Here is a 57,671-nt window from a genome sequence, read left to right as displayed (position 1 = left end):
CCTTGCTGGCCATGGTGTATGTGCGCCGCAAGGGGCAGGTCTCGAACGACGTCTCCGACGTCAAGCTGGGCGCCCGCGTGGCAGCCGAGATGGGAGCCGATCTGGTCAAGGTCAGCTACCCCGGATCCGCTGCCGCCATGCGCGAAGTGGTAGACGGATGCTTTAGCCCGGTGCTGATTGCCGGTGGTGAGAAATCGGACACACCGCAGGCGGCTTTGCAGATGGTGCGCGCCGCGATGACTGGCGGTGCCGCCGGCGTGTGCATCGGCCGTAACTTCTTCCAGGCCCATGACCCGACCGGCTTCCTCCGCGCGATGGCCGAGGCCGTCCACGGAACGCAGCCAGCCGCCCAGTGGGTGCATCGGAGCCGCAGAGAAGCGGCATTGGCCTGAGAACGGGGGTATTCACGATGCAGATCGGAATCTTGGGTTCCACAGGCGTGATCGGACGCCATCTCGCACCGCTATTGCTGGCCCAAGGCCACCACGTGCGGTGCCTGACGCGCGCTGCTCACGAAGTTCCGGCGGGCGCCGAACAATGGGTGGCCGACGTCCTGGAGCCAGCCTCCCTGGAACGGGCGCTGGCCGGCCTCGACGTGGTAATCAATCTGGCCACCAGCATTCCCAACGGGAAAGGTCGCGGCGACTGGGGCGTCAATGACCGCATTCGCATCGATGGCACGCGCAACGTGCTGGAGACGCTATACCAGTCAGGGGGTAGTTGCCGCCTGATCCAGCAGAGCGTGGCCATGCTGCATCAGGAAGGCGGGCGCGTCGCCAACGAGTCCGGCGAGGTGACCGGACAAGGCATTCTGACCTCTGCGGTGGTGATGGAAGCCAACGTGCAGCGGTCCCCTCTGGATTGGGTGCTGCTGCGCGGAGCCGCCGTCTATGGTCCAGACACGGCGCGGGACAGTGCGTTCTTCGCGCGCATCGCCTCGGGTCGGTTACGCCCCCCCGAGGATTCCACGCGCTGGATCAGCTTGGTCCACATCGACGACCTGGCCGCCGCATTTGCCCACGCGGTGACGTTGCCGACGCGAAGCACCTACATTGTGTCCGACGACCGCCCCGTCACTTACGACGACCTGTTCTCCGGCTTCGCGCTCAGTCCTCCGGTCAATGATGCGCCAGTGCTCAATGCCTTGCCGTCGTTCAGGGTTTCCAACCAGCGCCTACGTGTAACGGGGTGGGCCCCGAAGCATCCGGATGTCTTTGAAACCATGCGGGCTTCGGCGCAAAGCACGCTTCAGGCCGACGAGGTGAGAAATTGAGTGCAACTTTCGCAGAAGGCGGGCAGCGGTCATGGATGATCGTCGGCTGGCTCACCATCTTCCTGGTCGGAACCGATCTGTTCGTGGTGTCTCCATTCTTGCCACAGATTGGGCACGACCTCGGGCGCGAGCCCTCGCAGCTCACGCTGATGGTCAGCCTGTTTAGCATCACTTACGCCATCGCGTGTCCGCTGCAGGGGCACGTCGCCGAGCGCATCGGCGTGCCACGGGTGCTACTGTTCGGCGTTTTCACGATTGCGCTGGCCAATTTCCTCACCGCGCTGGCCACCAGCGTACCGGCCTTGCTGGCCAGCCGCGTGCTCGCGGGCCTGGCCGCCGCCTCGATCTCGCCGATGCTGTACGCCCTGGCCGCCGAACGCTCGGCGTTGAACCAGCGTGCCACCAACCTCGCGCGGATCAACTCGGGCTTGGTTATTGCGTTGATCCTGGGAGCGCCGCTAGGCCTCGTGTTGGGGAACTATTCCGGCTGGCGGCTGGTGTTCGGCTTGCTGGCCCTGGCCTTCCTGATGATGCTCCCAGTCAATCGCTTCTCTTGGCGAGCATCAAGCAATACCCGTCCGCAGTCGTCATCGAGTGCAAGAGCTCAGGAGCCTCTTCGTGGAGCCGTCCTTTACCTGGTATGCATGGTGCTCTGGGGCGCAAGCATCTATGCCGGCTACACGATGCTCGCAGCGGCCCTCGACGCTGAATACCAACTGTCTGTTGGTGGCATAGCCACCGTCCTGACCTGCTTCGGGCTGGGGGCAACGATTGGCAGCCTACAGGGTGGACGCATGGCCGACCACATCGGACCGGTTCGGATGGTGCGATTGTGCTTCGCCATGATGGTCTGCACCAATGTCTGCCTGTACTTCGTCTATCAAACGCACGCTGTGTGGGCACTGTCCATCAACATGTTCGTGCTCTCGCTGGTGGCCTACGGATTTTTTCCCGCGTTACAGGCGACCGCCACCCAACGTTTCACGGCGCGGCGTCCAACCGTTATGGGCCTGCTTAGCAGCAGCCTCTACATAGGCATCACGACCGGCGCCACAGCCAGCGGCTTCGTCTACGCCGCCGTGGGGATGCTCGGCGTGATCGCCCTGGCGACGACCCTGGCCCTGACCGGCGCTGGCGCGGCCGCCTTCCTTCATGCGCGTCCATGACGCGCAATCCCCATTCCTCTTGACCCCTCCTGAGCCCAAATAAATGTCCAAGCCTCTACCGTGCCAACCCCACTCCCTGGAAGCAAGACAGCGACTGCATGCGGATCCAGAACTCGGATGTGGGAACTTTCTCTTTAAAGTGCTGGAACAGCCCGTCGATCGGGGCGGCGCGCTGTTCTTCCTTGAGCAGCCGTGGCGGTCACCGGCCGGTATCGTCTATGCGTCACTGACGTTAGTGCAGCTGTGCGAAGCGGTTGCCGATTTGACGGCCTGGTACTGGCGCCAGGGAGTGCGCGCGGGCCACGTGGTCTGCGTCTACACCGAAGAAGGGTTGTCGCAGTTCCTGCATGCGCTGGCGCTGATCAGCTTGCGCGCAATCCCCGCGCCCGTGAGCTGGCGCATGAGGCCCGAAATCGCATTGACCTATCACCGCAAGTACCAGTTCGACTTCTTCACCTTTGACGGGCACGGCCAGGCCCATGCTCTTCAGCAACTTGGCGCCACGGATGTCCGCTTCCTTGACGCCGACACATCGGGCGCGGATGTCCCGCCCGATGGCGGCGCGGCCTTTCCACCCTGGCCGGCGCACTTTGACGCGCAAGACGAAACGATCATGATCTGCCACAGCTCCGGCACCACGGGCATCCCCAAGGCCGTGTTGTTCGGCCACCAGCAGTTCTTCTTCGGCAAGCGAGACAGATTGCTGCATTTCCCACAATGCAACGAGGAACGCATGGTCAGCGCCCTACCTCACTCGCATTCCGCGGGTTTCAGCTACCTGATGACCGCGGTCCTGCTGGGAATGCCGACCCTGGTGCTTTCGCAACTGGCCAGTCCGGCCGTGGCGGCACGCATCGCCGAGTTCGCTCCGACCGTGCTCGCGGCCTTCCCTCAGACCTATGCGGCCCTGGCAGACGCCGCGCTCAAGCCCGGCGCGCTGCCCTCACTGCGCCGCTGCTACAACACTGGCGATACCGCGCATGAGGCCCACGTCCGCGCATTGCTCACCGCGGCCCCGAAGGCCACATTCCACGATGGCTTCGGCGCATCGGAGTTGGGCATGGCCCTGTTCACCAAAGTATCCTCGCTCGAATCCGGCATTGCTGGCGACCGATGTGTCGGCCACCCGGTGCCATTCGCCACTGCGCGCATCCTCGACGACGAAGGAAAAGCACTGCCGCCAGGACAAATCGGCTACGTCGCCTTGCGGTCTGGAGCGATCACTCCCGGCTACTACCGTGACCCATCCCTGACGAAGCGTTGCCGTACCCCGGATGGGGATTGGCTCACCGGAGACGTTGGCTACCTGGACGAGGCTGGCGCCTTCTACCACCTCGACCGAGCCGTCGACGTCATAGCGACCTCGCGCGGTACCGCGTACTCGCTCGTGCTGGAAGAAGCCGTGCTGAAAAGCGCCACCGTGCCAGACGTGACCGTGACGGGCATCCCTCTTTCGCCGAAAACCACGCAGATGGTCACGGCATTCGTCAGCGTTCCGCCGGAGCAGGCCGAGCGTTGCTGCCACACGGTACTGGATCAGCTCGACGATCTGCTGCGCCAACGTCTGGGCGGACCTGTGCCGGCGTGCGTGGTGAACTGCCTTCCCGATCAGCCATTGGCCACCGGCACGACAGGCAAGGCCCTCAAGCGAACCATCCGGGAGGAGTTCTGGGCGCATCACCAGGCGTATGAGGAGGGGCAGAAAACAAGTTTCGACCTGGCGGTCTTTCGCAACCTTTAATCCGCCCTCGCGACACAACACGCGCTGGCCGTCACTTTGCAGGCTCCAGGCCTGCAAAGTGACGGCCACGCCCCAGTGAACCTGAGGGGATCAGCTCCGCTGTGGCGAGGCAGGCCGCCAGCGTCTCAACGTCTTGCTCGGCTGATTGCGCATCGACAATGTTGGCGAACCCGAGCAGAAGGCCACGTTTGTGATTGTCCTCAGTCGCACGGGGCGACAGGCTGGCAACGGACAAGCCGGCAGCGCATGCCCGCTGCGCGATCGCAACGTCGTCGCAATCATCCGCCAAGTAGACCAGCAAGCACAGGCCGCGGCTGAATGGGCTGATGTGAACGTGCCCAGCCAGGCGCGACTGCAGCGCCTCGACCAGCATTTCACGACGCCGGACATAGAGCGTCCGCATCTTCTTCAGATGACGCCCAAAATGCCCGTCGGCGATAAAGGTTGCAAGGGCCTTCTGTTCGTGCAGCGGGCAACCGTCCAGCAACTGCCCAGCGGTCTCCGAGACGGTCTCGACAAGACCCTCCGGAACGACCGCGTAGGCGAGGCGCAACTCGGGATGCAGCGTCTTGCTGAAGGTTCCCAGATAGCAGGTCCGCCCGAGACGGTCCAGGCTACTGAGCGTCGGCAGCAGGCGGCCGTCGGAACAGTACTCGCTGTCGTAGTCGTCCTCGATCAACCAGGCCGAGTGGCTCTCCGCCCATGACAGCAGAGCCATGCGCCGGGACATGGACAGCACCGTTCCCAGCGGACTCTGGTTGGCGGGGCTGAGCAGCGCCATCCGCGCATCAGGCGCCAGTCGCACCCCTTCGGACACGTCCATGCCTTCGGCATCCACCGGAACCGGCACCTGGCGGATACCCAGCTTCCCGAACAACTGCCGGGCGGGCGGATAGGAGGGATCCTCGATCCAGACGGCATCCCCGGCCTTGAGCAACGTGCTGGCCAAAAGCAACATCGACTGGCGGTAACCCGAGGTGATGAATACTCGGGACGGTGTGCAACTGATCCCGCGCGAAACACTCAGGTAGGCAGCGATCGCTTCGCGCAGAGGCAGATACCCCTGAACATCGCTCAATATCTGGCTAATTTCATGTCGCGACTTGAGTTGCCGCTGGCAGAGCGTGTGCCAGATCGACAACGGAAAGGCATCGAGCGCCGGCACGCCGATCTGGAACGGGCGCACGGTCAAACGCGCTGCCGCACTCTTGGGCTCGACCTGCGCAGGGCGCGGGGTGAGCTGGTGGAAGCCGAGGTCCGCGATCGTGGTTCCGGCCTGGCCGTTGCTGACAAAGAATCCCTCGCCGTTGAGCAGATCGTAAGCGTTCTCGATCGTATTGCGCGAAAGCTTGAGCTCAGAGGCCAGCGTACGAATGGACGGAACACGCATACCGGGCGGATAGGTGCCGCTGAGAATGGCCTCCTTGAATCTCCGATATACCTGCCGGTAGAGCAACTCTTCACTGCTCCTGTTCAACTCGAAATTATGCTGTGGCGTCTGGTTTTTCAATTTCAAAACTCTGGTTGAGTGAGTTCTAAGCTGCGCGGAGTCTGATGGCCAATCCACAAGAGCAGGCTGGCTTCAATTCAGAATTTGAAGGTGCGCCGCCTACGCCTGCGGCCGCGCCCACTCCGCCACCGCGCGGATGTCCTGCGGCGTGGTACGGCAGCAGCCGCCGATCAGACGCGCCCCGGCCTGGTGCCAGCCGCGCGCCGCCTCGGCGAAGCGGTTGGCGTCGGCGTGGCCGTGCCAGCACTTGTGCTCGGGGTCGTAATGCTCGCCGGAGTTCGGGTAGACCAGCAGCGGCTTGGTGGTGGCGCCATGCGCCGCGGCCACCAGCGCCGGGATGAATTCGGGCGCGGTGCAGTTCACCCCCACCGCCACCACCTGCTCCACGTTATTGAGTTCGGCCACCGCGTCGGCCAGCTGCTCGCCCTGGCAAGTGTGTTCGCCGTCCTTGCAGCTGAAGCTGATCCAGGCGCGGGCGGACGGGAATTCTTCGGCCAAGAGGCGTGCCAGCGCGCGCGCCTCGACCTGGCAGGGGATGGTCTCGCACGCCAGCAGATCGGCGCCGGCCTCGAGCAACACCTTGAGGCGCGGGCGGTGGAAGTCCATCAGCTGCTGTTCGCTAAGGCCGTAGTCGCCGCGGTATTCCGAGCCGTCCGCCAGCATCGCGCCGTACGGGCCGACCGAGGCGGCCACCAGCGGTTTCGGCCGACCCGCTCGGTGAGCAGAGACACTCCAGAAGGCGTCGCGCGCCTCCACCGCCAGCGTGATGGCGCGGCGCATCAGGCCGGCCGCCGCCTCGGCGTCGTAACCGCGCCGGGCGAAGCCTTCGAACGTCGCCTGGTAGCTGGCGGTGGTGGCGACGTCGGCGCCGGCGGCGAAGTAATCCTCATGCACCTGGCGGATCAGTTCGGGCTGTTCGATCAGCACGCGCGCCGACCACAGCGGGTCGTTGAGGTCGCAGCCGCGTTGCTGCAGCTCGGTGGCCAGGGCGCCGTCCAGGATCAGCACCGGATAGTCGGCCAGGATGGCGGCCACGGGGTCGGTGATTGGGGAGGTCATGATTATCGTGGTCTGCGTTGGAAGATGAGGAATTATGCGTTCAATGGCGGGGGCACTCAATCCATCGCCAAACGCCCCTCCATGGTGCAGCGCAACGACCCACGCACTATGGCATGCACCATGAATGCCCGTTTTTCATAATCGAAGAGTTCGCAATACGCCAAATGGACTACGCATTTAGGATGGCACGGGAACCGATCTTGCTTGTTGCCAAGGAAATAACAAGCCAAGGGGTAAAACCATGTCGTCATTACAGAGCAGGCAGATGAACTTGAATGCAACCGAACGCCGCTGGCTGCCGCTGTTCGGCAAGACCGGCAAGCTCGCGATGCGCTGGTCGTGCTTTCTCAGCCGCGACCGCTACGCAACGATGGAAAACGTGTTCGACAGCTTCGCCCGCACCCGGGTCAGAACGCTGACGCAATGGACCGAGCAGCACTGGCAAGCGCTGGCTGGCCTGAGCGAACAGCTGGCGAGCCAGCCCGCCGCCGACTGGCCTGCGCTGCTCGGCGGCTATTACCAAAGCCTGGCCGAAGTCACCGAGTTGTTCGTGGTGTCGCCGGCCAACCGCGTCTTGGCATCTACTGCCCCAAGCCGCTGCGGCCAGCAGGGCGTGACGACGGCGGCGCTCGACAAGGGTCTGCAGCAACGCTGGCTGCACGGCCCCTACCTGGATGCCGAGACGCGCGCGCTGGGGGCGCGCAGCTCGCGCTTTCACGACGCGGTGACGATGATGTTCTACCTGCCGCTGCGGCGTGGCGGCGACACCCTCGGCTGCCTCTGTGCACGCGTGCCCAACGACGTGCTGGGCGACCTGATCCAGCGCGAGGCCGGCCACATCTTCCACGAGTCGGGCGACAACTACCTGTTCATGGTCAGCTCCGCCTTCGACCCCGGCATCGCCCCGGGCACCGCGCTGTCGCGCTCGCGTTTCGAAGACCGCACATTCAGCGGCGGCGACAACCTCAAGGACGGGGTGAAGACCGACTACGGCACGGTCAGCGTGCGCGAGCACACCGAGTTTGAATTGACCTTCAACGACCCCGCCACCGGACAGCTCCACCCGGGCGTACGCGAAACCATCCGCCAGGGGCAGAACCTGTTCGTCACCTACCCCGGTTACTCCGATTACCGCCACATCCCGGTGGTCGGCAAGGGCATCACCTTCCAGCTGCCCGGCTCCCCCGACACCTGGGGCATGATGTGCGAGGCCGACCTGGAGGAGGTGTACCGCTACCGCCCGATCAGCTACCAGCTGATGCGCGGCTTCCTGCTGATCCAGCTGGCGCTGGGCGCGGCCACGCTGGGGACGTCGACACTCGACGGACTGCCGCTGTGGCTGCGCCTTGCCGGCTACGGCGCGCTGCTGCTGGCCGGCGCCACGGCCTTCCGCCAGCTTTGCACCCGGCCGCTGGCGCTACGCCTGCGCGGCGTCTCCGGCATGATCCGCAACGTTGCCGAAGGTGGCGGCAACCTGACGTTGCGCATCGACCGCCAGCAGTTGTCGGCCGACGAAACCGGGGTGATGGCGCAGTGGGTCAACAGCCTGATCGACCATCTCGACACCACACTGGCGCGGCTGGTGCGCGTCAGCCGCCACCTGGAGGAGCACAACCGCCGCATGGCCGAACACAATACCGGCGCCGCGGTGGCGGCGGGCCAGGTGTTCAGTACCGTCGACAAGACACGGGAAGGCCTGAGCCGGCAGATGACGGCGCTGGACGACGCCAACCACCACGCCGGCAGCATGCAGACCGCGATGACGCAGCAGGCCGAGGCGGCGCGGCGCCAGCTCGCCGAGGTCAGCAGCCGTACGCTGGCCATCCGCCAGACCGTCGGCGCCTCGGCCGACATCATCAACGATCTGGGCAACAGCACGCGCGACATCGGCCAGGTGGTGAGCCTGATCCACGAGATCGCCGACCAGACCAACCTCTTGGCGCTCAACGCCGCGATCGAGGCGGCGCGCGCCGGCGAAGCCGGGCGCGGCTTTGCCGTGGTGGCCGACGAAGTGCGCAAGCTGGCCGAGCGCACCAGCCGCAATACCGCGGAAATCGACCAGATGATCCAGAAGGTGCAGCGCCAGGCCGCCGCCGCGGTGGACACCATGCAAGGCGGCATGAGCCATCTCGAAGAGGGGTTGAGGTTGGCCGAAGCCTCGGCCGGGGAAAACCGCGAGGTACAGGAGATCGTCGATGGCCTGATCGACACCATCCGCACCCTGACCCATAGCGGCCAGGAGCACGCCAGCGACACCCACGCCATCGGTTCGGTGGCGGGCGGCATGCAACTGGCGCAGCAGGCGCTGACCCAGAGCGTGGAGCAGACGCGCCACACCATCGCCGAGCTGGCCATGCTCACCGGCAAGTTCCAGGTCAGTAGCCAGGGCGCCTGAGAGGCCGCTCGAGGTTGGCCGAAGCCACCGGCTTCGGCCAACCTCGTCAGGGCTTAGAGCCTGTTCAAAGTCTTTTTGCGGCGGCGGACGGGTACTGCCGGATGCAGCGCGAGAAGAGAGCCCCGCCGCAGTGTCATTCACTGCCAGGGACGAACGACAACGCGATGCGCCGGCAGTACCCGGCCCCGAGGGGCGGGGCGGCCAACGGCCATCTGCGGTGTTGGGCAACTTGACCTTGGAATGACGAAGGTCTGCGCCGTCCACCTGGCAGCTGGCCATTGCCGGGCCAGCGCAGCCGGAAAAGGCCTTGAATAGGCTCTTACAAACCGTACTTCTTGACCTTGTCGTACAGCGTGGTCTTCGGCATGTTGAGCGCCACGCTGGTCTGGCTCAGGTTGCCGTCGTGGCGGCGCATCACCTCGGCGATCATCGCTTTCTCGAACGCCTCCACCGCCTCGGCCAGACTCGGCGGCGGGGTGTCGCCAGAGGCGGCGCCCTTGAACACCGGCAGGCCCAGCGCGAAGCGTTCGGCGACGTTGCGCAGCTCGCGCACGTTGCCCGGCCAGTCGTGCGCCATCAGGCGCGACAGCGTCTGGCGATCGGCCTCGGGCGCCTCCCGGCCGTAGCGCAGCGCCGCCTGCTGCAGGAACGATTCGAACAGCAGCGGGATGTCCTCGCGCCGCTCGCGCAACGGCGGCAGCTCCAGCGTCACCACGTTGAGGCGGTAGTAGAGGTCGGAACGGAAACGCCCCTGCTGCCCCAGCTGCTCCAGGTCTTCCTTGGTGGCGGCGATCAGGCGGCAATCGACGTCGACCAACTGGTTCGAGCCCAGCCGCTCCAGCTTGTGTTCCTGCAGCACCCGCAACAGCTTGATCTGCAGGTTGATCGGCATGGTTTCCACTTCGTCGAGGAACAGCGTGCCCTTGTTGGCGTGCTCGATCTTGCCGATGCGGCGCTTGCCGGCACCGGTGAAGGCGTTGGCCTCGTGGCCAAAGATTTCGCTCTCGAACAGGTTTTCCGGCAAACCGCCGCAGTTGAGCGCGACGAAGTTGTGCGCGTTGCGCCGGCTGTACTCGTGCAGGCAGCTCGCCACCAGCTCCTTGCCGGTGCCGGTCTCGCCGTGGATCAGCACGTTGGCCGAAGTATCGGCCACGTTCATGATCAGCTGGCGCAGCTGCTGGATCGCCGGCGAGCGGCCGATCAGGCGCTGCTCCAGCGCGGTGCGGCCGTGCAGCTGACGCTGCAGCGCCGCCACCTCCAGCGTCAGGCGGCGCTGTTCCAGCGCGCGCCGCGCCACGTCCACCAGGCGCTCGGGCGAGAACGGCTTCTCGACGAAATCGTAGGCGCCGTCCTTCATCGCCTGCACCGCCAGCGTCACGTCGCCGTGGCCGGTGATCAGCACCACCGGCAGCGCGCGCTCCTGCTCCTTGAGGCGGCGCATCAGCGCCATGCCGTCCATGCCGGGCAGGTGGATGTCGCTGATGACGATGCCGGCGAAATCCGGTCCGACATGCTTGAGCGCCGCCTCGGCGCTGTCCACGCCGATCACCGGGATGTCCTCCAGCTGCAGCGCCTGCTCGCAGCCCAGGCGCACGGTAGGATCGTCTTCGACGATCAGGACGGATAACAATTCTTCTTCAGTCATGGTTCTGCTTTACTGCCGCCAGCGGCAGCGTCAGGATGAATTCGGCACCACCGCCGTCCGGGTTCTGCGCGATCAGCGAGCCGCCGACCTCGGTGGCCATGCCGGCCGACAGCGCCAGCCCCAGCCCCAGCCCGCGCCCTTCCGGCTTGGTGGTGAAAAACGGTTCGAACAGGCGCGAGCGCACCTCCTCCGGCAAGCCCGGCCCGCTGTCGCGCACCGACAGCCGGCAGTTCTCGCCAACCAGGCGCAACGAGAGCTGCAGCTCGCGTCGCGGGCAGGCCTGCATGGCGTCGAGCGCGTTGCCGATCAGGTTGACCAGGATTTGCTCGAGCCGGGTCTGGTCGATCAGCACGCGGCAGTCGTCCAGCTCGCGCACCACCTTCACCGGCGGGCTGGCCAGGCGCGGCTGCAGCAGGAACAGCGCGGCGTCCGCCGCCTGCAGCACGCTGGCCTCGCCGATCGGCTCGGTCGACTTGCGCGCGAACGAGCGCAGCGAGGTGGTGATCTTGCCCATGCGCTCCACCAGCTCGTTGATGGTCTGCAGGTTGGCCGAAGCCGTCTCCAGCTTGCCGCGCGCCAGGAATTTCATGGTGTTGCCCGACAGTGTGCGCAGCGCCGCCAGGGGCTGGTTGAGTTCGTGCGCGATGCTGGTCGACATCTGCCCGATCACCGCCAGCTTACCCGCCTGCACCAGGCCGTCCTGTGCCTTGCGCAAGGTGTTCTCGGCGAGCTGGCGCTCGCGGATCTCGGCCTTGAGGCGGTCGTTGCTGGCGATCAGGTCGGCGGTGCGCTCGGCGATCTTGCGCTCGAGCTGGCTGTTGGCGCGCTCCAGCGCCTCGCGTGCGGCGAACCGCGCCGCCAGCACCTTGCGCCGCTCGTTCCACGCCACCAGCAGGATCACCAGGATGACGAAGCCCGCCACCGCCAGCGCGGCGTTGCTCAGCGCCGTCTTGCGCACCGTCTTGAGCGGGGTGAGCAGGGTCAGTTTCCACGACGTATCTTTCAGGCTGCGCGTCTGCGCCAGGAAGTCGGTCGGGCGGTTCACCCCCTTGACGCCCCCCGGCATTTGCAGCGCCCAGCGCTCCAGCCCCACGTCGAGGGCTTGCCGCTGCGCCACCTGCAGCAAGGGCAAGGGCGCCCAGTAGTAGCGCAGGCTGCGCGCCAGTTCTTCGCGCCGTGCCGGCGACAACGGATTCAGCGTGTGCAGCTTCCACTCCGGCTCCGAGGCCAGGATGATAACGCCGTTCTCATCGCTGACGAAGGCGTCGGTGTCGGCCCACTGCCAGCTCGGTTCGAGCTGGTCGAGCCGCACCTTGACCACCGCCACGCCGATGATCTTGCCGTCCTTCTTCAGCCCTTGCGCCAGGTAGTAGCCCGGCTCGGCGCGCGTGGTGCCGACGCCGTAGGAACGCCCCTGCCCGCCCTTGAGCGCTTCCTGAAAATAGTCGCGAAACGACAGGTCCTCGCCGACGTAGCTGTCGGCGCGGCGCCAGTTGCTCGACGCCAGCACCCGTCCTTCGGTGTTGATGACGTAGATGGTGCTGGTCGAGGTCTGCTGGTTCAGCTCTTCCAGATAGCGGTTGGCCAGATTCTGCGGCCCGGGAAACGGATCGGGCGAGGTCAGCACATTGAGAATGCGCTCCTCCAGCCCGAGGATGTTCGGCACGAAGCTGTATTTGTCGATCTCGCTCTCGAGCCCGCGCGCATGCAGTTCGAGCTGACGCGTGCCGCTGTCGGTCAGCGCCTCGATGCCACTGTTCTCGCTCACCCGGTAGGTGGTGTAGCCGATGGCCAGCATCAGCCCGAAAACCACGGCCAGCAGGTAGGGCAGAAAACGTTTGGGAATGCGCAGCATCACGATGGGGTCGATTCGGAGGATTCGGCGAAGACGATCTTGTATCGTTCTATCACAGAGCCGTCGGCGAGGACAGCCCTGCAAGGAAAACGGCCTCGCGCAGGAGGCCGTTCGAGATAACGCTAGAAGCGGGGATCAGGTACGCGCCGGCGCCAGATCATCGGTGCGAGCATCCGGATCGGTATCGTCGTCCTCGCCTTCCAGTTCGCCGGCACCCAGAGCACCCTCGGACTTGGCCACCACGCTGGCGGCGATGGCGTTACCGATCACGTTGGTGGCGGAACGGCCCATGTCGAGGAAGTGGTCGATGCCCAACAGCAGCAACAGGCCGGCTTCCGGGATGTTGAACTGCGACAGCGTGGCGGCGATCACCACCAGCGAAGCGCGCGGCACGCCGGCCATGCCCTTCGAGGTCACCATCAGGATCAGCATCATGGTGATTTCCTGGGCCAGCGTCAGATGGATGCCGTAAGCCTGGGCGATGAAGATGGAGGCGAAGGTGCAGTACATCATCGAACCGTCAAGGTTGAACGAGTAGCCCATCGGCAGCACGAAGCTGGCCACCTTGCGCGAGCAGCCGAAGCGCTCCAGCAGTTCCAGCGTTTTCGGATAGGCGGCTTCCGAGCTGGCGGTGGAGAACGCCAGCAGCGCCGGCTCGCGCACCATCTTCATCAGGGTCAGCACGCGGCGACCGAGGAACAGGCCGCCGGCCAGGATCAGCACCAGCCACAAGCCGGTGATCGACAGGTAGAACTCGGCCATGAAGGTGCCGTAGGTGGCGAGAATGCCCAGACCTTCCTTGGCCACCATGGCGGCAATCGCGGCAAACACGGCGAGCGGCGCGAAGTTCATCACGTAGCCGGTCACCTTGAGCATGATGTGCGCAACGGAGTCGAGCATGTCGACCACCGGCTTGGCGCGATCGCCAATGGCGGCGCCGGCACAGCCGAAGAATACCGAGAACACCACGATCTGCAGGATCTCGTTCTTGCCCATCGCCTCGACCACGCTCTTCGGAATGGCGTGGGTGACGAAATCCTTCAGCGTGATGGCGCCCGCCTCGATGCCACTCGAGGCGTGCACGTCCGGCAGCGGCAGACCCAGGCCGACACCCGGCTTGAGCAGGTTGACCATAACCAGGCCCAGGCTCAGCGAGAAGAACGAAGCGGTCATGAACCACGCCATGGTCTTGGCGCCGATGCGGCCGACGGTCTTGGTGTCGCCCATCTTGGCAATCCCAACTACCAGGGTGGAGAACACCAGCGGGGCGATGATCATCTTGATCAGACGCAGGAAGACATCGGTCAGGATCGAAATGTTGTCGGCGAACGATTTGATCGCGGCCTCGTCGGTGGCCATCTCGCGCCATACGTAGCCGGTCAGGATACCCAGCACCATGGCGGCCAGGATGAAGGTGGTCAGTCTATTGAGTTTCACTAAATGCCTCTCCAGTGAAGGTCTGCCCCTCGGCCATCGTCGTGGCCAGGGCGTTGGGGGCGGTCTTGCCAACCGACCCCGCCTTTGCTCGTCCATCCGGCCTGAGCGACCGGGGTGGACCGTTTGGTGGTCCCTGCGCGCGCGCTGCTGCGCTGCGGCCGGAAATCGTTTTGTTGTTGGCCCGCCAGGGTTGGTGGGTGTCACCCTGGCCGGCGCTCCTTTATTGCACGAAGCGTGCCAGCCCGACGCCTCGAAACATTTTCGCAACACACTGTTTTTATTGGATTTTTTTTAACGACATGCGCATGATTACGGATAGGCGGAATGACACCCCCGCCACCGTTCGGTTATCCGAACGTGAGGGCCGGGCGGCCACACCGGCTTTCAAGCCCGCCCAAACGAAAAAAGGTTGGCCGAAGACGATGCTTCGGCCAACCTCTGGCAAGGAGGAAAAGGGGTGATCAGACCGACAGGTAGGACGACTGCTTGAGCCCGCGGCAGAACTCGGCGAAGTAGGTATTGCGCTCGTCGGCCGACAGCTTGGCTGCGCGCGCCTTCTCCTCGTAGCGGTTGAGAATCTCCTCCGGAGACAGGTGCACGTAACGCAGCATGTCCTCGATGGTGTCGTGCTCCTCGACGCCAGAGAACTCCAGACGGCAGCCCTCGCGCACGAACACGTTGACCGAGTCGGTGTCGCCGAACAGGTTGTGCATGTCGCCCAGGATTTCCTGGTAGGCACCCACCATGAAGGCGGCGACCAGGTACTCGTCACCCGGCTTCACCGCGTGCACCGCCATGGTCGACTCGATGCTCTGCTGGTCGACGTAGTGCTTGATCTTGCCGTCGGAGTCACAAGTCAGATCCTGCAGCACCGCACGCCGCGTCGGCTTCTCGTCGAGGCGATGCACCGGCATGATCGGCAGCACCTGATCGATGGCCCAGGTATCCGGCAGCGACTGGAACACCGAGAAATTGCAGAAATACTTGTCGGCCAGCTTGTCGGTCAGCTCGTCGAACACCTGACGCTGCGAACGCTGGTGGTTGAGCTGCAGTTGGTCGTGCAGGCAACGACACAGCGCGTAATAGAGCCGCTCGGCATTGGCCTTGTCCCTCAGGCCAAGGCGCCCCTCGGCGTACATCTCGGCCACTTCGGCCACATAATGGCTGGCGCGGTAATAGGTCTCCGTCACCGTTTCGGCATCGTTCAGCTTGCTCAGCTCGTACAACTTCCGTACCGGCGCGGCCAGCGCATCGATGTCGTCCAGCACCGGCACGCTCTCCGGCAGACGCTCCACGTCGGTCACGTTCATGATCAGCACGGCATGGTGCGCGGTCATGGCACGGCCCGACTCCGACATGATGCGCGGATGCGGCAGGCCGTTTTCGTCGCAGAACTCGGCCAACATCGACACGATCACTTGCGCGTACTCGTCCATGTCGTAGTTGATCGAACTGGCATTGCGCGAGTGGGTGCCGTCGTAATCGACCCCCAGGCCGCCACCGACGTCGACGTGGTCGATTGGCAGGCCCAGCTCGCGCAGCTCGCCGAAATAGCGGATCGCCTCACGGAAGCCCAGGCGGTAATCGGCAATGTTGGCGATCTGCGAACCCATGTGGAAATGCAGCAGGCGCACGCAATCGGCCATGCCGGCGGCTTCCATCTTGCCAGCCACGTCGATCAGCTGAGACGCCGACAAGCCGAACTTGCCCTTCTCGCCGCCGGTGTCGGCCCACTGGTTGTCGGAATTCAGCGACGACAGCCGCACACGCACCCCGACCAGCGGACGCACGCCGAGCTTCTGCGCCTCCTCGATCACCAGATCGACCTCGACCTCCTTCTCGATCACGATGAACACCTTGTGACCGAGCTTCTGGCCAATCAGCGCCAGACGCACGAAATCGCGGTCCTTGTAGCCGTTGCAGGTGATGGTGCACCCCTTGGGCGCCAGCGCCAGCACCGCCATCAGCTCCGGCTTGGAGCCGGCTTCGAGGCCGATCGACACGTCCGGCGTGGCGATGATGCTCTTGATCACCGCTTCCTGCTGGTTGACCTTGATCGGATAGAGCGCGGTGTACTGGCTGCCATAGCCGACTTCGGCGATGGCCTTGTCGAACGCGCCGCAAAGACGGGTCACGCGGTCTTGCAGAATGTCCGGGAAGCGCACCAGGAGCGGCAGGTCCAGGCCCTTGTCGGACAGCGCGTGCACCAGGTCGTACAGATCGATTTCGCAGTTTTGCTGACGGGAATTGGGGCGGACCTTGACGTGACCGTCGTCCCCAACCTCGAAATACCCCGCCCCCCAATGCCGGATGCCGTACAGGCTCCGGCTCTCAGCCACAGACCAAGCCATGAGTTTTTCCTTCAATGATTCGATGGAGAACCCCGCTCCTTGGGGCGTGTTTACCTTATTTTGCGGTTGCGGCCGGACTCTGCCGGATGCAGCGCAAAGAGAAAGCCCCGCCGCCGTGCCGGCACGGCCAGGGGCGCACGATGCCGCGATGCGCCGGCAGAATCTGGCCCCGGAGGGCTGGCCCGTCGCCCCGCCATCGGCGGCGTTGGGCGGCTTGGCCTTGGAATAACCAAGGCGCCGTGCCACCCGCCTTGCCGCTGGCAGGCGACGAGCCAGCGCAATCCTCAAAATAAGGTAAACACGCCCCACATGCACGGCTTTCGGGCTTGCGAGCTTTTATGTGGGCCTGGGATGTCGGAGCGAAACAATCTTTTTGTGCGTTATTGCGATGCAAAACGAGCGCGGATTTTAGCAACATCACGCACGATGACAAGGAGAATTTTGAGCCGCCACCACCATCGCGCCACAGCCGGCCCCGGAAGCCGCCCGACACGCCGCCACGAGAAGCCGCCGACGGTGCCCGATACCACGCCGAAACGGAAAGCAACTGGAAATACAGGGTCATGCCATGTCCCTCTTTCCATCGGCACGGAGACCGGCGATGCCCGTCACACCAGCTTCGCCAAGTGCCGGCAAGCCGCGCAACGACGGCAGGCAAGGCAGAGGCTTGCCGCCGTCACCCAGCCCCCGACCCTGTCCTGCCACCTCGTCCCGGCAGGATAGTCCTGGAGGATGTCAGGGCGATGAAAGCTGCACCACCCCACCCTTGGCCCGTGTTTGACGCGCGTAGAGCGGCAGCGTTCCCCCGGGCATGACCTCACTGCGGCGGCGATGACGGCCCACACCCTCCGGAACCGCCAGCGCGCTTAGAACCTGTTCATGATCTTGCTGCGCCTCCCTGATCGGGGCTCATGTGCACTGCGTGCGAATCTATCACTGAGCAAATCGAAGATTGGCACGTAGTGATTCGCTCAGCGATCAGGAATCCTCATGTACTACTTGTACATTCCGGTTCCGGCGCTGCTCCTCACCCCGCTGAGGGCCGCTCGCGACAAATCGTAAACAGGCTCTTATGCCGACGACTCTGCCCGTGCGCCGTCGTCGAGCTTTGGCGCGTCGCCCTCCGCCGTCTTCTTGGCGCGATACATGGCGTCATCGGCATGCTTGAGCAGCTGCTGCTCCTCGTCGCCGTGCTCGGGAAACAGAGCGATCCCAATACTCGGCAGGATGCGCAGGTGCCGGCCGTCGAGGTTCAGCGGATGATCGAGGGCGCTGCGGATTTTCTCGGCCACCCGCCAGGCATGCTCCGGCAAGGCAATGCTCTCCAGCAGCACCACGAATTCGTCACCGCCGATGCGCGCCACGGTATCGCTCTCCCGCACGCACTGCCTGAGCCGCCTGGCCACCTCCTGCAGCAGCAGATCACCGGTAGCGTGGCCAAAGCTGTCGTTCACCTGCTTGAACTTGTCCAGATCGAGATACAGCAGGCACAAGCGCCCCTGCTCGCGACGCGCCCTTGCCAACGCCGCTTTCAGGCGGCCGTGCAGCAAGCGGCGGTTGGGCAGGCTGGTCAATTCGTCATACTGCGCCATCTGCTGCAGTCTGGCATGCAGCTGCTTGCGCTCGATCGCAGTGGCAATCTGGGCCGAGACGAACTGCAGCAGCTCCTTGTCCTTCTCGGTGTAACGCACGCCATCAGCATGGCTCTTCAGCACCAGGGCACCGATGATGCCCTTCAGCGAGTTGAGCGGAACCGCCAGCCAGCACGCGGCATCCGTGGAGACCGCGGCCCTGAGCGGCGGCGGCACGGCATCCACCGTCGCGGGGGTCAGCAGCAGCGGCTGCCCGGTACGGATGACCTCTTCGCACAGCAGGGTGGTAGCGGGGTTGCGCGGCACCGGGAAATGATTGCGGGCGTCGACATGGTACGGAAAACTCAGCCGCTCCTGCTCGGCGTCGTACAGCGCCACGGAAAACTTCTGACCCGGCAGCAGGTTGCCGACGATCTGCCGAATATGCTGAAACAAGGCCAGCAAATCCTCGGCCCCATGCGCCGCCTCGGAAATGGCGTACAGCGCCGCCTGCAAGGACTCCGCCCGCTTGCGCTCGGTAATGTCGCGGGCGACGGCCACCCTCACCTGGTCGGCCTCCGACCAGCGTGCCGACCACATGATGTGGACCACCTGGCCGTCCTTGCGCACATAGCGATTCTCGAAGTGCGGCTTGGCATCCCCCGACATGATCTGGCGGGCCGCCTCCAGCGTCCTGGCTCGGTCTTCCGGCAGCACCAACTCGATCATCGGCTTGCCGATCAATTCCGCTTGCGTATAGCCAAAGATGCGCTCGCAGGCGGCGCTGACGAAAACAAAGCGCCCCTCGACATCGACGATACAGATAGCGTCGAGCAGGAGGTCGATGAAGCTTGCCAAGGGCGCACCGTTTTTTGTGTCCATGAGCTAAGCATATTGCCTGAAAAGGTAAAACGTTAGGGGTCGATCGAGGTCCAGGGCCGCCAATAAGCGCCGGTCACCGCCCAATACCAGGGAATCCTCCCCATCCTGCACGGCCCGCCACCGCACAGGACGGGATCCAGCCATCGCTCTGTGGCCACCCGCAAAACAAGAAAGCGGACAGACTCTTGCGAATCCGTCCGCCTCCGTACCCGCCATCAGGGGGCCGTCGCCACCGCTCCTCCCGCCCCGTTGCCGGGTGGGGCCGGCGCATCGTTTTCGCGCATGGCCGCCGCCATGGCACGCATCCGGTTGCGCTGGGCGCTGAGCATCAGATAGTTGGCCACCAGCACAAAAATCCCCACCAGCAGCACGGTGATCGCCGCCAGCGCGTTGATCTCCGGATTCAACCCCAGGCGCACCTTGGAGAAGATCACCATCGGCAACGTGGTCGCCCCCGGCCCGGACAGGAAGGACGTCGTCACCAGGTCGTCCAGCGATAGCGTGATCGACAGCAGGAAGCCCGAGGCAATGGCCTGCGACACCAGCGGCAGCGTGATCAGGAAAAATATCTTCATCGGGCGGGCCCCCAGGTCCATCGCCGCCTCTTCCAGGCTCTTGTCGATCTCGATCAGACGCGAGCGCACCACCACGGCGACGTAGGCCATGCACAGCGTGGTATGGCCGGCCCAGATGGTGAAGAAGCCGCGTTCGGAAGGTTGGCCGAAGAACTGCTGCATCGAGATGAACAAGAGCAGCATCGACAGGCCGGTGATCACTTCCGGCATCACCATCGGCGCCGTCATCATGCCGGCGAACAAGGTGCTGCCGCGAAAACGCCCGAAGCGCGCCAGCACAAAGCCGGCAATGGTCCCCAGCACCACCGCCGCCGTCGCGGAGGCCAGCGCGATCTTGATCGACAGCGTCACCGCCGAGATGATCTGATCGTTCTGTATCAGCGACACGTACCAGCGCGTCGAGAAACCGCCCCACACCGTCACCAGCTTGGAGGCATTGAACGAATAGATGATCAGGCTGACGATCGGTACATAAAGGAACAGGAAACCCAGCAGCAACACCCCCTTGAGCGTCTTGGGCAGCGGATTGCCGTTATACATTTTTCCCCTCCAGTTGGCGGGTTTCATAGCGGTGGAACAGCGCGATCGGCACGATCAGGAACAGCACCATGATGGTCGCCACCGCCGAGGCCATCGGCCAGTTGTTGTTGTCGAAGAACTCGTTCCACAACACCTTGCCGATCATCAGCACGTCCGGCCCGCCCACCAGTTCCGGGATCACGAATTCGCCCACCGCCGGGATGAACACCATCATCGAACCAGCGATGATGCCGTTCTTGGACAGAGGCAAGGTAATGGTCCAGAAGGTCTTGAACGGCCGCGCGCCCAGATCGTTGGCCGCTTCCAGCAGGGTCACATCCATTTTCACCAGGTGCGCGTAGAGCGGCAGGATCATGAACGGCAAATAGGCGTACACCATCACCAGATAGAGCGAGAACTGGTTGTGGAACATCTCCAAGGGCTGGCTGATCAGCCCCATCGACATCAGCAGGTTGTTGATGATGCCGTTGGGCTGGAGCAAGCCCATCCAGGCGTACACCCGCAGCAGGAACGAGGTCCAGAACGGCAGCATCACAAGCATCAGCAGCACATTGCGGATGGCCGGGTTGGCACGGGCGATGGCATAGGCGATCGGGTAGCCAATCAACAGGCAGGCCAGCGTGGTGAACAACGCCACCTCGAGCGACGACACGTAGGTATCGAGATACAGCTCGTTGGTGAAGATGAACAGGAAATTGGACAGGTTGAGCGCGATGTTCAGCGTGCTCATGTCGCCGTCGTACTTGAGCAGGTGCGTGAACGGCGGAATCGCCAGATCCTGGTCGGCGAAGCTGATCTTCAGCACGATCAGGAACGGCACCAGGAAGAACACCAGCAGCCACAGGTAAGGCACCGAGATCACGGCCCCCTTGCCCGGCTTGAACCGCTCGAGAATGGAACGCAGCATAGTCACACCCTCCCCTTACATGGTCAGGACGACGGGCAAGTCAGGACGCCAGCGGATGTTCACGCTCTCGCCCCAAGTCGGCGGCTCTTCGCCCGCCTCGTACCAGCGCGACGACGGCACCACCGACTTCACCACCTTGCCGCTGGGCAGGCGCACGTGATAGATCGAGTAGCTGCCCAGGTAGGCGATGTCCTCGATCTTGCCGCGCGCCGCGTTCGGCGCCGGGGTGAATTCGCCACGATCGAGCCGCACGTCCTCGGGACGGATGCTGGCCCAGACCTGCATCCCCTTGGGCCCGGTGATGCCGTGATCGATCTGGATGCGCCCACCCAGTTCGGCGGACTCAATTTCCACGCAGTGAGGCTCGTCCACCACCACCTGGCCACCGAAGATATTGGTTTCGCCGATGAACTCCGCGGTAAAGCGGCAATTCGGGAAGTCGTAGATCTCGGTCGGGGTGCCCACTTGCAGCAGCCGGCCCTCGCTCATGATGCCGATGCGCGAAGCCATGGTCATGGCCTCTTCCTGATCGTGCGTCACCATGATGCAGGTCACGCCGACGGTTTCCAGCGTGTTGACCAGTTCCAGCTGGGTCTGCTGGCGCAGCTTCTTGTCCAGTGCGCCCAGGGGCTCGTCGAGCAGCAGCAATTTCGGGCGCTTGGCGAGGCTTCTCGCCAGCGCAACGCGCTGCTGCTGGCCGCCGGAGAGCTGGTAGGGCTTGCGCGAGGCGAACTTGCGCAGTTGCACCAGATCGAGCATCTCCGTGACGCGCGCGGCGATCTGGTCCTTGGGCAGCCTGTCCTGCTTGAGGCCGAACGCGATGTTCTGCTCCACCGTCATGTGCGGGAACAGCGCGTAGCTCTGGAACATCATGTTGATGGGCCGATCGTACGGCGCGAGAGCGGTGATGTCCTGGCCGTCGAGGATGATCTTGCCGGCGGTCGGCCGTTCCATGCCGGCCAGCATGCGCAGCAGCGTGGACTTGCCGCAGCCGGAGCTCCCCAGCAGGGCGAAGATTTCATGGCGGCGAATGGTGAGATCGACATGATCGACGGCGAAGTGATCGCCAAACTTCTTCACGATCCCGGCTATCTGCAGATAGGGCTTCTCGTCAACCTGAGCCCCGGCCGCCGTCTTGGGCTGTGCGACAGCATCCATCATGATGGTCAAATCTCCCTCTGGCGCACGTCGGACCACCGCCGTCGATACGCCGATTCATCGAATGCCCCGCTCTCGTCGGGGTGCTGGTTATCGTCTGTTACCGGATTCGGCACACCTGCGTTCTTGCCTGGCGTCGCGTGCTGCTTGGCCGGCACGCGCCTTCACTTAAACCGGGAAAGAATACCAAAACCGCCCCAAAAGGGCGCATTTTAATCTGCCGGGGTCATATGAAAATCAATAAGCGAACGCCATGCCAGCCTGGCAGACGCCCCTCGCCCGACATCCCCGTCTGCGCCCATGCCAACCCGGCAGCGCCACGCATCATCGCGCGCCGTCGTCTGTTTCGCAGCAGGAACGGCCCGGCGGTGTCCGCAGGCGTGGGAAAAGAGTAGTGCCGTTCAATAAAATTGACAATTCAAAAACTGCCCGAGCGGCGGAAACGCACAAGGAAATGACGGTTTGCCACAAGGTGGCACCCCGCCATCAAGAGCGAACAATAAAAAAGACCGGCTTACGCCGGCCCACCTTGTTTAAATATCAAGCACATGATCCAGGATGACACGCCCTAGACCTTGCTCATTACCCTGCCACTACCCCGGCGCTCGATGAACAGACTGCTGCCGCTCTGCTTCTTGGCCATCTTCTTGGCATCGGCCACCGCCAGCGATACCTCATGATGCGACAGGAACTGTCCCGGCCTGGCAGAAAGCACGCCAATCGACACGCTGGTGAGCGGGAAGAAGATCAGCTCACCGTTGCGCGCCGTCACTTCGAAGCCCCCCATCAGGCGGTGCTCCTGCCCGAAATGCACCTGGACCTGGCGATCGAAGGCGGCGATCACGTCGAGCAGACGCGCCTCCCAGCCCTCGCTCTGCATCAGCAACACAAAGTCGTCGCCGCCGATATGTCCCACCCAGTCGCGGGCCGGGTCAGCCACCTGTTGCAGCAAGTATCCCAGCAGGCGGATCAGGTCATCGCCGGCGGCATAACCGTAGAGATCGTTGAACGGCTTGAAATGATCGAGGTCGGCATAGGCCACGACAAACGGCTCGCCGCTGTCGAGCAGGCGGTCGATGGTTTCGGAAATCGGCACGTTGCCGGGCAGTCCGGTCAGGGGGTTGGCGTAGCGCGCCGCCGAAATCTGCATCTCGGTGATCTTGCGCATCAGATCGTAACCGGTGCCCATGCCGAGATAGCGGCCGTTTTCGGTGATGATGAAGCCGTCGATCAGGTGGCGGCGCTCGGCGGCCACCACCAGGCTCGATAGTTCCTGCACCCCCATCTCGGCACCGACGATCAGCGGCTGCTGATCCATCAGGGTGCGGCACGGCTTCTTGCCGTACAACTCACGATTGAACGGCCTGGAAAAGCTTTCCAGAAAATCGTGACGGCGCAGCAGTCCGACCGGCACGCCGCCACTCACCACCGGAATGGCGAAGCGCTCCGGCGCCTCGACGAACAGCCGGTAGGCAACTTCGTTCGCCACCGTCTGCTCCAACGGCATGACCTCGACCAGCAGATCGCGCGCCATCGCCTGGCGTGGCGCCCCCAACCGTTCGCGCGCATCGGCGTACAGCAGGGCACGCACTTCGGCCGACACCTCGCGCGCCGGCAGCAGCGCCGGTCGGGCAAACAGATAGCCTTGCCCGTAGCGCACACCGAGCCGCCGCAGTACGCGCAACTCGTCTACCGTCTCGATGCCCTCGGCCACCAGCAAGGCACCGGATTGCCTCGCGATGTCGACCATCGAACGCACGAACTGCTCCTTGAGCGGATCGTGCTGGATTTCCTGGACGAAATGCTTGTCGAGCTTGACCACGTCGGGGCGCAGCTCGGACCACAGCCGCATATTGGAGAAACCCTCGCCCAAATCGTCCAGCGCGATACGGAAACCACTGTCGCGGTAATGGCTAGCCGCCTCGCGCAACGCCTGGTAGGTCGCATTGGGGTGGGTTTCGGTGAGTTCGATGACAATGCGCTCGCTGGGCAACCCCAACATGTTGAGAAACGCCAGCGTCTCGCCCGATTTATGCTCCGGCGCCAGCAAGGTCTGCGGACTGATGTTGAGGAATAGGCAACCAGGCAGTTGATGCTCGATGAACGCCTCGGCGGTGACACGCCGGCAGGCCCGCTCCAGCGACACCAGCGCACGGCACCGCTCGGCCGCGGCGAACAGATTGAGCGGCGAGTGCAGAGGGCTGTTGGAAGGCCCGCGGATCAGCCCTTCATAGCCGAGGATACTCCCCTCTTCCATGTCCACGATGGGCTGGAAGACCGGCAACAGCTTGCGCTCGTTGATGATGATTTCCAGCTCCTGACAAAGGGAGGTATCGCAAACCTGCATAAGAAGCTCGTTCCTGATGTAACTACTTTTTTAACAGCGATGAAATATATCGTTAAAGGATGACAGGATCGTGACGATAAACGCCCGATCATTACAAAGGCAGGTTTTGCCGGTGCAGTGGCACAAACCGGGAATACGGTGACTGGCCATGCGCCGAATCTTGGGAATAGAATGAAATCTGGATAATGCCGGTAGGACGCGCAGCCATGCCTCATGCCACACTGAACGGACAAAGCATCTATTACGAACTGAGCGGCCACGGCGACAAGACGCTGGTGCTGTTCAACGGCATCACCATGTCCACGGCCGCCTGGACCATGATGGCCCCGCCGCTCGAAGCGCACTACCGGCTGCTGCGGCTCGACTTTCTCGGTCAGGGCCTAAGTGACAAGCCGGTCGCCGATGCCTACCTGCTGGAGCAGCAGGCGGAGCTGGCGTGGCAGCTGCTGCAGCACCTGTCGATCGACAAGGTGCACCTGGCCGGCCTGTCCTACGGCGGCATGGTGGCGCAGTACTTCGCCCGCCGTCACCCGGAATGCCTCGAGCACCTGCTCCTGGCCTCGACCCTGGCCTGGTCTGACGAGGTGAACTCCCGCATCAGCGACAGCTGGATCGCCGCCGATGCCGCCGGCGGCATCGACCTGCGCTACGACGTGAGCATCCCGTGGTTCTTCTCCAGCCGCTTCCTGGTCGGCAACGCCGCCCAGTTGGCCGAGCTGAAGATTATCGCCGGGATGGTCGACTGGCCCGCCGTCACCCGACTGATCGCCGGGGTCAAGCGCCACGACGCGCGCACCTGGCTGGCCGAGATCAAGGTTCCCACCCGCGTTATCGTCGGCAACGAAGACCGCCTGACGCCCCTCTACCAGTCGGAAATCCTCGCTAACAGCATCCCCGGCGCATCGCTGCATGTGCTGCCGGCCATCGGCCACGTCATGCACATCGAAGCACCGGACATCTTCGCCCACGAGATTCTGCGTTTCTGCACACCCTGACACCTTCAGGAGAACCGTCATGCTGCATTCCATCCTGCACTCCGTCGACGACCTGGGCATTGCCACTCTCCGGCTCAACCGGGCAGAACTGCATAACGCCCTGGACGACACGATGATCGTCCAGCTCACGACCGCGCTGGAAACCCTGATCGCGGATGCACGCGTCCGTGCCATCGTGCTGGCGGCCGAAGGCATCAGCTTCTGCGCCGGCCACGACAGCGCCTGGATGCAACGCATGGCAGGCTTCGACCAGGAGGGGATCAAACAGCATGCACGCTTGCTGGCGACCTTGCTCGGCACCCTCGACAACTGCCCCAAGCCGACCATCGCCCGTGTCCAGGGCTCGGCCTTCGGCATCGGCGCCGGCCTGCTGGCCTGCTGCGATATCGCCATCGGCGCATCCGAAGCGCTGTTTTGCTTCTCCGACGTCAAGCTCGGCATGATTCCAGCCTCGGCGGCACCGTATGTGATGCGCGCCATCGGGGAGCGCGCCGCCCGGCGCTACTTCATCACTGCCGAGCGCTTCAACGCCGGCAAGGCCAAGCGACTGGGGCTGATCCATCTTGTGGTCGAGGACGAGGAGCTGGACATGGCGGTGGCCCAGATGTGCCGCCAGGTCTTGCTCAACGGCCCTCAGGCGATGGCAGAGGCCAAGCAGCTGGTGCGCGAACTGGGCGGCAGGGCCATCACGGCTGACGCGATCGAGACGACCATCGAGCGCATCGCCCAGGTTCATGCCAGTGCCGAAGGCCAGGAAGGCATCGCCGCGTTTATCGAACAACGCGCACCCTCCTGGATTCATCGAGAGTGAAACCAGGTCCCGGTGCGGCGATAGTGCACCGGTCAAGCCCCCGGTCGCGGGCGTGACGCTGGGCCGGCCTGTTCACCGCCATGGCCGCGCTTCGGCCAACCTTGCCGGCCTGGCAGAAGGACTTCCGCAATTACGCCATCAAACTTCATCTCTGCGGCACCGCTACAGACGGCACTGGCCCTTTCGTGAAGAATAGGGCCATCCTTCTCACGAAAAGCGTGCCCGATGAACCAGCCTTCCCTCTCCTACGATTTCCTGACAGCCACCCTGCAAGACCAGCCTCCTGTGGCACGTGAATGGCCGTTGGCAAACGGTGTGACGGCACGCTGGCGCGAGCGAGGCATTCTCGAGCTGGTTCCGCCCCAGTTGGACGACCATACCGACCGCGTACTGATTTCCTGCGGTGTTCACGGCAACGAAACCGCGCCGATCGAGGTCGCCAACGGCATCCTGCGCGACATCGAGCAAGGCCGACTGCCGCTGGCGGTCCACCTGCTGCTGATGTTCGGCAATCCGGACGCAATGCAGGCCGGCGAACGTTACCTCGATTACGACATGAACCGCCTGTTCAACGGCCAACACGCCAAGCACCCAGCCACCCGCGAAGCGCAGCGTGCGGCGGTTCTGGAAAACGCCGCGGCGGCGTTTTTCGAGCAGGCCCCGAACGGCTGCCAGCGGCTGCACTACGACCTGCACACCGCGATTCGCGGCTCGGTCTTCGAGCGCTTTGCCATCTACCCCTACCTCCACGAGCGCGACTACAACCGCGAACAGCTGTGCTGGCTGGAATCGGCCGACATTACCACGGTGCTGCTGCACAGCCAGCCGGCCGCCACGTTCACTTACTACACCAGCCGTCACTGCCAGACCGACGCCTTGACGCTCGAGCTGGGCAAGGCCCGCCCCTTCGGCCAGAACGACCTGTCACGCTTCGAAGGCATCAACCAGGCCTTGCGACGGCTGCTGAGCGGCCAGCGCGATCCGCTGCCGGCCTTTGCCAACGAACGCTTCCAGCTGTTCCGGGCCAAATACGATCTGGTCAAACACAGCGACCAGTTCCGTCTCTATCTGCACGATCAGGTCGAGAATTTCACGCTGCTCGAAGACGGCTTCGTCATCGCCGAAGATCAGGACGTGCGCTACCAGGCCCACGGCGGCAACGAGCGCATCCTGTTCCCCAACCCCAAGGTCGGCAACGGCCTGCGCGCCGGCATCGTCATCGAGCCCGTGGCCATCTGAAGAGCCACCCTAAAAACAAAACAGCCGGGAAATCCCGGCTGTTTTCGTTAGCCCACTCCTAGTGGTCACGACAGGTAGTTGAACAGTGACAAGCCGCTGACCTTCTGGAAGGTCAGCTGCGAATACTGCAGCGCTGTCTGCGCCAGGGTGAAATCGCTGATGGTCTTGGCCAAATCCAGACCGTCCAGATTGCTGAGCCGCGTCTGGTACTGGACATCCAGATCCTGTCCAACCGACTGCAGGGTTTCATTTTCGCTGCGCCGCGAGCCGATTGAGGCCTCTGTCGTCGACAACCTCACCTGTGCAGAGTCCAGTCCCGACATGATGGTATTCAACTGGGTCGTATACGTTGCCGGACGGGGGTTCTGCCCCAACAGATTATAGAGATCGCGCACGTTGTCGAATACCGCCGTATTGCTGATGGCATCGCCGTACACAGCCGAGCCCACTTCGGTGATCGGCACCTGGCGCGCATCGCTTATCTGAACATCACGGCGCCCGGTATCCCCGTTGTAGGTCACGTTCAACGAGCTGTCCGCCACGAAAGGGGGATTGTCGATTGCATTACCGCCATACAGGTAGTTGCCTCGACCATCCGTGGCATTGGCATAGCTCAGCAGTTGCTGGAAACGCTCCTTGACCTCGGACTGGATCATAGTCAGCTGGGAGTTATCGAGAGAAGCATTCCCCGCCTGAATCGCCAGCGTCTTCAGATTCGAAAGCAGATCGTTGGCACTACTGAGCGAGGTTTCCGATATGGCCAAAGTCGATTCGACCGTATCCCCGTTTTTGACAAATTGGTTAGTGCGCCCATCCGACTGAGACACTTCCAGCATCTGCGCCGACGCCACCGGGTCATCCGACGGCACCACAACCCGTTTCTGGGCCGAGAGTTGCTCTTGCAGCTTAGTGAGGTTGTACTGGTTCCCCTGGATACCTACGTACCCTTGGTTGAACACCATGCTGGTACTGATTCGCATCACTTACTCTCCGATTCGAACCTTAATTCATCTGCAACAGCGAAGAAAAAATCTGCTGCGCTATCTGGATGACCTTGCTGGAGGCCTGATAGGCCTGCTGGTACTTGATGAGGTTGGCCGCTTCTTCATCAAGATTGACGGCGGAAATCCTATCGCGCGCGGTTTGAACCTCCTGCAACACGTTGCTTTGCGCCGTCGAACTGACCGTCGCCTCGTTGGTCACGCTGCCAACATAACTGACCATGCTGGCATAGTGGGAGGCAAAGGACGTCAATGTGGAAGTCGTATCGGTCCGGTCATCATCGACCAGCGGCCGGGTCTGCAGCTTGGCCATTGCCAACAGGTTAGTGTTATCCCCCTTACCGATCGGAGCCGCATTCGGCACAACCGAGAGGGTAAGGCCTGACGTCAGCGGCCCAGAAAGACTGAACGCAATGCCGGCATCGACGGCCGGGCTTCCCGATACCAGCTTGTAGCCGTTATCGACGTTGGGATCGGCCACGACATTGTAAGTTGTGGTCCCGGCCCCATTGACCACCGTCGCTGTCATTGCCGTACTATCAATCGTGAGACTGGTCAGATTGGAAGAGGGGTGGGTCGTCACGTTCGGCGCTCCGGCGGCACTCGCCGACGACCAGCCGTAATCCCCGGGTAAGGTGCTGTACACCTTGCTAATACTCAGCACAGAGCCAGAAGAGGTCACCACCTGGGCGCCCGCCTTCAGATTGGACGCCGCCGCCAGCCCCGACGGATCGGTCATGATCACCTGCAAGGCACTGGCGGCCCCCTGCGGATTAGCGGCATAAGAACTCAAGTCGGTGAACAGCGGCTGACCTTGCTGGCCATTCAAATCCAACCCCAGCTGCTGCTGGTAGTTCATCGCTGCTGCAAAGTCGATAGCGAGATTGCCAAGTCGTGTTCGCGCGTTGGTCAGGGCATTATCGCGAAAATCAAGAATGCCACCCAAGGCCCCACCTTGAACCAGGCTGGTTGGAATCACCGTATTGCTGCCATTGGTACTCTTGTATACCAACTGCAACTGCTGCGGATTGGTCGGGTCCGGCTGGGTATCCAGCTGATTGGCCACACTTCCGAGCACCAGTGTTTGGCCATTGCCGATGAACACGCTGTAGGAGCCATCCGACTGAGGAACCACCGATGCCTTGACCTGCTTGTTAAGTTCAAGGATGGCCTGGTCGCGCTGGTCCAGCAAGTCATTGGGTGCGTTGGTCGTCGTGCCACTGGCGGTTTTGACCGTCAGAGCCGCAATACGATGGTTGAGATCCGCAATCTGACTGGCCAGACCGTTGATGGAGTCCACCGAGGCCTTGATACGGGTATTCACCCCGCTGGCCATTTCCTGCAACTGCCCATCCAGGGTGCGAAACTTGGTCGCCAGCGCCTGGGCCTTATTCACCGCTGCTTGGCGGCTGGGGAGGGACGAGGGATCAGCCGACAAGGTTTGCAGACTGCCGAAGAAGTCCTGCAGCGAGGGGCTGACACCGACCGTCGAATCGGCCATCAGGGAGTCCACCTGCTTGAGAAAATCCAGCTGGCCCGAGTAGTAACTATCCGTAGCCTGGGCACTTTGCACCTGCTGGGTCAGGTAATCGTCGTAGACCCGGTTGACGTGGGTCAGATCGACTCCCTGCCCGATGAAACCGTAGCTGGCACTCTGCGGGTAACGCGCAGCCTGCTGCGTCACCTGACGGGTGTAACCGGCGGTGTTGACGTTGCTGATGTTGTGGCTGGTCACCGTCAAGGCGCCTTGCGCCGCATTCAGCCCGCTGACGCCGATCGAAAAAATACTCGTACCCATATCGCACCTCTGATTGCTATATCGGCCTGCCCGGCACGATCTTGAGCCTTAAGCCCCGCGAGAACGCTGGGAAACCGCACCCATCACCCCCACCAGCTTCTGGGCGTAGTGGGGATCGGTGGCATAGCCTCCGCTTTGCAGCCCTCGCGCGAATGCCAGCATGTCGCCCCCCTGGTTCAGGGCGGACTGGTAGCGCGACGAACCGGAGAGCAGCTTGGCGTAGTCGGCAAAGGCCTCGTTGTAGGACGCGTAGGCGCGGAATTTATCTATTTTCTTGACGGCATTGCCGTTCACGTACTCGGTGGTCAAGACATCGACGGAATCGCCCTGCCAGTTGGCACCGGCCTTGATGCCGAACAGGTTATGGCTTTCCTGCCCGTGGGCGTTCTTGATCGAGCGTTTTCCCCAGCCGCTTTCCAGGGCCGCATGCGCCAGCACCAATTCCGGCGCCACCCCCAGTTGCTGGGCGGCGTCCCTGGCGTGAGGCAACAGGGCGGTCACGAAGGATGCGGCCGTGTCGCCCACTGCTCCCGGCGTCGGGCTTGGGGCTTCACTGGCGGGGTTGGCCAATCCTGCCGCCGCCTTCGACTGCATGGACTGATACGCACGGATGGCCTGGTTGACCATCGGCAGCACCGAGGATGCCGGTGCCAGCCGCTCGACCGTGGGGGAAGCATCATCATCCAGTTGCGCGGCATGGGCCAGCTGCCGCGACAGGACATCGGCCAGGCCCACCCCTCCCGATTTGCTCATGGTCTGGAGCAATTGCTGATCCAGCATGCCGCGGTAAGTGCCCATGGCATTGCTGTCCTCCTCGCCATCAAACGACGTCTCGCGCATGGCCTGCAGCAAGGTTCCCATGAACAGGGACTCGAACTGTTGTGCGGCGGACTTGATCGCGGCTTGCGGGTCTTTGCGGGCGGCTACCTGCAAGGCGGCGGTCTGACCGGGGTCGACGGCGAGGCGCTGGCTGGCCGTGCTGGCATCGTTCGGCAACGTTGGAAAACTGACACTCATCCTGATCTCCTCGGCGCAGAAAAAGCAAGAAACGGGCCAACAAAAAAGGGAGGGCTACCCCTCCCCTTGCCTCCAAACACGTCGGCCGCTTCGCTCAGATGATCTGCAGTTCCGCCTTGAGCGCGCCGGCCGCTTTCATGGCCTGCAAAATGGACAACAAGTCCTGTGGCGTGGCGCCGAGCGCATTCAGCGCGTTCACCACCTGGGACAGGTTGGCCCCGCGCGGCAGCCCGATCACCTTGCCCCCTTCGCTCTTGATGTTGACGCTGGCCTGGTTGGTGACGACCGTCTGCCCACCCGACAGCGGCGCCGGCTGGCTCACCTGCGGGGTGTTGCTGACCGAGACCGAGAGATTGCCGTGCGCCACGGCGCAGGGGTCGATGGTCACGGACTGGTTCATCACCACCGAACCGGTACGGGCATTGAGAATGACAAGAGGGGAAGCTTCTGCCGGTGTAACGGCAATATTTTCCATCCGGGACAGGAACTGCACGCGGCGGTTGGCGTCTTGCGGCGCGACCACTTCCACCAGCCTGCCATCCAGCGCCCGGGCCGTGCCATCGCCAAGCTCGCGGTTGATGGCCTGCACCACCCGATTGGCGGTGGTGAAGTCGGACTCGAACAGCTCGAGTTGCACCACGCCGCCCGAGCCGAGCGCGGTCGGAACCTCGCGTTCCACCGTCGCCCCGGCGGGAATGCGGCCGACGCTCAGATGGTTGACTTGCGCCGAACTGCCCGCAGCAGAAGCCCCGGCGCCACCCACCACCACGTTACCTTGCGCCATCGCGTAGATCTGCCCGTCCGCGCCTTTCAGCGGCGACATCAGCAGCGTGCCGCCGCGCAGGCTCTTGGCATCACCGATGGAGGAAACAGTCACGTCGATGGCCTGCCCCTGGCGCGCAAACGGCGGCAGGGTTCCGGTGACGGTAACGGCGGCGACGTTCTTCGGATCGAGCTTGGTGCCGACCGGAATCTGCACCCCGAGCTGGTTGAGCATGCTCGACATCGACTGCGATGTGAACGGTGACGAGGTGGCCTTGTCACCGCTGCCGTCGAGCCCGACCACCAGGCCATAGCCGATCAACTGGTTGGTGCGAACACCGCCGATCGAGGCGATATCCTTGAGCCGCTGCGTGGCCAAAGCCGGAGACATGGCCAATACCCCGACCAGCAGCATACCTAGAAAACGTTTCATTCCCATCCCGCTATAAAGCGCCGGCCATCGCCACCATCAGAATGGCAGCACCGTCATGAAAAACTTGGTCAGCCAGCCCGGCTCGGCAAACGAGCGGTTGTTGCCCTTGGATTGCTGCTCGATACGGGCATCGGCCACCTTGGTGGACGAGACCGTATTGCCGGTCTTGATGTCACGCGGATTCACCACACCGGACAGCCGGATGTATTCGGTATCGCCATTGAGCCGGACCTGCTTCTCCCCGCTCACCACCAGATTGCCGTTGGCCAGCACGTCGATCACGGTCACCGTGATCGAGCTGACGAACGAGGAGCTCGCCTGGTTGGTGCCCTTGCCACTCGAGGTGGCGGAGCCGTCGGCCGACAGGGAGGCCCCTGCCAGTTTCTTTTCGAGATAATCGGGCACGAAGGGAAGCTGCAGGCCCGCCCCCATGCTGTTGCTGAGCGACGAGGTACGCTTGCCGGTGGTCTGCTCGGAGGCCGCCGTGGTGGTTTTTTCTTCGATGGTGACCGTCAGCGTATCGCCCACCCGCGCCGGGACACGGTCGGCAAAGATGGGCTGGTAGCTTCCGGCCTGGAAGATGGAGCCGTTACCGGGCAAGGCCTGGGGCGCCGGCTGGGGCCGCGCGCTCATCGGCTGCTGCACGATGGGGGGTTCGGGCACGGCACACCCGGACAACGCCGCGGCCAGCATTGCCATCACACCGAAAGTCGCTTTCATCACAGGGCCTCTAGCTGGTCGACGCCAGCATTATAACTGGGCAACCCGCTGCAGCATCTCGTCGGCTGTCTTGATCGCACGCGAGTTCATTTCGAACGAGCGCTGGGCGGTGATCATGTTGACCAGCTCTTCGGTAACGTTGACGTTGGAGGCCTCGAGAAAGCCGGAGCGCACACTGCCTCGACCATCGGTGCTGGGGTCGCCATCCTGCGGATCGCCCGACGCCTGGGTTTGCAGATAGAGGTTCTGGCCGATGCTCTGCAGACCTTGCGGGTTGATGAAGGTGGTCAGCTGGATGGTGCCGGCGGTGGTCGGCGTGGTGCTGTTAGGCTGCGTGTACTGGACTACCCCGGCTTCGGAGATGGTGATGCCGGTGGCGTTGGCCGGGATGTTGATCGCCGGGTCGAGCAGATAGCCCGACGAGTTGACGATGTCGCCGTTTTCGTTGCGGCGGAATTCGCCGTTGCGGGTGTAGGCGATGGTGCCATCCGGCTGTTGCACGCGGAAGAAGCCGTCGCCGTTGATGGCCAGATCAAGCGGCTGTTCGGTCGATTCCAGGTTGCCCTGCGAGTGGATGCGCGCGGTCGCCACCACGGTGGAGCCGGTACCGACTTGCAGCCCGGTCGGCAGACTGTTGCCGTTGGTCAGTTGCGAACCCGGTTGGCGCAGGGTCTGGTAGTACAAATCTTCGAAGACCGCGTGGCCTTTCTTGAACCCCTTGGTATTGGAGTTGGCCAGGTTGTTGGAGACGACATCCAGCTGGAACTGGCTGGAGTCCATGCCGGTCTTGGCGATGTAGAGTGCGCGCATCATGGCGAGTGTTCCTTATTCTGGGCTTCGGCCAACATCTCAGCTCAAGGCGAGAATCTGGCTGGCTTTTTGTTCGTTCTGGTCGGAGGTCTGCATCAGCTTGACGTTGAGATCGAACTGGCGCGCATGGGAAATCATCTGCACCAGGCTTTCCACCGCATTGACGTTGCTGCCTTCCAAGGCCCCCGACACCACCTTGACGTCGTCCGAGGCCGTGGCATTGCCGCCCCCGTTCAGGCGGAACAGGCCATCCTCGCCCTTGTACACGGCCCGCTCGCCCGGGTTTACCAACTTGAGCTGACCGGCAATCTGCGGGGTGCGGTCGGCACCGCTCGTCGGCGTGGTCACCACCGTGCCATCCGGGCCGATCACCACGCTGGAGCCGGTCGGGACGGTGATCGGTCCGCCAGCGCCGAGGATAGGCAAACCGCTGCGGGTACGCAGCATGCCGTTGGGATCGGCGACGAAGCCACCGTCGCGGCTATAGGCTTCGCGGCCATCGGCTGCCTGCACCGTGAAGAAACCCGGGGTGCCCAGGGCGAAGTCGGTGTCGTTGCCGGTCTGCTGCAGGCTGCCCTGCGACAGGTCATGGCCGATGGTGTTGTCGACCACGTAGGTACGGGTCGGCGCACCGTCGCCCACCACCGGCAAGGCCCGGAACGAAACCTGGTCGGCCTTGTAGCCGTTGGTGTGCACGTTGGCCAGGTTCTGCGAGGTGGTGGCCTGCTGCGTCATCACGTGTTTGGCGCCGGTCATCGCCAGGTAGATCATGCGGTCCATGGTGCCGTTATCCCGTTAATGCTCAGCGCAGGTTGATCAGGGTCTGCAGGATGGTGTCTTCGGTCTTGATCGACTGGGCGTTGGCCTGATAGAAGCGCTGCGCCACGATCATGTCCACCAGTTCGGAGTTCAGATCGACGTTCGACTGTTCCAGCGCCTGGGACTGGATTTCACCGAGGTCGGACGACATCGGCGCGCCGATCTTGGCGCCGCCGGTGGAACTGGCCACGTCCTTCCAAAGGTTACCGCCCATCGACTGCAAGCCCTGCACGTTGGTGAAGTTGGCCAGCGCCACCTGGCCGATGGCCACGGTCTTGCCGTTGGAATAGGTCGCCTCGATGATGCCCTGGTTGTTGATGTTGGTGCTGGTCAGGGTGCCGGGCGCATTGCCGTCTGCCGCCAGCGAGTTGACCCCGAACGAGGAGTTGAACTGGGTCGACTTGCTGAGATCGACCGTGGCAATGGTCATCGGCGTGGTACTGCCGTTAGGCGTGGTCGCCGTGTACTGAATGTTGCTGAGCACGCCGCCGCTGGTCAAAACGCCGTTGGTATCGAAGCTGAGCGTCTGCGGCCCGGCGGGCGAAGTGACCGCCGTGCCATCGACGTAGAGGTTGACGGTCCAGTCAGTACCGGTCGCGGTGGGCGTTCCCTTGACGAAGTAGAAGCTGAGGTCGTGGGTATTGCCCAGGCTGTCGTAAACCTTGACCGAGGTGGCGGAGTTGTAGGTGCTGGTATCCGTCGGGTCCACCGTCGGCGCCGGGCTGATGACCGTCGCACTGGAATTCAAGTTGACGCCGAGATCTACCTTGCCGGTCGCGGTCGGCGAAATCAGGCTGGTCTGGAACTGCAGATCGACCGGGGTGGCGGTGTACTGGATGACCCCATTCTGGGCCGTATAGCCCTGCAGCTTGTAGCCGTCGCCGTTGACCAGATAGCCGTTGGAGTCGACCTGGAAGGCACCGTTGCGGCTGTAGGCATCCTGACTGGATGCTGCACTGGGAGACTTCAGGACGAAGAAGCCTTTGCCGGAAATGGCCAGGTCAAGGTTGTTGCCGGTGGAGTTGATGTTGCCCTGATCGAACAACTGGCTGACCTCCGCCGTGCGCACCCCGATGCCGGCCTGGGCGCTGGAGACACCATAGAGGCTGGAGCCGTACATGTCGGCAAACTCGGAGCGTGAACGCTTGAAACCGTTGGTGCTGGCGTTGGCCACGTTGTTGCCCACCACTTCCAGTTGCTTGGACGCTGCAGCCAGGCCACTCAAACCCTGTTGGAAACCCATTTCTTACTCTCCCCGGACGCTTTCAGTACTGCAGCATCAAGACACTTGAACGATGTTGGCGATGGCCACGCGGCCGCCTTGCGGCGTCACGATGTAGGGGCTGCCCTTGTCCCACACCACGGCGTCGACGTGCTGGTTGGAGAGCGGCTCGGCCGTTACCGACGTGGTCTTGCCATTGCTCTCGTTGGTGGCGGCGACGCTGAAGGTGTACACCCCGGCGGCGACCGCGTTGCCGTCCTTGTCGGTGCCGTCCCAGTTGAAGGTGGTCAGGCCCGACTTGACGTTGTTCATGGTGAAGGTATCGATCACCTCGCCGTTCGCGTTCTTCACGGTGATCGCCAGGTTCTGCGCCGAGCCATCGAGAATCACACCGCCCTGCGCCGTGCCTCCTTGCCCCAGGGTGAGAGTATTGCCGTCGATCATCGCACTCTTGCCGACCAGCGAAGCCGCCAGCAGCGACTGGGTGCCATACTGGCTCTGCAGCAGCGAGTTGATCGATTTGCTGAGGTTCTCGAGCCCGGTCACCTGGCTGATCTGCGCCATCTGCGAGGTGATCTCGTTGTTTTCCATCGGGTTCATCGGGTCCTGCGACTTGAGCTGGGTGGTCAAGAGCGTCAGGAAGCGGTTCTGGATACCTTCCGCCGAGGACGCCGAGACAGAGGACGACGAGGTGCTGCTGCCGGTATTCAAAACGGAGTAGGGGTTATTGGTCGTGGAAGTCACGGTCATGTCTCAGCCCTCCAGGCTTATTGCCCCAGCTGCAGGGTCTTCTGCAGCAGGTTCTTGGCGGTATTCATCAGTTCAACGTTGGTCTGGTAGGAGCGCGCAGCGGAAATCATGTCGGCCATTTCCTCCACCGGGTTGACGTTGGGCAGGTTGACGTAGCCGCGCTGGTCGGCCAACGGATTGCCCGGGTCGTACTTGAGGCGCGGCGGGGTGGTGTCTTCCACCACCGAGGTCACGCGCACGCCGGCCACCTGCGGCTGAGTGGCCGACACCGGGATGGCGGTGAACACCACGTGCCGCCCCTGGTAGGGCTGGCCGGTCGAGCTGGTGGCGCTTTCGGCGTTGGCGATGTTGCTCGCGACCACGTTGAGGCGCATCGACTGTGCGGTCAGCGCCGAACCGGCGATGGTGAAGACGTTGCTCAGCGACATGCTTACTGACCTCCCTTGATGGCTTCGTTCAGGCTGGAAATGCGGCGATTGAGAAAGGTCAGCGTGGACTGGTATTGCATGGCGTTGTCGGTGAAGGCCGCGCGCTCGACGTCCATGTCCACGGTGTTGCCGTCCAGGCTGCGCTGCACGGCGCTGCGGTACTTGAGCTCGGGAGCGCCGGCGTCGCCCGAGCCAGACGACGAGGCGATGTGCGCCGGGTCGGTGACGGTCAGGGCCAGGCCCGATTGCTTGCCTTGCGCCGAGTGCAGCGCCGACGCGAAATCGAGGTCCACCGCCTTGTAGTTCGGCGTATCGGCGTTGGCGATGTTGCTGGCGATCACCTCGGCGCGCTTGGCGCGCAGATTGAGCGCCTGCTGCTGGAAATCGAAATAGTGGGCAATCTTGTCGAGCATGACCTTCTCCTGAATAACACCCCAAAAGCATTTTTCATGCCAACACGATCACTAGAGGCAAGGGCTTGAAATGACGGGATTTCGCCCGGAGGAAGAAGGAGCGGCAACCTGGTCGGTACGGCAAGGCGGCAACTATTGCCGCCCGGGCGGCAGGAATGAAAAACGCCACCCTCAAGGTGGCGCCGTGACATGCGGCCAGCGTTGGCCGAAGGCCGCTGGCTCAGGCGGGCTCGCGCAGCTCGAAGTCGTGAGTGATATCGGCAGTCTTGCCCAGCATGATCGAGGCCGAGCAGTACTTTTCGGCGGACAGCTTGATGGCGCGCTCGACGGTATCGGGCTTCAGTTCGCGGCCGACCACGACGAAGTGGAAATGGATGCGGGTGAACACCTTGGGGTCGGTGTCGGCGCGGTCGGCGTCAATGTCGACCCAGCAGTCGTGCACGTCCTGGCGCGATTTTTTCAGGATGCTCAGCACGTCGTAGCTGGTGCAGCCGGCGGTGCCGAGCAGCAGCAGCTCCATCGGGCGCGGGCCGAGGTTGCGGCCACCGCCCTCAGGGGCGCCGTCCATCACCACGGCGTGGCCGCTGCCGGTCTCACCCATGAAACACACCCCGTCGATCCATCTCAGTTTGGCCTGCATTGTTGTTCTCCTGGTCAATCAAGCCTGCAAGACTACCATCGCCGATTTGGGCTCACAAAGATTCGCCGGTAAAATGGAAAGATTTTCCTGCTGGGAACCTGTTCACGATCTGTCGCGAGCGGCCCTCAGCGGAGTGAAGAGCAGCACAGAAACCGGAATGTACACGCAGTACATGAGGATTTCGAGCAGCACATGAGCCCCGATCAGGGGCGCGCAGCAAGATCGTGAACAGGTTTTAAAACTTTCATCATGCTGGTACTAGGTATTGAATCGTCCTGCGACGAAACCGGGGTCGCACTGTACGACACCGAACAGGGCCTGTTGGCCCATCAGCTGCACACGCAGATGGCGATGCACGCCGAATACGGCGGCGTGGTGCCGGAACTGGCGAGCCGCGACCACATCCGCCGCGCCATCCCGCTGACCGAATCCTGCCTCGCCGAGGCCGGCAAGACGCTGCAGGATGTGGATGCCATTGCCTACACCCAGGGCCCGGGCCTGGGCGGCGCGCTCCTGGTGGGCGCCAGCATCGCCAATGCGCTGGCCTTCGGGCTCGGTATCCCGGTGGTCGGAGTGCACCACCTCGAGGGCCACCTGCTCTCGCCGCTCTTGGCCGAGCCGAAGCCGGCCTTCCCCTTCGTCGCGCTGCTGGTCTCCGGCGGCCACACCCAGTTGATGGCGGTGCGCGGCGTGGGCGATTACGAGATTCTCGGCGAGACGCTGGACGATGCCGCCGGCGAGGCCTTCGACAAGACCGCCAAGCTGCTCGGGCTCGACTACCCCGGCGGCCCGACGCTCTCCAGGCTGGCCGAAAGCGGCGATCCGGCGCGCTTCACGCTGCCGCGCCCGATGCTGAAGTCGGACGATCTAGATATGAGCTTTTCCGGCCTGAAGACCGCCGTGCTGACACTGGTGCGGCATCAGGAGGCTGAACACGGTCCGATCGACGCCCAGACCCGCAACGACATCTGCCGCGCCTTCCAGGACGCCATCGTCGATGTTCTGGTCGGCAAGTCGCTCAAGGCGCTGAAGCAGGCCGATATGGCGCGGCTGGTGGTGGCGGGCGGCGTTGGCGCCAACAAGCAGCTGCGCGCCGCACTCGACGCGCTGGCGGCCAAGGGGCGCTTCGAGGTGTTCTACCCGCCCCTGGCGCTGTGCACCGACAACGGCGCGATGATCGCCTACGCCGGCGCCATGCGCCTGAAGTACGCCCAGCCAGCTGGCGGCTACAGCGTCAAGCCGAGGTGGGATTTGGGCAGCCTGCCCGCCGCTTGACGGCCAAGCGTATGCATCGGCCATGAAATAGAGACTCAGCGATGATTCAGAGCCTGTTTCAGTCGGCAAGCGAACCAAAGCGGGTTGAGTTCCACCGGAGCGCAGGAACCGGAATGTACACGGAGTACATGAGGATTCCTGATCGCTGAGCGAATTACTGCGTGCAAATTCATCGCTGAGCCAATCGAAGATTGGCACGCAGGGATTTGCTCAGCGATCAATTCGCACGCAGTACCGCTGGCACTCAAGATGCGAAGGCATAGCCGCCTAATGAGACAGGCTCTTAAACCGCGCCGTCAGCGGCGCAGGAAACTCCATGATCCAACTGCAAAACCTCAGCCTGCGCCGCGGGCTGAAAGAACTGCTCACCAACGCCAGCATCACCCTCAACCCCGGCTACAAGGCCGGTGTGGTCGGCGCCAACGGCGCCGGCAAATCCAGCCTGTTCGCCCTCTTGATGGGCCAGTTGCACGCCGACAGCGGCGAGGCCTCGGTGCCGGCGCACTGGACCATCGCCCACGTGGCGCAGGAAACCCCGGCGCTCACCTGCTCGGCGCTCGACTACGTGCTCGACGGCGACGCCGAACTGCGCCAGCTGCAGCGCAAGCTGGCCGAAGCAGAACACGCCAACGACGGCAGCGCCATCGGCCATCTGCACGGCGAGCTCGACCACATCGACGGCTACGCCGCCCCGGCGCGCGCTGCCAAGCTGCTGACCGGCCTCGGTTTTGCCCCGGAAGCCCAAGAGCGCGAAGTGGCGAGTTTCTCCGGCGGCTGGCGCATGCGCCTCAACCTGGCGCAGGCGCTGATGTGCCGCTCCGACCTGTTGCTGCTCGACGAACCGACCAACCACCTCGACCTGGAGACCGTGCTGTGGCTGGAGGACTGGCTCAAGGCCTACCCCGGCACGCTGCTGGTGATCTCGCACGACCGCGACTTCCTCGACGCGGTGTGCGGCCAGATCGTCGAAGTGGCCAACCAGACGCTGACGCTCTACACCGGCAACTACAGCCAGTTCGAGACCATGCGCGCCGAGAAGCTGGCGCGCCAGCAGTCGGAGTTCGACAAGCAGCAACGCCAGATCGCCCACCTCGAATCGTTCATCAACCGCTTCAAGGCCAAGGCCACCAAGGCGCGCCAGGCGCAGAGCCGGGTCAAGGCGCTGGAGAAGCTGGAACGCATCGCCCCGGCGCACGTCGACTCGCCGTTCGACTTCACCTTCGCCGCGCCGGCCTCCCTGCCCAACCCGCTGCTGCGGCTCGACAAGGTCGCCATCGGTTACGGCAGCACGCCGATCCTGCAGCGCGTGTCGCTGTCGGTGGAAGCCGGCAGCCGCATCGGCCTGCTAGGCGTCAACGGCGCCGGCAAATCGACCCTGGTCAAACTGTTGGCCGGCGAGTTGAAGGCGCTGGAAGGCGAAGTGATCGGGGCGCAGATGCTGAAGATCGGCTACTTCGCCCAGCACCAACTGGAAACGCTGCGCATGGACGACACGCCGCTGCAGCACCTGGCGCGGCTGGCGCCGCAGGCACGCGAGCAGGATCTGCGCACCTTCCTCGGCGGCTTCAACTTCCGTGGTGACGCCGCCACCAGCCCGGTCGGGCCGATGTCCGGCGGCGAGAAGGCGCGTCTGGCGCTGGCGCTGATCGTATGGGAAAAGCCCAACCTGCTGCTGCTCGACGAACCGACCAACCACCTCGACCTGGAGATGCGCCACGCCCTGACGCTGGCGCTGCAGGACTTTCCCGGCGCGCTGGTGGTGGTCTCGCACGACCGCGCCCTGCTGGAATCGACCACCGACCTGTTCTGGCTGGTCGCCGACGGCACGGTACGGCCGTTCGACGGCGACCTCGAAGACTACCGCCAGTGGCGCCTCGAGCAGTTGGCCGAAGGCGCCAAACCGTCTGCTGGCGACGCCCAGACCGTCAACCGCAAGGAACAGAAGCGCCAGGAAGCCGAAGAGCGCCAGCGCCTGTCGGCACTGAAGAAGCCTTTGCTCACCAAGCTCGGCAAGCTGGAAAAGGAGCTGGAAAAGCTCTCCGGCGAGAAGGCCGAACTGGACGGCTTCCTTGCCTCAGAAGAAGCCTACCAGGACAGCAACAAGGCCAAGCTCGCCGCCAGTATCAAGCGCCAGGGCGAGGTGTCGGCGCGGCTGGCCGAGGTCGAAGAAGAATGGCTGCTGCTGCAGGACGAGCTGGAAGGGATTACGGCCAACCTGGCGTAAGGGCCGGCACCGAACGAGCAAGTGGGAATCCGCGGGAGCCATCGAAGCAGGACGAGGGGCTCCGCCCACCCCTGATCATGATGGGTTGCTCTGCGCGCCCCCCCATCCTAAGTCCTGCGCTTCTCCCATCCCACATCCCGCTCCTGGAAAGCGCATTCCTCCCGGCGAGCGGGCCAAAGCAGCTTGAGTGCCGCCAGCGCACAGGAACCGGAATGGACATAGAGTCCGTGAGGATTCCGTGTCCCCGAGCGAATCACTGCGTGCACTCAGGGTGCCAAGGCGCAGCCACCCGATGGGGAGAGATTTACCCCTTGATCCAGCCGCGCTCCATCGCATACTTCACCAGCGCCGCGACATTCTCCGCCCCCAGCTTGCGGCGCAGGTTCAAGCGGTGCGCCTCGACGGTGCGCACGCTGATCTCCAGGCTCGCCGCCACCATCTTGTTGCTGTGCCCGGCGGCGAGCAACAACAGCACCTCGCGCTCGCGCTCGGTGAGTGGGTCCGGCTGCGGTGCCGGCTCGATCAGGGCGTGCGTCACGGCGTGGCTGTAATAGCTGCCGCCCGCCACCGCGGCCTCGATGGCGGCGATGATCTCCTGAGACGGCGCGTCCTTGAGCACGTAGCCGCGCGCGCCGGCGCGCACCGCGCTGGAAACGTATTCGGCGTTGTCGTACATGCTGAGGATCACCACCACCACGCCGGGATGGCGCTCGCGCAGCGCGGCGGTGAGCTGGATGCCGTTCATGTCGCGCATGCCGATGTCGACCAGCATGATGTCCGGGCGCAGGGTGTCGGCCAGCTCCAGCGCCTCGCGGCCGCTGCCGGCCTCCCCCACCACATCCAGACGAGGAACGCTGCTCAGGCGAGCACGCAGCCCGTCGCGCACCAGGGGATGGTCGTCCACCAGCACGAGGCGGATGCGGGACGCGGCATTCGGTTGTTGCAGACTCATTTCAGACTCCAGCAGGGGGCGGCGAGGCCGGACAAGCCGCCATCTTGCCTAGGCGATGGCGCTCACGGCAACTCCCGTTTTCGTTGCACGCCGCAGGCGCCCGCGTGACGCCGGGACCGTCGGCGTGCGGTGACGGGCGTCTGCTCAGACCGGCAGCCGCACTTCCAGCTCGGTTTCTCCCGGACGCGAACCGAGCAGGCAGCTGCCGCCCAGGTGCTCGGCGCGCTCGCGGATATTGCGCAGACCGATGCCGCGGGTCTGGGAGCGGTCGACATTGGCGACATCGAAACCGCAGCCGTCGTCCCGCACCGCCATGCGCACGCCGTACCGCTCGCGGGACAGGGTCAGCGTCACGTTGCGAGCGCGGGCGTGGCGCTCGATATTGGTAAACGCCTCCTGGGCGATGCGGAACAGCGCCACCGCCTGACGGTCGTCGAGGCAGGTATCGTCCAGGCTGTTGTCGAACGCCACGCGGATGCCGCTGCGACGCTCGAATTCTGCGGAGAGCTGCCCCAGCGCTGCCGACAACCCGAGCATGTCGAGCACCGACGGCCGCAGATCGTGCGAGATGCGCCGCACCTCGCTGAGCGCGTCGCCCAGCCCGCCCAACCCCTTCTCCACTTCGGCCAGGGCCGGCTCGCCGGCTTCCAGCTTGTGCTGCGCCAGCTCGAACTGGAACTTGACCGACACCAAAAGCTGGCTGATGCCGTCGTGCAGCTCGCGCGACACGCGCGCGCGCTCCTGCTCCTGCGAATTCACCAGCCGCTGCGTCAGCGCCTTGAGCTTGGCGTCGGCGACACGGTGCTCGCTGACGTTGAGCACCACCCCGCCGGCGAACACCAGCAGCACCGCCGCCCCGGCCACGGCGGCGATGCCCCACAGGGTGTCGCGCACGTTGGCCGAAGAGCGGCTGCGCATCTGCGCCGTGGTGCGTTCGATATCGTCGATATACACCCCGGTGCCCAGCACCCAGCCCCAGCGTTCCAGCAGCACCACGTAGCCCAGCTTCTCGGTCATCTGGTGCGACGACGGCTTCTCCCAGTCGTAGCGCTGAAACCCCGTGCCGCTGGTCGCCGCGGCCAGCAGCGAACGGATCACGTGGCGGCCGTGCGGGTCGGTGAGGTCCCACAGGTTCTTGCCGACCAGGCCCGGCTTGCGCGGATGCACCAGGTTGTTACCGGAAAGATCGTAGACGAAGAAATAGCCGTCCTCGCCGTAGCTGATGCCGCGCAGGATGGCCTTGGCCTGCTCCTGGGTGGCGGCGTCGTTGCGGCCGGAGGCGTAGAGCGGCCCGATCGCCGTCATCGCGAGCTGGGTGTAATGCTGCAGTTCGGCCTGCTTGGAGGCGAGCAGGGTCTCTTCGATGAGCTGGGTCTGCTGCTCGGTCAGGCGCTGGCTGCGGTGCACCAGCAAGCCGCCCAGCGCCAGCATCGCCAGCAGCAAAGGCAGGATGGTAAGCAGCACGACTTTGTGTTTGGTCTGCATGGCGACGGACAGGGTGGTGGAAGACAGGCAGACGGCCGCAATGCCGCGCTGCCAACGACGCATTGTAACGCCAGCCCTACTACGTGCATCCGGCAAAACAGGGCTCCCAGCCGCCCCTACGCAGAACTACGTAGATCGACTGCGGTAGTAGTGCGAATTTTCCTTTACCGCGACATGGCGAATAGTAGAGCCGTCCGCCGACCGTCCCACACCGACGTCGTCGGCAAATACACAAGAAGGCATGTCCACACACCATGCCGCCACACTGGAGAGAGACAACATGCAACGCCTTGCCGGCCACCTCGGGTGGTTTCTGGTGGCGCTTGTCGGCGCGTTCGCGCTCGGCACCGTCGCCCTGCATCGCGGCGAAACGATCAATGCGCTCTGGATCGTCGCTGCCGCGGTATCCGTCTACCTGATCGCCTACCGCTACTACAGCCGCTTCATCGCCACCAAGGTAATGCAACTCGACCCGCGTCGCGCTACCCCGGCGGTGCGCCTCAACGACGGCCTCGACTACGTGCCGACCAACAAGAACGTGCTGTTCGGCCACCATTTCGCCGCCATCGCCGGCGCCGGCCCGCTGGTCGGCCCGGTACTCGCTGCGCAACTGGGCTACCTGCCCGGCATGCTGTGGATCCTGGCCGGGGCGGTGTTCGCCGGCGCGGTGCAGGACTTCATGGTGCTGTTCATCTCCACGCGCCGCGACGGCCGCTCGCTGGGCGACCTGATCAAGTCCGAGCTGGGTCCGATTCCCGGCGTGATCGCATTGTTCGGCACCTTCATGATCATGGTGATCATCCTCGCCGTGCTGGCGCTGATCGTGGTCAAGGCCCTGGCCGACAGCCCGTGGGGCACCTTCACCGTGGGCGCCACCATCCCCATCGCGCTGTTCATGGGCGTGTACACCCGCTACATCCGCCCGGGCCGCATCGGCGAAATCTCGCTGATCGGCTTCGTGCTGCTGATGCTGGCCATCGTCGGCGGCGGCCAGGTGGCGGCCAGTCCGGCGCTCTCCAGCCTGTTCACCTTCACCGGCAAGGAACTGACCTGGATCCTGATCGGCTACGGCGCCATCGCCTCGGTGCTGCCGGTGTGGCTGCTGCTGGCCCCGCGCGACTACCTGTCCACCTTCCTCAAGATCGGCACCATCCTCGGCCTGGCCATCGGCATCGTCATCGTGATGCCGGAACTGAAGATGCCGTCGGTCACCCGCTTCATCGACGGCTCCGGCCCTGTGTGGTCGGGCAGCGTGTTCCCCTTCCTGTTCATCACCATCGCCTGCGGCGCGGTATCGGGCTTCCATGCCCTGATCTCCTCCGGCACCACGCCGAAGCTGCTGGAAAACGAGACCCACGCGCCGTTCATCGGCTACGGTGGCATGCTGATGGAGTCGTTCGTCGCCATCATGGCGCTGGTGGCCGCCGCCTGCATCGAGCCAGGCGTCTACTTCGCCATGAACAGCCCGGCTGCCCTGCTCGGCAAGACCGCTGAATCGGCCGCGCTGGCGGTGTCGCAGTTCGGCTTCGTCATCACCCCGGAGATGCTGACCCATACCGCGCAGACGCTGGGCGAGCACACCATCATCTCGCGCGCCGGCGGCGCCCCGACGCTGGCCGTCGGCATGGCCGAAATCCTCTCCAGCGTGTTCGGCGGCAACGGCATGAAGGCGTTCTGGTACCACTTCGCCATCCTGTTCGAGGCGCTGTTCATCCTCACCGCCGTCGACGCCGGCACCCGCGCCGGTCGCTTCATGCTGCAGGACCTGCTGGGCGTGTTCGTACCGGGCTTCAAGAAGACCGACTCGCTGCCGGCCAACCTGATCGCCACCGGCCTGTGCGTGGCCGCCTGGGGCTTCTTCCTGTACCAGGGCGTGGTCGATCCGCTGGGCGGCATCAACACGCTGTGGCCGCTGTTCGGCATCTCCAACCAGATGCTGGCCGCCGTGGCGCTGATCCTGGCCACCGTGGTGCTGTTCAAGCTCAAGCGCGAGCGCTACGCCTGGGTCACCATCGTGCCGACCGTGTGGCTGCTGGCCTGCACGCTGTACGCCGGTTGGCTCAAGGTGTTTGCCGACAGCCCGAAAGTGGGCTTCCTGGCGCACGCCGCCAAGTACCAGAACGCCATCGTCGAAGGCAAAGTACTGGCCCCGGCCAAGAGCATCGAGCAGATGCACCAGATCGTGTTCAACGACCGTCTGGACGCCGGGCTCGCCATCCTGTTCATCCTGGTGGTGCTGAGCGTGCTGGGCTTCGGCCTGCGCGCCTGCCTGCAGGCCTGGCGCAGTGCCCACCCCACCGCCCAGGAAACCTCGCCGGTGGTGGCCGAAGCCGGCCGCGCCTGACGGACACAGACCATGTTCGACCAGCTTGGCAAACTGGGTAAGTATCTCGGGCAGGCCGCCAGCCTGATGGTGGGTCTGCCCGACTACGACACCTACGTGGAGCACATGCGCACCACCCACCCGGACCAGACGCCGATGACGTACGAGGAGTTTTTCCGGGAACGCCAGGACGCCCGCTACGGCGGGGGGAGTGGCAAGGTGGGACGCTGCTGCTGAAACCTGTTGCATGAGGCGGCTGCGCCTTGGCGTCTTGAGCGTTCGCAGGGCGGGTAAAAGCATCCGAAACCCATCGACAGCGATCGATGGGTTTCGCGCTGCCGCCCCACCCGACGCCGGCGACACCACTCAAGCTGCCTTGGCCCGCTCATCGACGGCAAGCGGTTTTAAACCCCACCGAGCGCGATACGCCCTTTCTCAGATCGTACGCTACTCACTGCTCTGCCCCTCCTCCGAGCCACGGCCGGGGCCATGCGGCACGAGCATGAACAGGTTCATAGGGAACACACCATGACCCAGAGCCCCATCCCCGTCACCCTGCTCACCGGCTTTCTCGGAGCAGGCAAGACCACCCTGCTCAACCACCTGCTGGCCGAAGCCGGCGAGCGCATCGTGGTGATCGAAAACGAGTTCGGCCCGGTCAGCATCGACAGCGAACTGCTGATCCGCGAGCGCGATGAACTAGTCGAAATGACCAACGGCTGCCTGTGCTGCACCATCCGCGGCGACCTGTCGCGCCACCTGCATTCGCTCCACCAGCGCCGCCGCGACGGCGAGCTCGCCTTCACCCGGCTGGTGATCGAAACCACCGGGCTCGCCGACCCGACACCGATCGCCCAGACCTTCTTCAGCGACGACACGTTGGCCGAAGCCTACGCGCTCGACGGCGTGCTCGCCGTGGTCGACGCCGTGCACGGCGAGCAGCAACTGGACGAGCATCTGGTGGCGCGCAAACAGGCCGGCTTCGCCGACCGCCTGCTGATCTCCAAGACCGACCTGGTCGACGAAGCCAGCCTCGAGCGCCTCGGTGCGCGGCTCGCCGCCATCAACAGCCAGGCCGAGCAGCACAGGCTGGTTCAGGGCCACATCGCGTCGGCGCTGGCGTTCGGCGTGCGCGGCTTCCACCTCGACGAAAACCTGCTACGCCCGGCAACGGGCGAGCGCAACCTGAACTTCCGCCCGGCCGCCACACGCTCGTTCGCCGACGACATCGCCGCGCTGCATCTGACCCACGACGGGCCGCTCGACCTGCAGCGCATCAGCGCCTTCATGAACCGGCTGGTCGAGCAGCATGCCGAGCAGCTGCTGCGCTACAAGGGAGTGCTGGCCATCGCCGGCGAACCACGCCGACTGGTGTTCCAGGGCGTGCACCGTATCACCGGCTTCGACTACGGCCGGGAATGGCAGAACGACGAAACGCCCCGCTCCGACATCGTGCTGATCGGCCAGCAACTTCCGGCCGACGCCATCCGCGCCGAGTTCGCCGCCTGCATCGCCAACGCCTGACCGCCGCTCAAGCAAAAGCCGCCCAACCAAGGCGGCCCTTACTCCCGGCCCGCGACGCCGCTCGGCCTCTTCGATACTCTGCCTTTTCGCCTTCTGCGCCGGGCTGATCGACGCCGCTGTCGGTGGTGGCGGTCTGACCCAGATTCCGGCCTTGTTCAACCCCCTGCCCTCGGTCCCGTCCGCCACCTTACTCGGCACCAATAAAGTCACCACGGCATGTGGAACATCGTTTGCCACCCGCTCCTTCATCGGACGCGTCTCCATCCCGTGGAGCCTGGCACTCCCGGCAGCCGTCAGCGCCTTCGCCATGGTCTTCTTCGGCGCGACAGGGAAAGTGCTCTACGCCACAGCCGCCCCGATGGCAGTCAGCAACATGCTCGGCGCCGTCACCGGCACCTACGTCGCCATGAAGCGTGGCACCCACTTCATACGCGGGCCGTTTCTATGTCTGCTGGTCATCCTGATCATCAAATTCGACTCCCATACGACCAAGTCCCCATCGCGAATCACCGGCACCATGGCATTCGGGTTCATGGCCAGAAACTCCGGAGCCTCTGTCGAACGAAACCCCGAGCCCCATTGCTCCTACTCGTAATCGAGGTCCAATTCCATGCACGTCCACAGCACTTTCCGGACATTGGTGGACGGCGATTTTCCGAAAATCTGCAGCATTTGGGATGTGATTCCTTATTCTGATTGGAAAGAACGGGACATGCCGAGAGATGGAACCCAAGCCCCCACCTCAGCAACTCCCATCGTCAAGCGGAGGCCAAGATGGCGACCTGTTGAAACCAGAGTCTTTTCCAGCGCTCCACCTTCTCGCTGGCGGTTAGCGCCTTCGGCGAAACCGGAATGCTCTCGCCAAAGCGCACACCTCCATCGACAGCCCGGCTGTTTACAACAGCGAACCCCCTCCCCTCGCCTTGATCATCTTGATAATGAATAGCGACCAGCACACCGCATGTCGCGCACACCAGACAATCCGCAATCCCCGCACCTTGGCGATATCGCGTCACCATGTGCTCGTCTTGCAGACGAATGAGCAGCGAACCATCCGGGTCAGCCACATACGCTGCGCCGTGCTTATGGCAAAAATCGCAGTCGCATGCTCGCGGGTTATAGGTTTCCGGGGCATGGGGAAGCGCCATTTCGAAGTGGATATTTCCGCAATGACACCCACCGGTCATTCTGTGCATGACAACTCCCCCGATATCTGACTCAAAGTAGACATCCTTCCCTATGCTCCTGCTGGCGACAAGCAAGACTTTGCATCTTCAGCCCCATCCCCGTAAACGACCATTCGGACCGTCCTCCTCTGCAGGCGGAAGGCTGCTCTTCCATCGAAGCGCTCCCTTGCGATAGGTCGCCGCTTTCATGAAAGAATTCATCCTTCCCACCGGCAAAGCCCTCTCGGGACAAAAATCGCCCGAGTGTTTATATTGGTCGCGTTGATTGCGAACAACATGCCAAGGAAACCATGACCGATCTTTCCGCCTTTCCCATCACGAAGAAATGGCCCGCGCGCCATCCCGACCGTATCCAGCTCTATTCCTTGCCGACGCCCAACGGCGTCAAGGTATCGATCATGCTGGAAGAAACCGGCCTGGCTTACGAGCCGCATCTCGTAAGCTTCGAAACCAACGACCAGATGTCGCCGGAGTTCCTGTCGCTCAATCCGAACAACAAGATTCCGGCGATCATCGATCCGACCGGTCCGGGAGGAAAGCCGCTACCGCTGTCCGAATCCGGTGCGATTCTCGTCCATCTTGCCGACAAGGCTGGGAAATTCATGCCACAGGATCCGGCGGGCCGCTACGAGACGCTGCAATGGCTGATGTTCCAGATGGGCAGCATCGGCCCGATGTTTGGACAGGTGGGGTTCTTCAACAAGTTCGCCGGCAGGGAGTACGAAGACAAGCGGCCGCGCGACCGCTACATTGCCGAGTCCAGACGCTTGCTTGGCGTACTCAACCAGAGACTCGCCGACCGCAAGTGGATCATGGGAGATGCCTACACAATTGCCGACATAGCGATCTTCCCCTGGGTACGCAACCTGATCGGTTACTACGAGGCCGGTGAACTGGTGGGGATTGCGGATTTCCCGCACGTCACGCGCGCGTTGGATCAATTCCTCGCGCGCCCGGCCGTAGCAAAAGGGCTGACCATTCCCAGCCGGGACGCAGCCCCTGTGTAAGACCGGGCGAAAGCCCCACCAAGCTATCCACAGCCATCGCTGAATAACCCTGTGGATAAGCCATGAATAACCCGAAAAACCCTTTTCGGGTTAGCTACTTGCTGCTACCGCCCAAAAAACCGTCAAAATCCTGCAAGATTTTCCCACAAACTCACAACCCTGCTGAATAGTGACGTGGACAGTCTGTGGAAAACAGCAACAAGAGCTTGTTACAAAAGAGGAAAATCAAGCCGGTTAAAAAATAGGCAAACCCGTATTACACCAACGAAATCCCTCGTGACATACGCGCCCTCTTCGGTAAGGTTTACAGCAATTTGCCCGGGTTCATCACCCCGTTCGGGTCGAACACTACCTTGATGGCACGCATCAGCGCGATCTCCTCGACACTGCGCGTCACATCCAGATAATCGCGCTTCAAGAGGCCGACGCCGTGTTCGGCCGACATGCTGCCGCAGAACTCCCCCACCAGGGAGAAGACGTGTTTGTTGACCTGCTCGCAGGCACGGCGAAAGTCGTCGAGTTCCAGCGCATCGGGCTTCAGGATATTGATGTGCAGGTTGCCGTCGCCGATATGGCCATACCACAGCACCTCGAAATCCGGGTATTCGCGTGACAGGATAGCATCGAGCCGTTCGACAAAGGCCGGCACCCGGCTCACCGTTACCGCGATGTCGTTCTTGTAAGGCTTGTAGGGGGTGATCGACTCGCTGATGTCTTCGCGCAGCCGCCACAGGTCCTTGGCCTGCTGCTCGGACTGCGACAGCACCCCGTCCACCAGCCAACCCTGTTCGGCGCACGCCTCAAACACGGCCAGGGCCACCTCCTCGGTATCGGCGGCCAGTTTCTCGAACTCCAGCAGCACGTAGTAGTCGGCTTCGCCCTCGAACGGCCGCTTGACGTGACCACGCGCCAGGACGTGGCGCATCGCTTTTTCCGAGAAAAACTCGAAGGCGTTAAGATCGATCCGTTCGCGGAAGGCGTGGAACAGCTTCATGATGTCGGTCAACTGCGGCACCGCCAACACCATCACCCCCAGCTCGGCCGGCTGACGAGCCAGCTTCAGGGTGGCATCGACGATAAAGCCGAGCGTCCCTTCCGAACCGACGAAGAGGTGGCGCAAGTCGTAGCCAGTATTGTTCTTGGCCAGCCCATTGTTCAGCCGCAGCACCTCACCCTTGCCGGTCACCACGGTCAGCCCGGCCACCCACTCGCGGGTCATGCCGTAGCGCACCACCTTGATACCACCGGCGTTGGTGGCGATGTTGCCACCGATCTGGCTGGAGCCGCGCGAGGCGAAGTCGACCGGATAGTACAGCCCCTGCTCGGCGGCAAACTGTTGCAGCGTCTCAGTGATGACGCCGGCCTGGCAGCGCACGGTGCGCGCCACCGGGTCGAAGTCGCTGATGGTCTTCATGCAGTCGAACGACACCACCACCTCGCCCTGCCGCGCGACGGCCCCGCCAGAGAGCCCGGTACGGCCACCGGACGGCACCAGCGCCACCTGCTCGCGGTTGGCCCACTGCACCACGGCAACGACCTCGTCCACGGTTTGCGGGAACACCACGGCAGACGGCGCTGGCTGGTAGTAGCGGGTCCAGTCCAGCCCGTAGCGGGTCAGGGAATCGGCATCGGTGGCAACGCGGTCGGCACTGAACATGGCATGCAGCTCGGCAAGCAGGCGGGGAGCGATCATCGGCAACTCTCTGGTCAAGACGGAAAATCCGGAGTAATAATGAATAATACTTGAGTTTTTTGGTCAACAACGGGACCCGGCATGCAAAACCTTTCGCTCGCCAAGGACAAGATCAAGATACTGCTTCTGGAGGGAGTTCACCAGACCGCGGTCGACAGCTTCCGTCAGGACGGTTACAGCCAGATCGACTATCACAAGAAGGCGCTGCCCCCAGAAGAACTGCTCGAACGCATCGCCGATGCCCACATCATCGGCATCCGCTCGCGCAGCCAGCTGACCGGCGAGGTCTTCGCCGCCGCCAACAAGCTGATGGCAGTCGGCTGCTTCTGCATCGGCACCAATCAGGTCGACCTCAAGGCCGCCGCCCGCCACGGCATCCCGGTGTTCAACGCGCCGTTCTCCAATACCCGTTCCGTCGCCGAACTGGTTATCGCCGAGGCGATCATGCTGATGCGCGGCATCCCGGAGAAAAGCACCCTGGCCCATCGCGGCGGCTGGTTGAAATCGGCCGACAACAGCTACGAGGTACGTGGCAAGACGCTGGGCATCGTCGGCTATGGCCACATCGGCACCCAAGTCGGCATTCTTGCCGAATCCCTCGGCATGAGGGTTGCGTTCTACGATACCGAGAACAAGCTGCCGCTAGGAAATGCCCGCCAAGTAGCGACTCTCGAGAAACTGCTCGGCCAGGCCGATGTGGTCACACTGCACGTGCCGGAAACGCCTGACACCCAGGACATGATCGGCGCAACCGAGCTTTCGGCGATGAAATCCGGCTCCCACCTGATCAACGCCTCGCGCGGCACCGTGGTGGACATCGCCGCGCTGGCTGAAGCACTGCGCAGCAAGCACCTGCACGGCGCGGCCATCGACGTCTTTCCCGTCGAGCCCGAGGGCAACGGCGAGGCGTTCAGCTCGCCGTTATGCGAGTTCGACAATGTGATCCTGACGCCGCATATCGGCGGCAGCACGTTGGAAGCTCAGGCCAACATCGGCGGCGAAGTGGCCGCCAAGCTGATCAAGTACTCCAACAACGGGTCGACGCTGACCGCAGTGAACTTTCCGGAGGTCTCGCTGCCAGAGCATCGCGGCAAATGCCGGCTGCTGCACATCCACAAGAACCAGCCCGGCGTGCTGGCGCGCATCAACGACGAATTTTCGCGCGCCGGCATCAACATCGCCGGTCAATACCTGCAGACCAACGAGGAAATCGGCTACGTGGTGATCGAGATCGACAGTACCGCCAGCCACGCCGCGCTGGAGACCCTGCAGCGCATTGAGGGCACGCTGCGTTGCCGCGTGCTGTACTGAGCCCCTCCTCGAAAGGCCGCACGGAAACGAAAAACCCCGCCGATGGGCGGGGTTTTCATGTCGAGCGAACAACGGCGCGGAGAATCAGGCGACCGCGGGTTCCTTCATCAGGATCGAGATCAGCGAAGCCACCTTGGCCTTGAGCTCGCGGCGATCGACGATCATGTCGATGGCGCCCTTCTCCAGCAGAAACTCGGAGCGCTGGAACCCTTCCGGCAGGGTCTCGCGCACGGTCTGCTCGATCACGCGAGGACCGGCGAAGCCGATCAGCGCGCCCGGCTCGCCAATCACCACGTCACCCAGGAAGGCGAACGAAGCCGATACGCCGCCCATGGTCGGGTCGGTCAGGATCGAGATGAACGGCAGCTTGTGGTCGGTCAGCAGCTGCAGTGCGGCGCTGGTCTTGGCCATCTGCATCAGCGAGTTCAGGCCTTCCTGCATGCGCGCGCCACCCGAGGCGGAAACGCAGATGAACGGCGCCTTGGCTTCCACCGCAGCCTGTACGCCGCGCACGAAACGCTCCCCCACGACCGAGCCCATCGAGCCACCGATGAACTTGAATTCGAACGAGGCAACCACCGCCGGCAGGGTCAGGATGCTGCCCTGCATGACCACCAGGGCGTCGTCTTCGCCGGTGGCGTTCTGCGCCGCGACCAGACGATCGGGATAGCGCTTGCCGTCCTTGAATTTCAGAATGTCAACCGGTTTGACTTCGGCACCGATTTCGCGGCGGCCTTCGGCATCCAGCAACATGCCCAGACGATCCCGCGCAGAGACCGCGTGATGATGGTTACACTTCGGGCAAACCTGCAGATTGCTTTCCAGGTCGGTGTAATACAGCACCGCTTCACAGGCCGGGCACTTGCTCCACAGCCCCTCCGGTACCGCCGAGGACTTTTCGGCGCGATTCTCGCGCTTGATCTTCGGCGGCAGGAGTTTATTCAACCAGCTCATGCTGACTCCTTGCTCATTCGCTCCGGCCACAACGGGTGAACCGAAGCACAATCGCCCCGGGGCTCAGGCCTCCGGGGACATGTACTAACTAATGGCCGCCTTCAGTTCGGCGACCAGAGAGGTCAACCGCTCGCGAGCGGTCTCAGGCGTTGCCGCCTCGATTTCCTGCACCAGACGGCTACCCACCACGACAGCATCGGCCGTAACGGCGATGGCACGCGCGGTCGCACCGTCACGGATGCCGAAGCCGACACCGATGGGCACTTGGATGTGTTGTCTAAGGGCGGCAATTTTACGCGCTACGTCGTCAATGTCCAGATTTCCGGCACCGGTCACGCCTTTAAGCGACACATAGTAGACATAACCGCGGGCGTGACGGGCGATCTCGGCCACCCGTTCGGCCGGTGTCGTCGGCGCCAGCAGGAAGATCGGATCAATGTTTTCCTGCTGCAGCGCGGCGGCCAGCTCTTCCGCCTCTTCCGGCGGGCAGTCGACCGTCAGCATACCGTCCACGCCAGCGGCGGCAGCGCGCTTGGCAAATTCAGCATAGCCCATGGCGCACAGCGGATTCAGGTAACCCATCAGCACCACCGGCGTTGTGGCATTGGTCTTGCGGAACTCGGCGACCATCTCCAGCACATGGCGCAGACCGACCTTGTGCGCCAGCGCCCGCTCGGAAGCGCGCTGGATCACCGGGCCGTCGGCCATCGGGTCGGAAAATGGCACCCCCAGCTCGATGATGTCGGCCCCGCCCTCGACCAGGCCGTGCATTAAGCCGACGGTCTGCTCCGGGTGCGGATCACCGGCAGTGATGAACGGGATCAGGGCCTTCTTGCCGGCCAAGGCGGCAAAACATGCGGCAATACGTGACATGCTTACTCCTGCTTACAAGGTCAGGCCGGACAGGCTGGCCACGGTATTGATGTCCTTGTCGCCGCGACCGGACAGGTTGACCAGAATCACTTGGTCCTTGCTCATGGTCGGCGCCACCTTGGCAGCCCAAGCCAACGCATGGCTCGACTCCAACGCAGGGATGATGCCCTCGTAACGGCACAGGTCGTGGAAGGCCTTGAGCGCCTCGTCGTCGTTGATCGCGGTGTACTCGGCGCGACCGATGTCCTTGAGGTAGCTGTGCTCCGGACCGACACCCGGGTAATCCAGACCGGCCGACACCGAATGGGTATCGGAAATCTGGCCGTCCTCGTCAAACATCAAATAGCTCCTGAAACCATGCAGCACACCCGGCTTGCCGACGGAAAGCGGTGCCGCATGGCGGCCGGTTTCAATACCATTGCCACCAGCCTCGACGCCGACCATGCGCACGCCGTCGACGCCGATGTACGGGTAGAACATGCCGATGGCGTTGGAACCGCCGCCGACACACGCCACCACCACGTCGGGCTGGCGGCCGATCATTTCTGGCATCTGCACCTTGCATTCCTCGCCGATTACGGTCTGGAAGTCGCGCACCAGCATCGGGTAGGGATGCGGACCGGCGGCGGTACCAATGATGTAGAACGTGGAATCGATATTGGTCACCCAGTCGCGCATCGCCTCATTCATCGCATCCTTGAGCGTCTTGGAGCCAGATTCGACCGGCACCACGGTAGCACCCAACAGCTTCATGCGGTAGACATTGGGCGACTGACGCTTGACGTCTTCCGCCCCCATGTACACCACGCACTCCATGCCGTAACGGGCGGCCACGGTGGCCGAGGCCACGCCATGCTGGCCGGCACCGGTTTCGGCGATCACGCGTTTCTTGCCCATACGCCGCGCCAGTAGTGCCTGGCCAATGGTGTTGTTGACCTTGTGCGCGCCGGTGTGATTCAGATCCTCGCGCTTGAGGTAGACCTGTGCACCGCCGAGCAGCTCCGACCAACGCTTGGCGTGGTAGATCGGAGAGGGACGGCCAACGTAATGTTTCAGTTCGTAGCGAAATTCTTCCCAGAACGCCGGATCAGCCTTGGCACGCGCATATTCCTCGTTCAGCTCTGCCAAAGCCGTCATCAGCGTTTCGGCGACGTAGACACCGCCATACGGCCCGAAATGGCCGCGGGCATCCGGAAAATCATACCGATCCATGCCTTGCTCCTGATATGAATGCCGCCATCTTGGCCGCATCCTTGATTCCTTTACTTGATTCCACGCCGCTCGACACGTCGACGGCAGCGGGATGCACCTTCGCCACGGCCTGCTGCACATTGTCCGGCGTCAAGCCGCCGGACAGGATCAGCGGCAACGGCAAGCCCGGCGGCAACAGCGTCCAGTCGAACACCGCCCCGGTGCCGCCATGGGCCCCTTCGACGAAGGCATCGGCCAGCAAACCACGGGCATCGTGATAGGCCGCCGCCCATTCTAGCAAATCCACCCCCGGCCTGACCCGCACCGCCTTGAGATAGGGCCGGGAGAACGAGCGGCAGAACGCCGGCGACTCTTCTCCGTGAAACTGCAGAATGTCGACCGGGCAGGCATCGAGGACACGGCGCACGAAAGTCTCGTCAGGATTGACGAACAGGGCCACCACACTGACGAAAGGCGGCAGCGCCCGCACGATGGTGCGCGCCTGTTCCAACGATACGTTGCGCGGGCTTTTTTCATAAAACACCAGACCGATGGCATCGGCGCCCAGGCGGGCTGCTTCGACACCGTCTTCCGGCCGGGTGATACCGCAAATCTTTACTCGGGGAAGCATCTCATCTCCACAATGTCAGCCGGACGGGATCGCTGGCCGTCGACACGCCGAACGACTCGGGGTACCCCACCCCGGTCAGATACAGGCCGTCCGGCATGAAGGTGGGGGGGGCGTGGCGACGGTCCTGAGCCGACAGCAGAGCGGCCATGTCCTCCGGGCTCAGCGCCCCCTTCCCTACGTACACTAGCGCCCCGACGATATTGCGCACCATGTGATGCAGGAAGGCGTCCGCCAAGAGATCGAAACGGATGAACCCATCGGCTTCGTGAATCTCCAGCTGCTGCAGGTGTTTGACCGGCGATTTGGCCTGGCATTCTGCGGCGCGGAAGCTGGAAAAATCATGCTGCCCCAACAGATGAGCAGCCGCTTCCCGCATCGCCGCCACGTCCAGTGGCTGGTGATACCAGCCCACCTTGCCCGCCAGGAGGCAGCTGCGCACCGGATGCGTCAGCAGGAAATAGCTGTAGGAACGCGAAAAGGCGGAGAAGCGCGCATGAAACTCGGTGTCCACGGGCTTAGCCCAGGCCACGGCAATTTCCGGGGGCAGAAGGCTGTTGACGCCGCGCACCCAGGCATTTGCCGGGCGCTCCACGTCCACATCGAAATGCACCACCTGCATCAGGGCATGCACACCAGCATCGGTCCGGCCCGCGGCAACCGTATTCACCGGCGCACAGGCGATCTGCGACAAGGCCAGATTCAGTTTGTCCTGCACGGTATTGCCGTGCGGCTGGCTCTGCCAGCCTGCAAACGCCCTGCCGTCGTACTCGA

Annotated in this window: 49 protein-coding genes and 1 other RNA gene (2 of these 50 cut by a window edge); 17 read left to right on the top strand and 33 right to left on the bottom strand. The window is 63.5% G+C overall.

All coding sequences use genetic code 11. The annotated features are described in order from the left end of the window. The 4 genes in view from B9N72_RS08460 to B9N72_RS08445 are tightly spaced (at most 43 nt apart) and all read left to right on the top strand, a layout consistent with a single transcriptional unit that may run on beyond the window. Positions 1 to 392, top strand: partial view of a 2-amino-3,7-dideoxy-D-threo-hept-6-ulosonate synthase gene (locus B9N72_RS08460; protein WP_085275980.1) — the 3' end only. It extends 430 nt beyond the left edge of the window; 392 of the gene's 822 nt are visible here — the last part of the coding sequence; the start codon falls outside the window, past its left edge; it ends in the stop codon at positions 390 to 392. A gap of 17 nt (positions 393 to 409) precedes the next feature. Next, the gene (locus B9N72_RS08455) at positions 410 to 1,273 is read left to right on the top strand and encodes an NAD-dependent epimerase/dehydratase family protein (protein WP_085275979.1); all 864 of its coding nucleotides are present in this window, start codon (positions 410 to 412) and stop codon (positions 1,271 to 1,273) included. Positions 1,274 to 1,308: 35 nt separating this feature from the next. Next, positions 1,309 to 2,439: an MFS transporter gene (locus B9N72_RS08450; RefSeq protein ID WP_085275978.1), complete on the top strand. Its 1,131-nt coding sequence runs from the start codon at positions 1,309 to 1,311 to the stop codon at positions 2,437 to 2,439. 43 nt (positions 2,440 to 2,482) lie between these two features. Continuing rightward, positions 2,483 to 4,180, top strand: coding sequence for a class I adenylate-forming enzyme family protein (locus B9N72_RS08445; RefSeq protein WP_085275977.1), 1,698 nt, complete (start codon positions 2,483 to 2,485; stop codon positions 4,178 to 4,180). A gap of 31 nt (positions 4,181 to 4,211) precedes the next feature. On the opposite strand, the gene pdxR is transcribed toward B9N72_RS08445, so the two are convergent. Beyond that, the gene (gene pdxR, locus B9N72_RS08440; protein ID WP_159453031.1) at positions 4,212 to 5,690 is read right to left on the bottom strand and encodes a MocR-like pyridoxine biosynthesis transcription factor PdxR; all 1,479 of its coding nucleotides are present in this window, start codon (positions 5,688 to 5,690) and stop codon (positions 4,212 to 4,214) included. Between the two features lie 99 nt (positions 5,691 to 5,789). Then, on the bottom strand, positions 5,790 to 6,749 hold the full coding sequence (gene mmuM / locus B9N72_RS08435) for a homocysteine S-methyltransferase (RefSeq protein WP_085275975.1): 960 nt from the start codon (positions 6,747 to 6,749) through the stop codon (positions 5,790 to 5,792). Positions 6,750 to 7,014: 265 nt separating this feature from the next. On the opposite strand from mmuM, the gene B9N72_RS08430 reads away from it, so the two are divergent. After that, a complete protein-coding gene (locus tag B9N72_RS08430) occupies positions 7,015 to 9,144 on the top strand; it encodes a methyl-accepting chemotaxis protein (RefSeq protein WP_234985926.1) in 2,130 nt (709 codons plus the stop codon). A 319-nt stretch (positions 9,145 to 9,463) separates the two neighbouring features. Here B9N72_RS08430 and aauR read toward each other — a convergent pair whose 3' ends face one another. From aauR to B9N72_RS20730, 5 genes are all read right to left on the bottom strand, one after another. Then, positions 9,464 to 10,789 (bottom strand): two-component response regulator AauR, encoded by a 1,326-nt coding sequence (aauR, locus tag B9N72_RS08425; RefSeq protein WP_085275973.1) that lies wholly within the window; start codon positions 10,787 to 10,789, stop codon positions 9,464 to 9,466. Then, complete coding sequence (locus B9N72_RS08420; RefSeq protein WP_085275972.1) at positions 10,782 to 12,644, bottom strand: sensor histidine kinase; 1,863 nt, start codon at positions 12,642 to 12,644, stop codon at positions 10,782 to 10,784. The genes aauR and B9N72_RS08420 overlap by 8 nt, the downstream gene beginning before the upstream one ends. A 135-nt stretch (positions 12,645 to 12,779) precedes the next feature. Continuing rightward, entirely contained in the window at positions 12,780 to 14,081 is a 1,302-nt protein-coding gene (locus B9N72_RS08415) for a dicarboxylate/amino acid:cation symporter (protein ID WP_085275971.1), read from the bottom strand. A 461-nt stretch (positions 14,082 to 14,542) separates the two neighbouring features. Beyond that, the gene (gene speA / locus B9N72_RS08410) at positions 14,543 to 16,432 is read right to left on the bottom strand and encodes an arginine decarboxylase (protein ID WP_085275970.1); all 1,890 of its coding nucleotides are present in this window, start codon (positions 16,430 to 16,432) and stop codon (positions 14,543 to 14,545) included. A gap of 55 nt (positions 16,433 to 16,487) precedes the next feature. After that, a complete protein-coding gene (locus tag B9N72_RS20730; protein ID WP_143477785.1) occupies positions 16,488 to 16,997 on the bottom strand; it encodes a hypothetical protein in 510 nt (169 codons plus the stop codon). Positions 16,998 to 17,422: 425 nt separating this feature from the next. Between B9N72_RS20730 and B9N72_RS08405 the strand changes: the two genes are divergently transcribed. After that, positions 17,423 to 17,497: non-coding RNA, sX9 sRNA (locus tag B9N72_RS08405), on the top strand. A gap of 5 nt (positions 17,498 to 17,502) precedes the next feature. On the opposite strand, the gene B9N72_RS08400 is transcribed toward B9N72_RS08405, so the two are convergent. From B9N72_RS08400 to B9N72_RS08380, 5 genes are all read right to left on the bottom strand, one after another. After that, a complete protein-coding gene (locus tag B9N72_RS08400) occupies positions 17,503 to 18,885 on the bottom strand; it encodes a sensor domain-containing protein (protein ID WP_085275969.1) in 1,383 nt (460 codons plus the stop codon). A gap of 215 nt (positions 18,886 to 19,100) precedes the next feature. Then, positions 19,101 to 20,000: an ABC transporter permease subunit gene (locus tag B9N72_RS08395; RefSeq protein ID WP_085275968.1), complete on the bottom strand. Its 900-nt coding sequence runs from the start codon at positions 19,998 to 20,000 to the stop codon at positions 19,101 to 19,103. Further along, positions 19,993 to 20,907 (bottom strand): ABC transporter permease subunit, encoded by a 915-nt coding sequence (locus B9N72_RS08390; RefSeq protein WP_085275967.1) that lies wholly within the window; start codon positions 20,905 to 20,907, stop codon positions 19,993 to 19,995. The genes B9N72_RS08395 and B9N72_RS08390 overlap by 8 nt, the downstream gene beginning before the upstream one ends. 15 nt (positions 20,908 to 20,922) lie before the next feature. Beyond that, positions 20,923 to 22,068 carry an ABC transporter ATP-binding protein gene (locus tag B9N72_RS08385; protein WP_085275966.1) on the bottom strand — a complete coding sequence of 382 codons (1,146 nt, stop codon included), beginning with the start codon at positions 22,066 to 22,068 and terminating at the stop codon, positions 20,923 to 20,925. Between the two features lie 565 nt (positions 22,069 to 22,633). Further along, a complete protein-coding gene (locus tag B9N72_RS08380) occupies positions 22,634 to 24,412 on the bottom strand; it encodes a GGDEF domain-containing protein (RefSeq protein WP_085275965.1) in 1,779 nt (592 codons plus the stop codon). A 206-nt stretch (positions 24,413 to 24,618) separates the two neighbouring features. Here B9N72_RS08380 and B9N72_RS08375 point away from each other — a divergent pair, with 206 nt between their 5' ends. From B9N72_RS08375 to astE, 3 genes are all read left to right on the top strand, one after another. Continuing rightward, positions 24,619 to 25,407, top strand: a complete 789-nt coding sequence (locus B9N72_RS08375) for an alpha/beta fold hydrolase (protein WP_200810907.1) — start codon at positions 24,619 to 24,621, stop codon at positions 25,405 to 25,407. Positions 25,408 to 25,426: 19 nt separating this feature from the next. Next, a complete protein-coding gene (locus tag B9N72_RS08370) occupies positions 25,427 to 26,218 on the top strand; it encodes an enoyl-CoA hydratase-related protein (RefSeq protein WP_085275963.1) in 792 nt (263 codons plus the stop codon). Positions 26,219 to 26,443: 225 nt separating this feature from the next. Further along, complete coding sequence (astE, locus tag B9N72_RS08365) at positions 26,444 to 27,457, top strand: succinylglutamate desuccinylase (protein WP_085275962.1); 1,014 nt, start codon at positions 26,444 to 26,446, stop codon at positions 27,455 to 27,457. Between the two features lie 65 nt (positions 27,458 to 27,522). Here astE and flgL read toward each other — a convergent pair whose 3' ends face one another. From flgL to B9N72_RS08305, 12 genes are all read right to left on the bottom strand, one after another. Further along, positions 27,523 to 28,437, bottom strand: a complete 915-nt coding sequence (flgL, locus tag B9N72_RS08360; RefSeq protein WP_085275961.1) for a flagellar hook-associated protein FlgL — start codon at positions 28,435 to 28,437, stop codon at positions 27,523 to 27,525. A gap of 22 nt (positions 28,438 to 28,459) precedes the next feature. Further along, positions 28,460 to 30,256, bottom strand: a complete 1,797-nt coding sequence (flgK, locus tag B9N72_RS08355) for a flagellar hook-associated protein FlgK (protein ID WP_085275960.1) — start codon at positions 30,254 to 30,256, stop codon at positions 28,460 to 28,462. A 48-nt stretch (positions 30,257 to 30,304) separates the two neighbouring features. Then, a complete protein-coding gene (gene flgJ, locus B9N72_RS08350) occupies positions 30,305 to 31,273 on the bottom strand; it encodes a flagellar assembly peptidoglycan hydrolase FlgJ (RefSeq protein ID WP_085275959.1) in 969 nt (322 codons plus the stop codon). Between the two features lie 94 nt (positions 31,274 to 31,367). Next, positions 31,368 to 32,468 carry a flagellar basal body P-ring protein FlgI gene (locus tag B9N72_RS08345; protein WP_085275958.1) on the bottom strand — a complete coding sequence of 367 codons (1,101 nt, stop codon included), beginning with the start codon at positions 32,466 to 32,468 and terminating at the stop codon, positions 31,368 to 31,370. Positions 32,469 to 32,504: 36 nt separating this feature from the next. Then, positions 32,505 to 33,188 carry a flagellar basal body L-ring protein FlgH gene (locus tag B9N72_RS08340; RefSeq protein ID WP_085275957.1) on the bottom strand — a complete coding sequence of 228 codons (684 nt, stop codon included), beginning with the start codon at positions 33,186 to 33,188 and terminating at the stop codon, positions 32,505 to 32,507. A gap of 30 nt (positions 33,189 to 33,218) precedes the next feature. Then, a complete protein-coding gene (gene flgG, locus B9N72_RS08335) occupies positions 33,219 to 34,001 on the bottom strand; it encodes a flagellar basal-body rod protein FlgG (protein WP_085275956.1) in 783 nt (260 codons plus the stop codon). A 36-nt stretch (positions 34,002 to 34,037) separates the two neighbouring features. Beyond that, positions 34,038 to 34,778, bottom strand: a complete 741-nt coding sequence (gene flgF, locus B9N72_RS08330; RefSeq protein ID WP_085275955.1) for a flagellar basal-body rod protein FlgF — start codon at positions 34,776 to 34,778, stop codon at positions 34,038 to 34,040. A 22-nt stretch (positions 34,779 to 34,800) separates the two neighbouring features. Then, a complete protein-coding gene (flgE, locus tag B9N72_RS08325; RefSeq protein ID WP_085275954.1) occupies positions 34,801 to 36,060 on the bottom strand; it encodes a flagellar hook protein FlgE in 1,260 nt (419 codons plus the stop codon). Positions 36,061 to 36,096: 36 nt separating this feature from the next. Beyond that, entirely contained in the window at positions 36,097 to 36,789 is a 693-nt protein-coding gene (locus B9N72_RS08320; protein ID WP_085275953.1) for a flagellar hook assembly protein FlgD, read from the bottom strand. Positions 36,790 to 36,806: 17 nt separating this feature from the next. Further along, positions 36,807 to 37,217, bottom strand: coding sequence for a flagellar basal body rod protein FlgC (gene flgC / locus B9N72_RS08315; protein ID WP_008953790.1), 411 nt, complete (start codon positions 37,215 to 37,217; stop codon positions 36,807 to 36,809). A gap of 2 nt (positions 37,218 to 37,219) precedes the next feature. Next, the gene (gene flgB, locus B9N72_RS08310) at positions 37,220 to 37,630 is read right to left on the bottom strand and encodes a flagellar basal body rod protein FlgB (RefSeq protein ID WP_085275952.1); all 411 of its coding nucleotides are present in this window, start codon (positions 37,628 to 37,630) and stop codon (positions 37,220 to 37,222) included. Between the two features lie 220 nt (positions 37,631 to 37,850). Continuing rightward, positions 37,851 to 38,270 (bottom strand): OsmC family protein, encoded by a 420-nt coding sequence (locus tag B9N72_RS08305; protein ID WP_085275951.1) that lies wholly within the window; start codon positions 38,268 to 38,270, stop codon positions 37,851 to 37,853. Between the two features lie 249 nt (positions 38,271 to 38,519). Between B9N72_RS08305 and tsaD the strand changes: the two genes are divergently transcribed. After that, positions 38,520 to 39,545: a tRNA (adenosine(37)-N6)-threonylcarbamoyltransferase complex transferase subunit TsaD gene (gene tsaD / locus B9N72_RS08300; RefSeq protein WP_085275950.1), complete on the top strand. Its 1,026-nt coding sequence runs from the start codon at positions 38,520 to 38,522 to the stop codon at positions 39,543 to 39,545. Between the two features lie 316 nt (positions 39,546 to 39,861). Further along, a complete protein-coding gene (locus B9N72_RS08295; protein ID WP_085275949.1) occupies positions 39,862 to 41,769 on the top strand; it encodes an ATP-binding cassette domain-containing protein in 1,908 nt (635 codons plus the stop codon). A gap of 304 nt (positions 41,770 to 42,073) precedes the next feature. Here B9N72_RS08295 and B9N72_RS08290 read toward each other — a convergent pair whose 3' ends face one another. Together B9N72_RS08290 and B9N72_RS08285 are read right to left on the bottom strand one after the other, a co-directional pair. Then, complete coding sequence (locus B9N72_RS08290) at positions 42,074 to 42,721, bottom strand: response regulator (protein WP_085275948.1); 648 nt, start codon at positions 42,719 to 42,721, stop codon at positions 42,074 to 42,076. A gap of 144 nt (positions 42,722 to 42,865) precedes the next feature. Then, positions 42,866 to 44,269 carry a cache domain-containing protein gene (locus B9N72_RS08285; protein ID WP_234985925.1) on the bottom strand — a complete coding sequence of 468 codons (1,404 nt, stop codon included), beginning with the start codon at positions 44,267 to 44,269 and terminating at the stop codon, positions 42,866 to 42,868. A gap of 217 nt (positions 44,270 to 44,486) precedes the next feature. Between B9N72_RS08285 and B9N72_RS08280 the strand changes: the two genes are divergently transcribed. The 4 genes from B9N72_RS08280 to B9N72_RS21860 all read left to right on the top strand — a co-directional run bounded on the left by B9N72_RS08280 (position 44,487) and on the right by B9N72_RS21860 (position 48,648). Then, positions 44,487 to 46,550 carry a carbon starvation CstA family protein gene (locus tag B9N72_RS08280; protein WP_085275947.1) on the top strand — a complete coding sequence of 688 codons (2,064 nt, stop codon included), beginning with the start codon at positions 44,487 to 44,489 and terminating at the stop codon, positions 46,548 to 46,550. A gap of 12 nt (positions 46,551 to 46,562) precedes the next feature. Further along, positions 46,563 to 46,766, top strand: coding sequence for a YbdD/YjiX family protein (locus B9N72_RS08275; protein ID WP_085275946.1), 204 nt, complete (start codon positions 46,563 to 46,565; stop codon positions 46,764 to 46,766). A gap of 291 nt (positions 46,767 to 47,057) precedes the next feature. Further along, the gene (locus B9N72_RS08270) at positions 47,058 to 48,053 is read left to right on the top strand and encodes a CobW family GTP-binding protein (protein WP_085275945.1); all 996 of its coding nucleotides are present in this window, start codon (positions 47,058 to 47,060) and stop codon (positions 48,051 to 48,053) included. A gap of 73 nt (positions 48,054 to 48,126) precedes the next feature. Then, complete coding sequence (locus B9N72_RS21860) at positions 48,127 to 48,648, top strand: TSUP family transporter (protein ID WP_456107093.1); 522 nt, start codon at positions 48,127 to 48,129, stop codon at positions 48,646 to 48,648. Positions 48,649 to 48,811: 163 nt separating this feature from the next. Here B9N72_RS21860 and B9N72_RS08255 read toward each other — a convergent pair whose 3' ends face one another. Further along, positions 48,812 to 49,249 (bottom strand): GFA family protein, encoded by a 438-nt coding sequence (locus tag B9N72_RS08255; protein ID WP_085276035.1) that lies wholly within the window; start codon positions 49,247 to 49,249, stop codon positions 48,812 to 48,814. A 281-nt stretch (positions 49,250 to 49,530) separates the two neighbouring features. Here B9N72_RS08255 and B9N72_RS08250 point away from each other — a divergent pair, with 281 nt between their 5' ends. Then, on the top strand, positions 49,531 to 50,247 hold the full coding sequence (locus tag B9N72_RS08250) for a glutathione S-transferase N-terminal domain-containing protein (protein ID WP_085275944.1): 717 nt from the start codon (positions 49,531 to 49,533) through the stop codon (positions 50,245 to 50,247). 304 nt (positions 50,248 to 50,551) lie between these two features. Here the strand turns inward: B9N72_RS08250 and B9N72_RS08245 are convergent, their stop codons facing one another. After that, a complete protein-coding gene (locus B9N72_RS08245; RefSeq protein WP_085275943.1) occupies positions 50,552 to 51,940 on the bottom strand; it encodes an FAD-binding oxidoreductase in 1,389 nt (462 codons plus the stop codon). Positions 51,941 to 52,021: 81 nt separating this feature from the next. Between B9N72_RS08245 and serA the strand changes: the two genes are divergently transcribed. Then, positions 52,022 to 53,251, top strand: coding sequence for a phosphoglycerate dehydrogenase (gene serA / locus B9N72_RS08240; RefSeq protein ID WP_085275942.1), 1,230 nt, complete (start codon positions 52,022 to 52,024; stop codon positions 53,249 to 53,251). An 84-nt stretch (positions 53,252 to 53,335) separates the two neighbouring features. On the opposite strand, the gene accD is transcribed toward serA, so the two are convergent. From accD to truA, 5 genes are all read right to left on the bottom strand, one after another. Next, positions 53,336 to 54,205 carry an acetyl-CoA carboxylase, carboxyltransferase subunit beta gene (accD, locus tag B9N72_RS08235; RefSeq protein ID WP_008953718.1) on the bottom strand — a complete coding sequence of 290 codons (870 nt, stop codon included), beginning with the start codon at positions 54,203 to 54,205 and terminating at the stop codon, positions 53,336 to 53,338. Between the two features lie 84 nt (positions 54,206 to 54,289). After that, positions 54,290 to 55,078: a tryptophan synthase subunit alpha gene (trpA, locus tag B9N72_RS08230; protein WP_085275941.1), complete on the bottom strand. Its 789-nt coding sequence runs from the start codon at positions 55,076 to 55,078 to the stop codon at positions 54,290 to 54,292. Positions 55,079 to 55,090: 12 nt separating this feature from the next. Then, on the bottom strand, positions 55,091 to 56,290 hold the full coding sequence (gene trpB, locus B9N72_RS08225; protein WP_085275940.1) for a tryptophan synthase subunit beta: 1,200 nt from the start codon (positions 56,288 to 56,290) through the stop codon (positions 55,091 to 55,093). Beyond that, complete coding sequence (locus B9N72_RS08220; protein ID WP_085275939.1) at positions 56,277 to 56,900, bottom strand: phosphoribosylanthranilate isomerase; 624 nt, start codon at positions 56,898 to 56,900, stop codon at positions 56,277 to 56,279. The genes trpB and B9N72_RS08220 overlap by 14 nt, the downstream gene beginning before the upstream one ends. 1 nt (position 56,901) lies before the next feature. Next, on the bottom strand, positions 56,902 to 57,671 hold the 3' portion of the coding sequence (gene truA, locus B9N72_RS08215; RefSeq protein WP_085275938.1) for a tRNA pseudouridine(38-40) synthase TruA. 19 nt of this gene lie beyond the right edge of the window; only the last 770 of its 789 coding nucleotides appear in the window; its start codon lies beyond the right edge, outside the window; the stop codon is at positions 56,902 to 56,904.

Source organism: Pseudogulbenkiania subflava DSM 22618, assembly GCF_900177275.1.
Taxonomy (GTDB): domain Bacteria; phylum Pseudomonadota; class Gammaproteobacteria; order Burkholderiales; family Chromobacteriaceae; genus Pseudogulbenkiania; species Pseudogulbenkiania subflava.
The sequence above is the reverse complement of the archived record's forward strand: the minus strand, read 5'-3'. Positions and strand labels throughout refer to the sequence as shown.

Coding starts and splice junctions, on each gene's coding strand:
- B9N72_RS08270 (WP_085275945.1), top strand. CDS start 47,058: ATGACCCAGAGCCCCATCCCCGTCACCCTGCTCACCGGCTTTCTCGGA.
- B9N72_RS08375 (WP_200810907.1), top strand. CDS start 24,619: ATGCCTCATGCCACACTGAACGGACAAAGCATCTATTACGAACTGAGC.
- flgE (WP_085275954.1), bottom strand. CDS start 36,060: ATGGGTTTCCAACAGGGTTTGAGTGGCCTGGCTGCAGCGTCCAAGCAA.
- B9N72_RS08400 (WP_085275969.1), bottom strand. CDS start 18,885: ATGGACACAAAAAACGGTGCGCCCTTGGCAAGCTTCATCGACCTCCTG.
- B9N72_RS08345 (WP_085275958.1), bottom strand. CDS start 32,468: ATGAAACGTTTTCTAGGTATGCTGCTGGTCGGGGTATTGGCCATGTCT.
- B9N72_RS08450 (WP_085275978.1), top strand. CDS start 1,309: ATGATCGTCGGCTGGCTCACCATCTTCCTGGTCGGAACCGATCTGTTC.
- B9N72_RS08220 (WP_085275939.1), bottom strand. CDS start 56,900: ATGCTTCCCCGAGTAAAGATTTGCGGTATCACCCGGCCGGAAGACGGT.
- B9N72_RS08395 (WP_085275968.1), bottom strand. CDS start 20,000: ATGTATAACGGCAATCCGCTGCCCAAGACGCTCAAGGGGGTGTTGCTG.
- B9N72_RS08280 (WP_085275947.1), top strand. CDS start 44,487: ATGCAACGCCTTGCCGGCCACCTCGGGTGGTTTCTGGTGGCGCTTGTC.
- flgC (WP_008953790.1), bottom strand. CDS start 37,217: ATGTCGCTGAGCAACGTCTTCACCATCGCCGGTTCGGCGCTGACCGCA.
- flgF (WP_085275955.1), bottom strand. CDS start 34,778: ATGGACCGCATGATCTACCTGGCGATGACCGGCGCCAAACACGTGATG.
- B9N72_RS08430 (WP_234985926.1), top strand. CDS start 7,015: ATGAACTTGAATGCAACCGAACGCCGCTGGCTGCCGCTGTTCGGCAAG.
- trpB (WP_085275940.1), bottom strand. CDS start 56,290: ATGGATCGGTATGATTTTCCGGATGCCCGCGGCCATTTCGGGCCGTAT.
- trpA (WP_085275941.1), bottom strand. CDS start 55,078: ATGTCACGTATTGCCGCATGTTTTGCCGCCTTGGCCGGCAAGAAGGCC.
- B9N72_RS08320 (WP_085275953.1), bottom strand. CDS start 36,789: ATGACCGTGACTTCCACGACCAATAACCCCTACTCCGTTTTGAATACC.
- accD (WP_008953718.1), bottom strand. CDS start 54,205: ATGAGCTGGTTGAATAAACTCCTGCCGCCGAAGATCAAGCGCGAGAAT.
- B9N72_RS08380 (WP_085275965.1), bottom strand. CDS start 24,412: ATGCAGGTTTGCGATACCTCCCTTTGTCAGGAGCTGGAAATCATCATC.
- serA (WP_085275942.1), top strand. CDS start 52,022: ATGCAAAACCTTTCGCTCGCCAAGGACAAGATCAAGATACTGCTTCTG.
- mmuM (WP_085275975.1), bottom strand. CDS start 6,749: ATGACCTCCCCAATCACCGACCCCGTGGCCGCCATCCTGGCCGACTAT.
- B9N72_RS08255 (WP_085276035.1), bottom strand. CDS start 49,249: ATGCACAGAATGACCGGTGGGTGTCATTGCGGAAATATCCACTTCGAA.
- B9N72_RS08305 (WP_085275951.1), bottom strand. CDS start 38,270: ATGCAGGCCAAACTGAGATGGATCGACGGGGTGTGTTTCATGGGTGAG.
- aauR (WP_085275973.1), bottom strand. CDS start 10,789: ATGACTGAAGAAGAATTGTTATCCGTCCTGATCGTCGAAGACGATCCT.
- tsaD (WP_085275950.1), top strand. CDS start 38,520: ATGCTGGTACTAGGTATTGAATCGTCCTGCGACGAAACCGGGGTCGCA.
- B9N72_RS08390 (WP_085275967.1), bottom strand. CDS start 20,907: ATGCTGCGTTCCATTCTCGAGCGGTTCAAGCCGGGCAAGGGGGCCGTG.
- B9N72_RS08285 (WP_234985925.1), bottom strand. CDS start 44,269: ATGCGTCGTTGGCAGCGCGGCATTGCGGCCGTCTGCCTGTCTTCCACC.
- speA (WP_085275970.1), bottom strand. CDS start 16,432: ATGGCTTGGTCTGTGGCTGAGAGCCGGAGCCTGTACGGCATCCGGCAT.
- flgL (WP_085275961.1), bottom strand. CDS start 28,437: ATGCGAATCAGTACCAGCATGGTGTTCAACCAAGGGTACGTAGGTATC.
- flgK (WP_085275960.1), bottom strand. CDS start 30,256: ATGGGTACGAGTATTTTTTCGATCGGCGTCAGCGGGCTGAATGCGGCG.
- B9N72_RS08340 (WP_085275957.1), bottom strand. CDS start 33,188: ATGAAAGCGACTTTCGGTGTGATGGCAATGCTGGCCGCGGCGTTGTCC.
- B9N72_RS08275 (WP_085275946.1), top strand. CDS start 46,563: ATGTTCGACCAGCTTGGCAAACTGGGTAAGTATCTCGGGCAGGCCGCC.
- B9N72_RS08455 (WP_085275979.1), top strand. CDS start 410: ATGCAGATCGGAATCTTGGGTTCCACAGGCGTGATCGGACGCCATCTC.
- flgG (WP_085275956.1), bottom strand. CDS start 34,001: ATGATGCGCGCACTCTACATCGCCAAGACCGGCATGGACTCCAGCCAG.
- B9N72_RS08250 (WP_085275944.1), top strand. CDS start 49,531: ATGACCGATCTTTCCGCCTTTCCCATCACGAAGAAATGGCCCGCGCGC.
- flgB (WP_085275952.1), bottom strand. CDS start 37,630: ATGCTCGACAAGATTGCCCACTATTTCGATTTCCAGCAGCAGGCGCTC.
- astE (WP_085275962.1), top strand. CDS start 26,444: ATGAACCAGCCTTCCCTCTCCTACGATTTCCTGACAGCCACCCTGCAA.
- B9N72_RS08295 (WP_085275949.1), top strand. CDS start 39,862: ATGATCCAACTGCAAAACCTCAGCCTGCGCCGCGGGCTGAAAGAACTG.
- B9N72_RS08420 (WP_085275972.1), bottom strand. CDS start 12,644: ATGCTGCGCATTCCCAAACGTTTTCTGCCCTACCTGCTGGCCGTGGTT.
- B9N72_RS08445 (WP_085275977.1), top strand. CDS start 2,483: ATGTCCAAGCCTCTACCGTGCCAACCCCACTCCCTGGAAGCAAGACAG.
- B9N72_RS20730 (WP_143477785.1), bottom strand. CDS start 16,997: ATGACCCTGTATTTCCAGTTGCTTTCCGTTTCGGCGTGGTATCGGGCA.
- B9N72_RS08370 (WP_085275963.1), top strand. CDS start 25,427: ATGCTGCATTCCATCCTGCACTCCGTCGACGACCTGGGCATTGCCACT.
- B9N72_RS08385 (WP_085275966.1), bottom strand. CDS start 22,068: ATGATGGATGCTGTCGCACAGCCCAAGACGGCGGCCGGGGCTCAGGTT.
- B9N72_RS08245 (WP_085275943.1), bottom strand. CDS start 51,940: ATGATCGCTCCCCGCCTGCTTGCCGAGCTGCATGCCATGTTCAGTGCC.
- B9N72_RS08290 (WP_085275948.1), bottom strand. CDS start 42,721: ATGAGTCTGCAACAACCGAATGCCGCGTCCCGCATCCGCCTCGTGCTG.
- flgJ (WP_085275959.1), bottom strand. CDS start 31,273: ATGAGTGTCAGTTTTCCAACGTTGCCGAACGATGCCAGCACGGCCAGC.